Annotated in this window: 52 protein-coding genes and 1 tRNA gene (2 of these 53 cut by a window edge); 42 read left to right on the top strand and 11 right to left on the bottom strand. The window is 59.7% G+C overall.

The genetic code is table 11. From position 1 onward, the window contains the following. Nucleotides 1-1,245, bottom strand: the 5' portion of a protein-coding gene (locus tag QWI20_RS05150) for an OmpA family protein (protein WP_369304492.1). Its footprint begins 204 nt before the window's first position; the window shows 1,245 of its 1,449 coding nt (coding positions 1-1,245); its start codon is at nt 1,243-1,245; its stop codon lies beyond the left edge, outside the window. A 339-nt stretch (nt 1,246-1,584) separates the two neighbouring features. After that, a tRNA-Leu gene (locus tag QWI20_RS05145) sits at nt 1,585-1,669 on the bottom strand. 108 nt (nt 1,670-1,777) lie between these two features. Here QWI20_RS05145 and queA point away from each other — a divergent pair. From queA to QWI20_RS05105, 8 genes are all read left to right on the top strand, one after another. Continuing rightward, nucleotides 1,778-2,857 (top strand): tRNA preQ1(34) S-adenosylmethionine ribosyltransferase-isomerase QueA, encoded by a 1,080-nt coding sequence (queA, locus tag QWI20_RS05140; protein ID WP_369304491.1) that lies wholly within the window; start codon nt 1,778-1,780, stop codon nt 2,855-2,857. Between the two features lie 14 nt (nt 2,858-2,871). After that, on the top strand, nt 2,872-3,987 hold the full coding sequence (gene tgt, locus QWI20_RS05135) for a tRNA guanosine(34) transglycosylase Tgt (protein WP_369304597.1): 1,116 nt from the start codon (nt 2,872-2,874) through the stop codon (nt 3,985-3,987). Between the two features lie 53 nt (nt 3,988-4,040). Then, nucleotides 4,041-4,379, top strand: coding sequence for a preprotein translocase subunit YajC (yajC, locus tag QWI20_RS05130; RefSeq protein WP_037012510.1), 339 nt, complete (start codon nt 4,041-4,043; stop codon nt 4,377-4,379). Between the two features lie 62 nt (nt 4,380-4,441). Further along, a complete protein-coding gene (secD, locus tag QWI20_RS05125; protein WP_272632419.1) occupies nt 4,442-6,310 on the top strand; it encodes a protein translocase subunit SecD in 1,869 nt (622 codons plus the stop codon). A 9-nt stretch (nt 6,311-6,319) separates the two neighbouring features. Continuing rightward, nucleotides 6,320-7,231: a protein translocase subunit SecF gene (gene secF / locus QWI20_RS05120; protein ID WP_369304490.1), complete on the top strand. Its 912-nt coding sequence runs from the start codon at nt 6,320-6,322 to the stop codon at nt 7,229-7,231. Nucleotides 7,232-7,349: 118 nt separating this feature from the next. Next, nucleotides 7,350-7,895, top strand: a complete 546-nt coding sequence (locus tag QWI20_RS05115) for a glycine zipper 2TM domain-containing protein (RefSeq protein WP_369304489.1) — start codon at nt 7,350-7,352, stop codon at nt 7,893-7,895. 252 nt (nt 7,896-8,147) lie between these two features. Further along, nucleotides 8,148-9,389: an OprD family porin gene (locus QWI20_RS05110; RefSeq protein ID WP_369304488.1), complete on the top strand. Its 1,242-nt coding sequence runs from the start codon at nt 8,148-8,150 to the stop codon at nt 9,387-9,389. 66 nt (nt 9,390-9,455) lie between these two features. After that, nucleotides 9,456-11,054 carry an argininosuccinate lyase gene (locus QWI20_RS05105; protein ID WP_369304487.1) on the top strand — a complete coding sequence of 533 codons (1,599 nt, stop codon included), beginning with the start codon at nt 9,456-9,458 and terminating at the stop codon, nt 11,052-11,054. 77 nt (nt 11,055-11,131) lie between these two features. Here the strand turns inward: QWI20_RS05105 and QWI20_RS05100 are convergent, their stop codons facing one another. Beyond that, complete coding sequence (locus QWI20_RS05100) at nt 11,132-12,376, bottom strand: cation:dicarboxylase symporter family transporter (RefSeq protein ID WP_369304486.1); 1,245 nt, start codon at nt 12,374-12,376, stop codon at nt 11,132-11,134. Nucleotides 12,377-12,505: 129 nt separating this feature from the next. On the opposite strand from QWI20_RS05100, the gene QWI20_RS05095 reads away from it, so the two are divergent. Further along, nucleotides 12,506-13,435 carry a LysR substrate-binding domain-containing protein gene (locus tag QWI20_RS05095; protein ID WP_369304485.1) on the top strand — a complete coding sequence of 310 codons (930 nt, stop codon included), beginning with the start codon at nt 12,506-12,508 and terminating at the stop codon, nt 13,433-13,435. Between the two features lie 40 nt (nt 13,436-13,475). Here QWI20_RS05095 and suhB read toward each other — a convergent pair whose 3' ends face one another. Further along, nucleotides 13,476-14,291: an inositol-phosphate phosphatase gene (gene suhB / locus QWI20_RS05090; protein WP_074886357.1), complete on the bottom strand. Its 816-nt coding sequence runs from the start codon at nt 14,289-14,291 to the stop codon at nt 13,476-13,478. 236 nt (nt 14,292-14,527) lie between these two features. Between suhB and trmJ the strand changes: the two genes are divergently transcribed. From trmJ to QWI20_RS04975, 23 genes are all read left to right on the top strand, one after another. Beyond that, a complete protein-coding gene (gene trmJ / locus QWI20_RS05085; protein ID WP_122623401.1) occupies nt 14,528-15,301 on the top strand; it encodes a tRNA (cytosine(32)/uridine(32)-2'-O)-methyltransferase TrmJ in 774 nt (257 codons plus the stop codon). Beyond that, nucleotides 15,301-16,083 (top strand): serine O-acetyltransferase, encoded by a 783-nt coding sequence (cysE, locus tag QWI20_RS05080; protein WP_172610818.1) that lies wholly within the window; start codon nt 15,301-15,303, stop codon nt 16,081-16,083. The genes trmJ and cysE overlap by 1 nt, the downstream gene beginning before the upstream one ends. A 168-nt stretch (nt 16,084-16,251) precedes the next feature. After that, on the top strand, nt 16,252-16,743 hold the full coding sequence (gene iscR, locus QWI20_RS05075; protein WP_172610826.1) for a Fe-S cluster assembly transcriptional regulator IscR: 492 nt from the start codon (nt 16,252-16,254) through the stop codon (nt 16,741-16,743). Between the two features lie 44 nt (nt 16,744-16,787). Continuing rightward, on the top strand, nt 16,788-18,002 hold the full coding sequence (locus QWI20_RS05070) for an IscS subfamily cysteine desulfurase (protein ID WP_172610828.1): 1,215 nt from the start codon (nt 16,788-16,790) through the stop codon (nt 18,000-18,002). Between the two features lie 89 nt (nt 18,003-18,091). Further along, on the top strand, nt 18,092-18,478 hold the full coding sequence (gene iscU, locus QWI20_RS05065; RefSeq protein WP_062383507.1) for a Fe-S cluster assembly scaffold IscU: 387 nt from the start codon (nt 18,092-18,094) through the stop codon (nt 18,476-18,478). Nucleotides 18,479-18,529: 51 nt separating this feature from the next. Further along, nucleotides 18,530-18,853: an iron-sulfur cluster assembly protein IscA gene (iscA, locus tag QWI20_RS05060; protein WP_065990022.1), complete on the top strand. Its 324-nt coding sequence runs from the start codon at nt 18,530-18,532 to the stop codon at nt 18,851-18,853. An 8-nt stretch (nt 18,854-18,861) separates the two neighbouring features. After that, complete coding sequence (gene hscB / locus QWI20_RS05055) at nt 18,862-19,380, top strand: co-chaperone HscB (RefSeq protein WP_369304483.1); 519 nt, start codon at nt 18,862-18,864, stop codon at nt 19,378-19,380. A 48-nt stretch (nt 19,381-19,428) separates the two neighbouring features. After that, the gene (gene hscA, locus QWI20_RS05050) at nt 19,429-21,291 is read left to right on the top strand and encodes a Fe-S protein assembly chaperone HscA (protein ID WP_369304482.1); all 1,863 of its coding nucleotides are present in this window, start codon (nt 19,429-19,431) and stop codon (nt 21,289-21,291) included. Nucleotides 21,292-21,294: 3 nt separating this feature from the next. After that, the gene (fdx, locus tag QWI20_RS05045) at nt 21,295-21,636 is read left to right on the top strand and encodes an ISC system 2Fe-2S type ferredoxin (protein ID WP_065990018.1); all 342 of its coding nucleotides are present in this window, start codon (nt 21,295-21,297) and stop codon (nt 21,634-21,636) included. Nucleotides 21,637-21,649: 13 nt separating this feature from the next. Then, nucleotides 21,650-21,850 carry a Fe-S cluster assembly protein IscX gene (gene iscX, locus QWI20_RS05040; RefSeq protein ID WP_369304480.1) on the top strand — a complete coding sequence of 67 codons (201 nt, stop codon included), beginning with the start codon at nt 21,650-21,652 and terminating at the stop codon, nt 21,848-21,850. Between the two features lie 90 nt (nt 21,851-21,940). Then, nucleotides 21,941-22,366 carry a nucleoside-diphosphate kinase gene (gene ndk, locus QWI20_RS05035; protein WP_007916882.1) on the top strand — a complete coding sequence of 142 codons (426 nt, stop codon included), beginning with the start codon at nt 21,941-21,943 and terminating at the stop codon, nt 22,364-22,366. 27 nt (nt 22,367-22,393) lie between these two features. Next, nucleotides 22,394-23,542, top strand: coding sequence for a 23S rRNA (adenine(2503)-C(2))-methyltransferase RlmN (gene rlmN / locus QWI20_RS05030; RefSeq protein WP_192170740.1), 1,149 nt, complete (start codon nt 22,394-22,396; stop codon nt 23,540-23,542). A 26-nt stretch (nt 23,543-23,568) separates the two neighbouring features. After that, nucleotides 23,569-24,327, top strand: coding sequence for a type IV pilus biogenesis/stability protein PilW (gene pilW / locus QWI20_RS05025; RefSeq protein ID WP_192170741.1), 759 nt, complete (start codon nt 23,569-23,571; stop codon nt 24,325-24,327). Then, the gene (locus QWI20_RS05020) at nt 24,327-25,361 is read left to right on the top strand and encodes a RodZ domain-containing protein (protein WP_369304479.1); all 1,035 of its coding nucleotides are present in this window, start codon (nt 24,327-24,329) and stop codon (nt 25,359-25,361) included. Before pilW ends, QWI20_RS05020 begins: the two co-directional genes overlap by 1 nt. A 3-nt stretch (nt 25,362-25,364) precedes the next feature. Continuing rightward, nucleotides 25,365-26,474: a flavodoxin-dependent (E)-4-hydroxy-3-methylbut-2-enyl-diphosphate synthase gene (ispG, locus tag QWI20_RS05015; RefSeq protein ID WP_369304478.1), complete on the top strand. Its 1,110-nt coding sequence runs from the start codon at nt 25,365-25,367 to the stop codon at nt 26,472-26,474. A 21-nt stretch (nt 26,475-26,495) separates the two neighbouring features. Then, nucleotides 26,496-27,785 (top strand): histidine--tRNA ligase, encoded by a 1,290-nt coding sequence (hisS, locus tag QWI20_RS05010; RefSeq protein WP_369304477.1) that lies wholly within the window; start codon nt 26,496-26,498, stop codon nt 27,783-27,785. 38 nt (nt 27,786-27,823) lie between these two features. Then, nucleotides 27,824-28,465: a tetratricopeptide repeat protein gene (locus QWI20_RS05005; protein ID WP_369304476.1), complete on the top strand. Its 642-nt coding sequence runs from the start codon at nt 27,824-27,826 to the stop codon at nt 28,463-28,465. Then, the gene (bamB, locus tag QWI20_RS05000) at nt 28,458-29,609 is read left to right on the top strand and encodes an outer membrane protein assembly factor BamB (protein WP_065990004.1); all 1,152 of its coding nucleotides are present in this window, start codon (nt 28,458-28,460) and stop codon (nt 29,607-29,609) included. The genes QWI20_RS05005 and bamB overlap by 8 nt, the downstream gene beginning before the upstream one ends. A 149-nt stretch (nt 29,610-29,758) precedes the next feature. Continuing rightward, nucleotides 29,759-31,231: a ribosome biogenesis GTPase Der gene (gene der / locus QWI20_RS04995; protein ID WP_369304474.1), complete on the top strand. Its 1,473-nt coding sequence runs from the start codon at nt 29,759-29,761 to the stop codon at nt 31,229-31,231. Nucleotides 31,232-31,350: 119 nt separating this feature from the next. Further along, complete coding sequence (locus QWI20_RS04990) at nt 31,351-32,499, top strand: pyridoxal phosphate-dependent aminotransferase (RefSeq protein ID WP_369304473.1); 1,149 nt, start codon at nt 31,351-31,353, stop codon at nt 32,497-32,499. Beyond that, entirely contained in the window at nt 32,487-33,278 is a 792-nt protein-coding gene (locus QWI20_RS04985; RefSeq protein ID WP_369304471.1) for an amidohydrolase, read from the top strand. Before QWI20_RS04990 ends, QWI20_RS04985 begins: the two co-directional genes overlap by 13 nt. 58 nt (nt 33,279-33,336) lie before the next feature. Next, nucleotides 33,337-33,777, top strand: a complete 441-nt coding sequence (locus tag QWI20_RS04980; protein WP_369304470.1) for a hypothetical protein — start codon at nt 33,337-33,339, stop codon at nt 33,775-33,777. A 125-nt stretch (nt 33,778-33,902) separates the two neighbouring features. Continuing rightward, on the top strand, nt 33,903-34,310 hold the full coding sequence (locus QWI20_RS04975; RefSeq protein WP_369304469.1) for a hypothetical protein: 408 nt from the start codon (nt 33,903-33,905) through the stop codon (nt 34,308-34,310). 81 nt (nt 34,311-34,391) lie between these two features. Here the strand turns inward: QWI20_RS04975 and leuA are convergent, their stop codons facing one another. From leuA to xseA, 3 genes are all read right to left on the bottom strand, one after another. Next, nucleotides 34,392-36,074, bottom strand: a complete 1,683-nt coding sequence (gene leuA / locus QWI20_RS04970; RefSeq protein WP_369304467.1) for a 2-isopropylmalate synthase — start codon at nt 36,072-36,074, stop codon at nt 34,392-34,394. Nucleotides 36,075-36,594: 520 nt separating this feature from the next. Next, entirely contained in the window at nt 36,595-37,392 is a 798-nt protein-coding gene (locus tag QWI20_RS04965; RefSeq protein WP_369304596.1) for a peptidoglycan DD-metalloendopeptidase family protein, read from the bottom strand. A gap of 48 nt (nt 37,393-37,440) precedes the next feature. Then, the gene (gene xseA, locus QWI20_RS04960; protein ID WP_369304466.1) at nt 37,441-38,820 is read right to left on the bottom strand and encodes an exodeoxyribonuclease VII large subunit; all 1,380 of its coding nucleotides are present in this window, start codon (nt 38,818-38,820) and stop codon (nt 37,441-37,443) included. A 135-nt stretch (nt 38,821-38,955) separates the two neighbouring features. On the opposite strand from xseA, the gene QWI20_RS04955 reads away from it, so the two are divergent. The 4 genes from QWI20_RS04955 to QWI20_RS04940 all read left to right on the top strand — a co-directional run bounded on the left by QWI20_RS04955 (nt 38,956) and on the right by QWI20_RS04940 (nt 43,278). After that, complete coding sequence (locus QWI20_RS04955; protein ID WP_369304465.1) at nt 38,956-39,504, top strand: sugar ABC transporter ATPase; 549 nt, start codon at nt 38,956-38,958, stop codon at nt 39,502-39,504. A gap of 126 nt (nt 39,505-39,630) precedes the next feature. Then, on the top strand, nt 39,631-41,100 hold the full coding sequence (gene guaB / locus QWI20_RS04950) for an IMP dehydrogenase (RefSeq protein ID WP_369304464.1): 1,470 nt from the start codon (nt 39,631-39,633) through the stop codon (nt 41,098-41,100). Nucleotides 41,101-41,198: 98 nt separating this feature from the next. Continuing rightward, complete coding sequence (guaA, locus tag QWI20_RS04945; RefSeq protein ID WP_369304463.1) at nt 41,199-42,776, top strand: glutamine-hydrolyzing GMP synthase; 1,578 nt, start codon at nt 41,199-41,201, stop codon at nt 42,774-42,776. A 160-nt stretch (nt 42,777-42,936) separates the two neighbouring features. Next, nucleotides 42,937-43,278 (top strand): hypothetical protein, encoded by a 342-nt coding sequence (locus QWI20_RS04940; RefSeq protein WP_369304462.1) that lies wholly within the window; start codon nt 42,937-42,939, stop codon nt 43,276-43,278. A gap of 627 nt (nt 43,279-43,905) precedes the next feature. Here the strand turns inward: QWI20_RS04940 and QWI20_RS04935 are convergent. Both QWI20_RS04935 and QWI20_RS04930 read right to left on the bottom strand, forming a co-directional pair. After that, complete coding sequence (locus tag QWI20_RS04935) at nt 43,906-44,595, bottom strand: DUF4225 domain-containing protein (protein WP_369304461.1); 690 nt, start codon at nt 44,593-44,595, stop codon at nt 43,906-43,908. Between the two features lie 95 nt (nt 44,596-44,690). Next, on the bottom strand, nt 44,691-45,185 hold the full coding sequence (locus QWI20_RS04930; protein WP_369304460.1) for an Hcp family type VI secretion system effector: 495 nt from the start codon (nt 45,183-45,185) through the stop codon (nt 44,691-44,693). 482 nt (nt 45,186-45,667) lie between these two features. Here QWI20_RS04930 and QWI20_RS04925 point away from each other — a divergent pair, with 482 nt between their 5' ends. Together QWI20_RS04925 and QWI20_RS04920 are read left to right on the top strand one after the other, a co-directional pair. After that, nucleotides 45,668-46,489, top strand: coding sequence for an alpha/beta hydrolase family protein (locus tag QWI20_RS04925; protein WP_369304459.1), 822 nt, complete (start codon nt 45,668-45,670; stop codon nt 46,487-46,489). Between the two features lie 36 nt (nt 46,490-46,525). After that, nucleotides 46,526-46,804, top strand: a complete 279-nt coding sequence (locus QWI20_RS04920; protein WP_369304458.1) for a hypothetical protein — start codon at nt 46,526-46,528, stop codon at nt 46,802-46,804. A 117-nt stretch (nt 46,805-46,921) separates the two neighbouring features. Here QWI20_RS04920 and QWI20_RS04915 read toward each other — a convergent pair whose 3' ends face one another. Beyond that, nucleotides 46,922-49,852 (bottom strand): DUF6543 domain-containing protein, encoded by a 2,931-nt coding sequence (locus QWI20_RS04915; RefSeq protein ID WP_369304457.1) that lies wholly within the window; start codon nt 49,850-49,852, stop codon nt 46,922-46,924. 171 nt (nt 49,853-50,023) lie between these two features. Here QWI20_RS04915 and QWI20_RS04910 point away from each other — a divergent pair, with 171 nt between their 5' ends. Further along, on the top strand, nt 50,024-51,397 hold the full coding sequence (locus QWI20_RS04910; protein ID WP_369304456.1) for a multicopper oxidase family protein: 1,374 nt from the start codon (nt 50,024-50,026) through the stop codon (nt 51,395-51,397). Beyond that, nucleotides 51,397-51,879: a tRNA adenosine(34) deaminase TadA gene (gene tadA, locus QWI20_RS04905; RefSeq protein ID WP_369304455.1), complete on the top strand. Its 483-nt coding sequence runs from the start codon at nt 51,397-51,399 to the stop codon at nt 51,877-51,879. Before QWI20_RS04910 ends, tadA begins: the two co-directional genes overlap by 1 nt. 33 nt (nt 51,880-51,912) lie before the next feature. Here the strand turns inward: tadA and mltF are convergent, their stop codons facing one another. Continuing rightward, complete coding sequence (mltF, locus tag QWI20_RS04900) at nt 51,913-53,373, bottom strand: membrane-bound lytic murein transglycosylase MltF (RefSeq protein ID WP_369304454.1); 1,461 nt, start codon at nt 53,371-53,373, stop codon at nt 51,913-51,915. A 213-nt stretch (nt 53,374-53,586) separates the two neighbouring features. On the opposite strand from mltF, the gene purL reads away from it, so the two are divergent. Both purL and QWI20_RS04890 read left to right on the top strand, forming a co-directional pair. Beyond that, a complete protein-coding gene (gene purL / locus QWI20_RS04895) occupies nt 53,587-57,486 on the top strand; it encodes a phosphoribosylformylglycinamidine synthase (RefSeq protein ID WP_369304453.1) in 3,900 nt (1,299 codons plus the stop codon). A 6-nt stretch (nt 57,487-57,492) separates the two neighbouring features. Next, nucleotides 57,493-57,671 carry the 5' portion of an NGG1p interacting factor NIF3 gene (locus tag QWI20_RS04890; RefSeq protein WP_369304452.1) on the top strand. 133 nt of this gene lie beyond the right edge of the window, so the window shows 179 of its 312 coding nt (coding positions 1-179); it begins with the start codon at nt 57,493-57,495; its stop codon lies off the right edge, out of view.

Raw genomic sequence — 57,671 nt, 5'->3', positions numbered from 1 at the left:
TTTGCCTTTCTTGTTCTGGTCGTAGCCTTTAACGAGTTGGATACGCGGCTGCTTGGCAATCTCTGCGTTATTGCGCAGCACGGCGATTGGCGTGATGGTCACCAGATTGCCGTTGACGTTGTTGGCCCAGACTCTGCCGTTGTAACCCGGCAAGTAATCGGTGGTCTCGTGCTCGGCCAGTTCTTGTCCGCTCGCAAGGTTCTTCACCGCGCCGGCAACCCGTGGGCGATCGGCTTCACAGCTCGCGACCGGCACGCTTGCGTTGGCTTTGCTGATCAGCGTGAAGCCCGTGGACTCCATGGGCTTGACCAGTCGGGCTAACTGATTGACGTCATCGCTGGAGGGGCTTCCACCGAAATCGATGAAGTTCGGGGACAGGGCGGCAGCCGGCTGCTCGGCAGATTTTTTCGGCGTCTCAGCTTGAGGTGCAGACGCAGCGACTTTGGCTTTGGGCGTCGATTGATTGCGAGTGCCATGGGCCAGATAGCGCGGATTGCTGCGCTCCTGCTTCACGCGTTGTTCCAGCAGCGCCGTGGACTCCAGCTGTACGATTTCCACCCGGCGATTCTGGGCGCGCCCTTCAGTAGTGGTGTTATCAGCGAGGGGACGGGCAGCGCCTACACCTTGGAAGTACAGGCTCTGAGCGGAAATACCGGCCTCAGCCAGGACTTTGCCCACACTGCGCGCTCGGCGCTCCGACAGTTGCTGATTGAAATCAGCCGAGCCGGTCGCGTCGGTATGCCCCACCACCAGAACCGCCTGCGGCTGGGCGCCGGGTTGACCTTGCGCCGGCTTGAAGGCATTGGCGAGCTTACGCACCTGACGCAGGCCATCGGCCGTGAGCTGGTCGCTGCCCGTGGGGAACATCCCTTGGTCTTCGACCTGAGCGACGATGCCGGCGTCGGCCATCACGGCAGGTTTGCCATTCTGCGCGGGAGCCTGTGCCTGCAGCGTGTCGATCTGCATCTTCAGGTGTTCCTCCTGCGCGATCCGCTGCAGTTCCTGCTGACGGTTCTGCCAGACATGACCCACCGCGCAACCCGCTGCACCGCCGACCACACCGCCCGCCACGGCTTTGCCAGCATTGCCCGTGGCCGCGTAAATCAAACCAGCGCCGAGCAATGCTCCACCTGCGCACCCTATCGCCGTGCCGTAATCACGGCCTGCCTGATCGAACGTGGCGCAACTGCTCAGCGTCACTGCCAGTGCCAGCACCGTCAGCTTGCCGGGATGAAAAGACTTCAATGCGTACGCTCCGTGTGAGATTGCGAAAGACGCACGGACGTATTGACCGGGCGCAATCGCCTGCCTTCGTCCGTGAGGTAAAGCTTTCAATGGATCCGATTTTCAGGCGGGGGATTTCACCACAGCGGGGCGGGGGATTCAATGTCAAATGGCCATTCCAGCTTGGTTTTGATAATTCTTGCTGGGGGATTCGACGAGGCTGGCAATGTGCTGAGGATGCGAGTGATTGATGCTGATGCTTAAAGCGTCCACCAAATCCCGCCCACAAAAAAACCGGCTCAAATCTGGCCGGTTTTTTTTGTGCTTCAAGTCACGTAACCACTTGAAGGTGTTGCTGTTTGGTGCCCCGAGGGAGAATCGAACTCCCACTTCTTTCGAAAACGGATTTTGAATCCGCCGCGTCTACCAATTCCGCCATCAGGGCTCAATGGCGGCGAAGTATAGAGATGAGCCTACCGTTGGTCAATCATGTTTCATGGTCAATTTTCACTTATTCGGCTAAACTTCCCGGCCCTGCTAGACGAACCCCATCATGCGTGTCGCTGACTTTACCTTCGAGCTCCCGGATTCATTGATCGCTCGCCATCCTTTGGCGGAGCGACGCAGCAGCCGTTTGCTGACCCTCGACGGGCCAAGCGGCGCGCTGGCACACCGCCAATTCACTGATTTGCTGGAGCATTTGCGCCCCGGCGATCTGATGGTCTTCAACAATACCCGTGTGATTCCGGCGCGGCTGTTCGGGCAAAAAGCTTCGGGCGGCAAGCTGGAAATCCTGATCGAGCGCGTGCTCGATCAGCACCGTGTGCTGGCCCATGTGCGCTCCAGCAAGTCGCCCAAACCGGGCTCGACGATCCTCATCGATGGCGGTGGAGCGGCCGAGATGGTCGCGCGCCACGATGCGTTGTTCGAACTGCGCTTTGCGGAGCCGGTACTGCCGCTGCTTGAGCGCGTCGGGCACATGCCGTTGCCTCCTTATATAGACCGCCCGGATGACGATGCCGATCGCGAGCGTTATCAGACCGTGTACGCCCAGCGCGCCGGTGCGGTGGCGGCACCGACTGCGGGTCTGCATTTCGATCAGACCATGATGGACGCGATTGCCGAGAAGGGCGTCGAGACCGCATTCGTGACGCTGCACGTCGGCGCGGGTACGTTCCAGCCGGTGCGCGTCGAGCGCATTGAAGACCACCACATGCACAACGAGTGGCTAGAAGTTACTCAGGAAGTGGTCGACGCCGTGGCGGCGTGTCGCGCACGCGGCGGTCGGGTCATCGCTGTGGGCACCACCAGCGTGCGTTCGCTGGAAAGTGCCGCACGCGATGGCGTGCTCAAGCCCTTCAGCGGCGATACCGATATCTTTATCTACCCAGGCCGACCTTTTCATGTGGTCGACGCGCTGGTCACCAACTTCCATTTGCCGGAATCGACGCTGTTGATGCTGGTCTCGGCATTCGCCGGTTATCCCGAAGCCATGGCGGCCTACGCGGCTGCGGTGGAGCACGGTTACCGCTTCTTCAGTTATGGGGATGCCATGTTCATCACCCGCAATCCCGCGCCGACCGCTCCCGGGGAATCCACCCCGACGGACTCGGCCCCAGAGGATCACGCATGAGTCGCACCTGTCGTATGTCTTTCGAGCTGCTGGCCACCGATGGCAAAGCACGTCGCGGTCGTCTGACCTTTCCTCGCGGCGTTGTCGAAACGCCTGCGTTCATGCCGGTCGGCACCTACGGCACGGTCAAGGGCATGCTGCCTCGGGACATCGAGGCCACTGGCGCTCAGATGATCCTCGGCAACACCTTTCACCTGTGGCTGCGTCCGGGCACCGAAGTCATCAAAGGCCACGGCGACCTTCACGATTTCATGCAGTGGAAAGGCCCGATTCTCACCGACTCCGGCGGTTTTCAGGTGTTCAGCCTGGGCGCGATGCGCAAGATCAAAGAGGAAGGCGTGACCTTTGCCTCTCCGGTCGACGGCGCAAAAGTATTCATGGGGCCTGAGGAATCGATGCAGGTTCAGCGCGACCTCGGCTCCGACATCGTGATGATCTTCGACGAATGCACGCCGTATCCTGCGGACGAAGAGGTTGCGCGCACCTCCATGGAGTTGTCGCTGCGCTGGGCCAAGCGCTCCAAGGTGGCCCATGGCGAAAGCACGGCGGCGCTGTTCGGCATTGTTCAGGGCGGCATGCACGAGAACCTGCGCATGCGCTCCCTTGAAGGCCTGAACGAACTCGACTTTGACGGACTGGCGATTGGCGGCCTGTCGGTCGGCGAACCCAAGGACGAGATGATCAAGGTGCTGGACTACCTGCCGGGCCGGATGCCGGCTGACAAACCTCGTTACCTTATGGGTGTAGGCAAGCCCGAGGACCTGGTTGAAGGTGTCCGCCGCGGCGTCGACATGTTCGACTGCGTGATGCCCACGCGCAATGCGCGCAACGGTCATCTGTTCATCGACACCGGTGTGCTGAAAATCCGTAATGCGTTTCATCGTTACGATGAGTCGCCGCTGGATCCGACCTGCGATTGCTACACCTGCAAAAACTTCTCTCGCGCCTATCTGCATCACCTGGACAAGTGCGGCGAAATGCTGGGTAGCATGCTCAATACGATCCACAATTTGCGCCATTACCAGCTGCTTATGGCTGGTTTGCGCGAGGCTATTCAACAAGGTACATTGGCCGCCTTTGTCGACACGTTCTATGCCAAACGCGGGCTTGTGACGCCGTTACTGGACTGAGCGACATCCGGTCTTTCGCTTCCTATTATTAAAATATGCAACTGGAGTGTTAAATGAGCTTTTTCATCTCTTCCGCTTTCGCGGATGCGGCTGCCCCTGCTGCTGCAGGCCCTATGGGCGGCGGCTTCGAGTGGATTTTCCTGGTCGGCTTCCTGGTCATCTTTTATCTGATGATCTGGCGTCCACAGGCCAAACGCGCCAAAGAGCAAAAGAACTTGCTGGGTAACTTGCAGAAGGGTGATGAAGTCGTCACTACCGGCGGTATCGCGGGCAAGATCAATAAAGTGACTGATGACTTCGTTGTTATCGAAGTGTCCGACACCGTAGAGCTGAAGATCCAGAAGGGCGCAATCGCTGCCACCCTGCCCAAGGGCACTCTGAAAGCCATCTGATTCCAGTCTTTTACCAATCGACGGGGCGCGCAAGGCGCCCCGCGTTATAAGCAGGCGGCGTGATGTTGAACAAATACCCTCTGTGGAAATACATCCTGATCCTGGCAGTGCTGGTGATCGGTTTTATTTATTCCGCACCCAATCTCTACCCTGATGACCCGGCTATCCAAGTCACTGGCGCAAGCACTGCGCTGCAGGTCAACCAGGCTGATCTGGATCGCGTAAGCAAGGCGCTTACCGATGCTGGCATCGCGGTCAAGGGCGCGTCTCTGGCCGAGAATGGCAAGGGCGGTTTGTTGCGTCTGACCAAACAGGAAGACCAGCTGCCAGCCAAAGATGTCGCACGCAAGGCGCTGGGCGATGACTACGTTGTTGCGCTCAACCTGGCTCAGACCACGCCGAAATGGCTTCGCAGCATTGGCGCTACGCCGATGAAGCTGGGTCTCGACCTGTCCGGCGGCGTTCACTTCCTGCTCGAAGTCGACATGGACAAGGCGCTCAGTGCGCGTCTGAATGTCTACGAAGGCGAAGTGAAGAGCCTGCTGCGCAAGGAAAAAGTGCGTTATCGCAGCCTGCCGCAGGACAGCGGTGCCATTCAGTTGGGCTTCAGCGATGCTGATACCCGCGAACAAGCCCGTGCGCTAATCCGCAAGGACTACACCGATTTCGATATCACCACGAGCGATCGCGGCGAGATGCCGATCCTGCGCCTGGCCATGACCCCAGCCAAGATCGCTGAAATCCGCGAATACTCGATCAAGCAAAACCTGACCACCGTGCGTAACCGGGTCAACGAGCTGGGCGTCGCCGAGCCGCTGGTTCAGCGTCAGGGCGCCAACCGCATCGTGGTTGAGCTGCCAGGTGTTCAGGACACCGCCGAAGCCAAGCGTATTCTCGGCAAGACGGCCAACCTTGAGTTCCGTCTGGGCGCAGGTCCCGACGACAACAAAGCCACTACCGAGATGTTCGAGTTCCGTGAAGGCGGTCGTCCTGCGGCGCCGGTCGAGCGTGGTCTGATCATCACCGGTGACCAGGTGACTGACGCCAAGGCCGGCTTTGACGAGCACGGCCGTCCTCAGGTGAACATCAAGCTGGACGGCCATGGTGGTGATCTGATGAGCCGCGCCACCCGCGCGAACGTCGGTCGCAGCATGGCGGTGATCTTCATCGAGCAGAAGCCGACCACCACCTACACCAAGCAGATGGTCAACGGCGTCGAAAAAGACGTGCCGGTTCAGACCTTCAAGGAAGAGAAGAAGATCATCAGCCTGGCGACCATTCAGTCGCCGCTGGGTGCTCAATTCCGCATCACCGGCCTGAACGGCGCGGGTGAGTCTTCCGAGCTGGCGCTGTTGCTACGTGCCGGTGGTCTGGCTGCACCGATGTACTTCGCTGAAGAGCGCACCATTGGCCCGAGCCTGGGTGCCGACAACATCACCAAGGGTATTGATGCATCCCTGTGGGGCATGCTGTTCGTCTCGCTGTTCATCCTCGCCATCTACCGTTTCTTCGGTCTGATCGCGACGGTGGCGCTGGCCTTCAACATGGTCATGCTGCTGGCACTGATGTCGCTGCTGGGTGCAACGCTGACCCTGCCAGGCATCGCCGGTATCGTCTTGACGATGGGTATGGCGGTCGATGCGAACGTGCTGATCTTCTCGCGGATTCGTGAAGAGATCGCCAACGGCATGACGGTCCAGCGTGCAATCAATGAAGGCTTCGACCGCGCGTATACCGCGATCCTCGACGCCAACCTGACGACGCTGCTGGTCGGCGGCATTCTCTTCGCGATGGGCACAGGCCCGGTGAAGGGTTTTGCGGTCACCATGTCCCTCGGGATCTTTACCTCGATGTTCACAGCCATCATGGTGACCCGCGCAATGGTCAACCTGATCTTTGGCGGTCGTGACTTCAAGAAGTTGTGGATTTAAGGGGCTGCCATGAAACGTACGATCAACTTCATGGGCGTTCGCAACATTGCGTTCGCCATTACCATGCTCCTTACCGTTCTGGCGTTGTTCAGCTGGTTCTATAAAGGGCTGAACTTCGGTCTGGATTTCACTGGCGGCACGCTGATCGAGCTGACCTACGAGCGTCCGGCCGATCTGCACAAAGTGCGCGAGGAGCTGGTTGCGTCGGGTTACACCGAAGCCGTCGTGCAAAGCTTCGGTGCGACCACCGATCTGCTCGTTCGTATGCCGGGTGAAGATCCGCAGCTGGGCAGCCAGGTTGCCGAAGCGCTGCGCAAGACAGGCGCCGATAACCCGGTGACCGTCAAGCGCGTCGAGTTCGTCGGGCCGCAAGTGGGTGAAGAGCTGCGCGACCAGGGCGGCCTCGGCATGCTGCTGGCGCTGGGCGGCGTTCTCGTCTACCTGGCCTTCCGCTTCCAGTGGAAGTTCGCAGTGGGTGCCATCGTCTCGCTGATCCACGACGTGGTGGTGACGATGGGCATCCTGTCGTTCTTCCAGGTGACCTTCGACCTGACCGTACTGGCTGCAGTGCTGGCGATCATCGGTTACTCCCTCAACGACACCATCGTGGTATTCGACCGGGTTCGCGAGAACTTCCGTCTGCTGCGCAAGGCTTCGCTGATCGAGAACATCAACATCTCCACCACGCAGACGCTGCTGCGGACCATGGCCACCTCGATCTCCACCTTGCTGGCGATCGTCGCGCTGTGGATCTTCGGCGGCGATAGCCTGCACGGGTTCTCGGTGGCACTGTTCATTGGTGTTCTGGCGGGTACTTACTCGTCGATCTACATCGCCAACGTGGTGCTGATCTGGCTGAACCTGCGCAGCGAAGACTTGCTGCCACCGGTCACCGTCGACAAGGTGGATGACCGTCCGTAACCGATACTGGTAACCGGCCATCACCTAAAAAGGCGCGAGTATGAACTCGCGCCTTTTTTTATGCTCCAAGGCTGGGAGTAGTGCGAGCAATCGCGCTGAATATCGTCAGGAGGTTCACGTGAACAAGTCGTTGCTTATTGGTGCAGTATTGGGTGCTGTCGGTGTAACCGCCGGTGGCGCTTTGGCCACCTATAGCCTCGTAAAACAAAGCGGCCCAGAGTACGCAGACGTACTTGCCGTCGAGCCTGTGAAAGAACAAATCAAAACCCCGCGACAAGTCTGCAAGGACGTTGCCGTCACTCACCGCGCGCCGGTGAAGGACGAGCACCAGATCGTGGGGAGTGTCCTCGGTGCCGTAGCGGGTGGCCTGCTCGGTAACCAGGTGGGTGGCGGTACTGGCAAGAAGATCGCCACGGTCGCCGGTGCGGTCGGTGGGGGTTACGCCGGTAACAAGGTTCAGGAAGGCATGCAGAACCGTGATACCTACACGACGACCGAATCGCGCTGCAACACCGTCAACGACATCAGCGACAAGGTGGTTGGCTACAACGTGAAGTACAAGCTTAACGACAAAGTCGGGCAGGTTCGTATGGACCGTGATCCAGGCAGCCAGATTCCCGTCAACAAGGACGGTCAGCTGGAGTTGAGTCAGGCGGGCCAATAAGCCCTGATTCAGCGCTGTAAAAAAAACGCCCCTCATGCAGGGGTGTTTTTTTGCCTGGAGTAAAGGCAACGAAGACGCCGAGCCGCCTGCCCAGCCATCACCATACTTATTAAGTATCGTGTGGGTAGTAACTATATATTTTTAATAAAAATTCTCGGCCGGTAAGCTTGTTTCGGTGGTAGGGGGCCCTGCGGTCGCCACTACACCTGAATAACTCTAATAAAAACGAGCTGGACCCAACGGGATATAACAATGCACAAAAGCCCAATGTCTCTTGGACTCACGTCTGCTGCCCTCGGACTGAGCCTCGCCTTACCCGGTTTCGCCGAAGCTGACTTTTTTGAAGACAGCAAAGCGGATCTCGAATTTCGAAACTTCTATTTCAACAGCGATTACCACCAGGACGGTGCGCCTCAGTCCAAGCGCGATGAGTGGGCGCAAGGTCTGATCCTCAACTACGAGTCCGGATTTACCGATGGCACGGTAGGGTTCGGCGTGGATGCCATTGGCCTCTTCGGTTTGAAACTGGACTCCGGACCTGACCGCCGCAACAGCGGACTCCTGCCCGTCGGTGACGACAAGGCGCCCTACGATTACGGCCGATCGGGGGTGACCGCAAAAGCGCGGATCGCCAAAAGCGTGCTGCGCGTGGGCACCTTGTTGCCCAAGCTGCCGACCGTCCTGCCCAATGACGGACGCCTGCTCCCGCAGACCTTCCGTGGCGCCCAGCTGACCTCAAAAGACGTGTCCGACATGACGCTCAATGTGGGGCGGCTGACCAGTAATACCGAGCGCAACGACAGTGGCCATGAAGACATAGAGGCCGAGGCCAAGGGCATCAGGGGCGGCCGTCCCAGCGACAAGTTCGACTTCGCCAGCGCTAGCTACAACTGGAGCAAAGGCCTGACCACGTCCTATAACTACGGCGGTCTGGAAAACAACTACAAGCAGCACATCGTGACGCTGCTGCACAGCTTCCCGCTCGGTGAATCGCAGTCGCTCAAGAGTGATCTTCGATACGCCCGTTCGCTCAAGGACGGCAATACGAACATCGACAACACAGCCGTTGGCGCGAAGTTCACCTACAGCATCGGTGGTCATGGCTTCGGCGTTGCTTACCAGCGCATGAACGGCGAGACCGGGTTTCCCCACCTGGCCGGAACCGACTCGTTTCTCGTCAACTACGTCATGATTTCCCCGGACTTTGCCAACCCCGAAGAGCGCTCCTGGCAGGCGCGATACGACTATGACTTTGCAGCGGTCGGACTGCCTGGCCTGAGCTTCATGAGTCGCTACCTCAAAGGCGACAACTTCGCCCGCGGCGCCAGAGAAGGCACCGAGTGGGAGCGCAACACTGACATCGCCTATGTATTTCAGAGCGGTGCGTTGAAGAACCTCGAACTGAAGTGGCGCAACGGCAGCTACCGCAGCAATGGCGGCAACGACATCGACCAGAACCGCGTCATCGTCAGCTACACGCTGCCGCTGCTGTAGCCGCTGCGCATCCTCCGCACTCATCACGACAACGCACCCTCGGCACTCGCCGCACTGGAGCCTGAAATGCCCACAAGAAAGACCCTTCTTCATCTCGCCGTCGCTTACGTACTGAGCACCAGCTATGGCGCGTACGCAGCCAATACCGCCGAGGTTCCCTGCAAAACCACCGAGGAGTGCGCTGCCCAGGCCGCGAAAATTGGAGCGACCGTTGAAAAATCGAAAACCCGAGGTGGCAACACCGAAAGTCAGTTTTCGTGGCTGAACAGGATCAACAAGGCCTCGATCGTGATGCTCACCGAAGAAGGCATCGTCAAGCCCGAGATGGGTCAGAAGATCGCCACGGGTGTGCGCTTCGCCATCGATCAGGCGGACCAGCCCAACGGCAAGCGGCCCACCGATGTACTGCAGCTTGAAGCGATCATGACCGACAAGATCGGGCCCGAGGCCTCGCTGATTCACTCCGGCCGCAGTCGCCAGGACATGCTCGCCACCTACCGCCTGGCGAAGCTGCGCTCCGATGTGCTGGCGTACAGCGAAGCGCTGAATGCCACGCGCAAGCGCCTGCTGGATCTGGCGGACAAGAATATCGATACGCTGATCCCGGCCTACACCAACGGCGTTCAGGCCATGCCGATTACCTACGCGCATTACCTGCTGGCGTACGAGGCAGCGTTTGATCGTGACGGACAGCGCATTCGCGAGTTGTACCAGCGCTTGAATCAGAGTCCGATGGGCACGGCAGTACTGGCGAACTCAGCCTATCCGCTCAACCGCGAGCGGCTCGCCGAACTATTGGGCTTCGACGGCGTGCGCGAGAACTCGCTGGATTCGAGTCAGGTGTCGACGTACGACATCCCGATCGAGGCTGTCGGCATCGCGTCTTCGTCGGCCATCCGGGTAGGCGCATTGATTGGCGATATCCACACGCAGTACCACCAGATTCGTCCGTGGTTGCTGCTGGATGAGGAAAAGACCTACACCAGCAGTGCGATGCCGCAGAAGCGCAATCCGGGGTTGCTGATGCGTGCCCGTGAATCGGCGTCGGACGTCGTGGGACTGGCGCAGACGGTCACGCTGCGGGCCCATAACGTCACCACCGGCATGACCGACTACAAGTTCGCTTTCGATTCTCTGGGCGTGTTCGATTCGACCAAGGAAATGTTCGGGGCAATGGACGCAGTGATCGATGCGCTGCAGGTCAATCCCCAGCGAGCGCGAGAAGAGCTGGAGAATGAATGGACGACCTCCATGGAGCTGGCGGACACGCTGGAACGTACCCAGAAGGTTCCGTTTCGCATCGGCCATAGCTTCGCTTCGTTGATCGTCGAACAGGCCCGCAGCGAAGGGCTTACTCCGAAGACCTTCCCCTACGCCGATGCGCAGAAGCTCTACACCCAGGCGGCGGACAAGTATCAGTGGAAGCAAAACACCTTGCCGCTGGATGAGGCGACGTTCCGCGCTTCACTTTCTCCGGAGAATATGGTGAAGACCCGAAAGGGCACTGGCGGTCCGCAACCGGAGGAGGTCAAGCGCATGCTGGCTGAAGCGCACAAAACCCTCGATGGGGACCAGGCATGGTTGCGTGAGCGCCGCGAAAAGCTGACCCAGGCTGCAGGAAACCTGGATCGCGCGTTCGAGAAGTTGCTTTCCTCCAAGGGGTAAATGGCGAAGGGGCGTAGCGAGGAATCGCTGCTGCGCCCCGGCTTGTAGCCGTTTATCTCAGTGCCTGGGCAAGCAGGTCAGTCTCGCCATTCTTCGCAGTGAATCGCCTTAGGGGCTGAATCAACCCGCGATGTGTTTTGCCACCGTGCGATGGCCAGGCAGGCCACGCAATTGCCCAGCACATTGGTCAGCACGCGGCACTTCATCAGTCGCTCCACCCCCAACAGCAAACCGACACTCTCCACGGGCACCATGTGGAACAGATTCAGGGTGGCGATCAAGGTAAAAAATGCCGAGCCCGCCATGCTGGTCGACCCCAGGGACGTCACCATTGAAATCAGCAGCAAGGTCAGCCAGTGCGCCGCCGTCAGGTCGATCCCCGACATCTGCGCCAGAAAGAGCACGGCTGTTATCAGATAGATATTCGAACCGGCGAGGTTGAAGGTGTAACCCGTGGTCAACACCAGGCGGGTCAACTGTCGCTCACACCCCAGGCCTTGCATCTTTTCGATCAGGCCGGGAAGTGCCGTCACCGAAGAACCCGTGAAGGTCACCAGCAGCAAGTCATCCTTCAGATGCAGCACCAGTGACCACAGCGTAATCCCCGAGGCCCGCGCTATTGGCGCCAATATCAGCAGAACGAATGCGCCACAGGCCAGGTACATGACCGCGACAAACTTGAGCAGCGGCAGCGCCGAAGCCGGCCCGAACTTGCCGATGGTAAAGGCGATGGCGCCGAAAGCGGCGAGGGGCGCGAACCGCAGTATCACTTTCAGGCACTTGAAGAGTTGCTCGACGATTCGTTCCAGCAGGAGTCGCAGCGCGTCCGCCCGTCGATGGCCACGGGCATGCGCTATCCATGCCCCGGTCAGCAGGCCCGCGAGCATGATCTGCAAAACCGGATTGTGCAGGAGTGCATCGGCAAGCGTGGCGCCCATCCCCGTGCATGAGAGGACTGTCCAAGAGGCCCGCAGGCTGTCCAGACTGTTTGGCAACCAGGAAGCGTTCGGCGACGCGGGACTGCCGGGTTGCGTCAGGCCGACGATCACGCATGCCAGGGACAGCGACAACAGCGCCATGGCTTGAAAATAGACCAATAGCTTGGCTGCCAGCCCCCGTTGGCCAACGCGCAAGCCCGCGACGCCGGATGCGATCAGCAGAAACATCATGGAGGGCATCAGCCAGCCAATGACGCGAATGAAGCAGTCGCTCACTGGTTTCATCTCCACCGCGAGCGGCGGATTGAGGACGCCAAGGAGCGCGCCAGCGAGGATGGCGATTAGAAGATGCAGAGTGGTGCTGCGCAGAAGCATGAGAGGCATCGGGTTCCGGAGTGGGCATGTTTATTGTTATGAGCGCGCCTTGCCAGTGTGCTGGCGATTGGGCACGCTGGCTGGCCAACGTCGCGTAGATCGACGGCAATCATAAACCCCGTAGCGAGATAGACCACCATGGAGCTTCGTCATCTGCGCTATTTCGTCATGGTGGCTGAGGAACGACATTTCACCCGCGCCGCAGCACGCCTGAATATGCAGCAACCGCCACTGAGCCAGCAGATCCGGGCGCTGGAGGACGAGCTGGGTTTCGAACTGTTCAAGCGCCATCCCAAAGGGGTGGATCTGACCGCGGGCGGGCAGGTTTTCCTGCAAGAGGCGCAGGACATTCTGGCGAGGGTCAAGGAAGGTTCACTCAAGGCTTCGCGCGCCGCCCACGGCATCGAGGGGCAACTGACCATCGGTTTCACCAGCTCGGCCGCTGCCCATCCGCTGATTCCCCGAATCATTCGTGCTTACCGCGAGCGTTTCCCTGGCGTGGCGGTTTCGCTGAAGGAGGGCAGCGCGCAGCAACTGACCGAGTCGGCCATTGACGGCAGCGTTGACGTCGGTATCTTGCGGGCGCCGGTCAGTCGGCATCAGAGCATCGCTTTTTACCGGCTGCTGAATGAAGAGATGCTGCTGACGTTACCGGTAGGGCATCGGTTGTTGACCGGGCATCAGACAGGTCAGGAGCCGCCTGTCATTTCGCTCCTCGATCTGGCCGACGAGCAATTCATCCTGGTCCGTCGTCCGGGTGCCCCCGGGATGTACGCCAACCTGATCAAGGCCTGTTTGAACGCCGGTTTCAATCCGAGGGTCTCCTTTGAGGTCGAGCGCATGCTCACCAATGTCAGCCTTGTCGCCGCAGGCGCGGGAATATCTATCGTGCCGGCGTCGATGCGCGATGTGCACAAGGAAAGCGTGGTGTATTGCCGGATCGCTGACGCAAAGCCTCGACTGCACGCGCCGATTACACTGGTATGCCCGAGCTTTAATCCGCAACCGCCGCTGCGCAATTTCGTCGCCCTGTCGCAAGCGCTGAGCGGGCGGAGAATCACGCAATAAAAAACCGGCACATGGCCGGTTTTTGTACAGCTCGCTCGGATTAACGCTTCAGCGAAGCGGGTACGAACGGAGCGATCGAGGTCAGCACCGCTTTGAAGCATTTGGTGTTGCCGGCAACGATGTGGCCTTTTTCAAGGAAGTCGTGACCGCCGTTGAAATCGCTGACCAGGCCGCCTGCTTCCTGAATGAGCAGGGCGCCTGCGGCCATGTCCCACTCTGACAGGCCCGATTCCCAGAACGCATCGAAACGGCCTGCAGCCACGTAAGCCAGGTCCAGGCTCGCAGCGCCAGCGCGACGGATACCGGCAGTCTGGCCCACCAGCGAACGGAACATGTTCATGTAGTTGTCGAGGTTATCGAGCTGGTTTTCGCGGAACGGAAAACCTGTGCCGAGCAGTGCGCCTTCAAGGCTTTTGCGCGGGCTGACACGCAGACGGCGGCCGTTGAGGGCAGCGCCACGACCACGGCTGGCGGTGAATTCTTCCTGACGGACCGGGTCCAGAACAACGGCGTGTTCCAGGCGACCGCGGTATTTGCACGCGATGCTCACGGCGAAGTGAGGAACGCCACGCACGAAGTTGGTGGTGCCATCGAGAGGGTCGATGATCCAGAGATAGTCGGTGCCTTCGCCGCTGCCTTCATGCAGGCCGCTTTCTTCGCCAAGGATGCCGTGGGTGGGATACGCCTTGCGCAGGGCAGTGATGATGCTCTGCTCGGCGGCGCGATCGATTTCGGTTACGTAATCTTTCGCGTCTTTTTCGTCGACCTTGATGGTATCCAGGCGCTCGATGGAGCGGAAAATCAATTCGCTGGCGCTGCGGGCGGCGCGCAGCGCGATATTCAGCATGGGCTGCATGGATGGATCACCTAGGTCGTTAAAGAGAGCCGGCCATTCTATGGGTTCTCTTGGATGATTTCCAGCGCGAGTGCAGACTTTGCCGCGCGTCCGGTCGGCTTGGTGTGCGCAGGTCAGCAGTGCCCTGTCACCTTTTAGTGGCGCATCCAGTGCGTGAGGCGCAAGGTTCGTGGCGTTGAAGCAAGCGCTTCTGTAACATTCGTCCCCCTCTTTTACCTGCTAGCGAGACTTCACCAGTGCTGCAAAATATTCGTGTCGTCCTGGTCGGTACCAGTCATCCCGGAAATATCGGCGGCGCCGCGCGTGCCATGAAAAACATGGGCCTTTCGCGTCTGGTGCTGGTTGATCCTGCCATGTTTCCCCACCATGAAGCCGATGCACGGGCGTCTGGCGCGGGCGACATTCTGGAAGGCGCGCAGGTCGTGGCGACGCTGGAAGATGCATTGGTAGGTTGCAATCTGGTACTGGGTACCAGCGCCCGGGATCGCCGTATTCCCTGGCCGCTGCTCGACCCTCGCGAAGCGGGCGTCAAGACCGTCGAACATGCCGCGCTGGGCGAAGAGATCGCACTGGTGTTCGGCCGTGAATACGCCGGCCTGACCAATGAAGAGCTGCAGCGCTGCCATTATCACGTACACATTCCTTCGGACCCGGAATTCAGCTCGTTGAATCTGGCTGCCGCCGTGCAGGTGTTGAGTTACGAAACACGCATGGCCTGGCTCGCGGCGGATGGTCAGGCGAGCAAGGTGGAGAAGTTCGAGGTCAACTCGGTGCGCAGTACCGAGCTGGCGACCATGGATGAGATGGAAAAATTCTATGAGCATCTTCAGTCCACGCTGGTCACCATTGGCTTCCTTGATCCCGAGAAGCCGCGTCATCTGATGGCCCGGCTGCGTCGTCTATACGGGCGCTCGGCGGTCAATCGATCCGAGATGAGCATCTTGCGCGGTATCCTCACCGAGACCCAGAAAGCGGCCAACGGCGAACCCTATAAACGGAAGGATCAGTGATGTTCGAGCGTCTGCGGGAAGACATCCAAAGCGTGTTTCATCGTGATCCGGCAGCTCGTAACGCTTTCGAAGTGTTGACCTGCTACCCCGGCATGCACGCGATCTGGCTGCATCGGCTGTCCGGCTGGCTGTGGCGCAACGATCTGAAGTGGCCAGCGCGCATGGTTTCCAACTTCGGTCGCTGGCTGACCGGCATCGAAATCCATCCCGGCGCTAAAGTCGGCCGGCGCTTTTTCATCGATCACGGTATGGGCATCGTCATCGGCGAGACCGCCGAGATCGGCGATGACGTGACCCTTTATCAGGGCGTAACGCTGGGTGGTACCAGCTGGAACAAAGGCAAACGCCATCCCACTCTGGAGTCCGGTGTCGTGGTGGGTGCGGGTGCGAAGGTACTCGGGCCATTCACGGTGGGTGCCGGGGCGAAGGTCGGTTCCAACGCGGTGGTGACCAAGCCCGTGCCGGCGGGTGCGACTGTGGTGGGCATTCCCGGACGAATCATCGTCAAGTCTGACGATGAGGCCGAAGCCAAGCGCAAGGCGATCGCCGAAAAGCTCGGCTTCGATGCTTACGGCGTCAGCGAGGACATGCCCGATCCAGTGGCGCGCGCGATCGGGCAATTGCTCGATCACCTGCAAGCGATGGACGTTCGTGTGGAAGACATGGGCAAGGCATTGAAGAGCCTGGGCGGCGAATATCGCGAGAAGGAATTGCCGGAGTTGCGTCAGGAAGTCTTCGACTGCATGAAAGAGCCTTGCCAGGCTGATGCTCCCCGGAAATGAAGCAGCAGCGCGGCTGCAGACGGCACATGTGCCAATCCCCGCCGCGTTTTGCTATGATGCGGCCGCGATTTTGCGGGTAATCCCGACTGTTCCACTAGGTCTTATAGTTGACTTAAATACTCGGGAATAGCATACTCGCCCTCATTCCGAACCTCCGCGGTACACGCCATGCGACTGACTACAAAAGGCCGATACGCTGTCACTGCCATGCTCGATCTGGCATTGCATGCGCAGCATGGGCCAGTGTCCCTGGCCGATATCTCCGAGCGGCAAGGGATTTCCCTTTCCTACCTCGAGCAACTGTTCGCCAAGCTGCGCCGCGGCAACCTTGTTTCCAGCGTACGCGGTCCCGGCGGCGGTTATCAGTTGTCCCGCGACATGCAGGGCATTCAGGTAGCGCAGGTGATCGACGCAGTCAACGAATCGGTTGATGCGACGCGCTGCCAGGGGCTCGGTGATTGCCATGCTGGCGACACCTGTCTGACCCACCACTTGTGGTGCGACCTCAGTCAGCAGATTCACGAATTTCTAAGCGGTATCAGCCTGGCCGACCTCGTCACTCGCCGTGAAGTGCAAGAAGTCGCCCAACGTCAGGATCTGCGCCGTTGCGGTAGCAAGACGCAGCCACTGGACAAGATTGAAACATCCGCCGTTGAGTGAACGCAGATGAACGCGCGGCGCGCCTGCCCGATAGGAGATATTCAATGAGATTGCCGATTTACCTCGATTATTCCGCAACCACCCCGGTCGATCCGCGTGTTGCGCAGAAAATGAGCGACTGCTTGCTCGTGGATGGCAACTTCGGTAACCCGGCGTCGCGCTCCCACGTCTTTGGCTGGAAGGCTGAAGAGGCGGTAGAGAACGCGCGTCGTCAGGTCGCCGATCTGGTCAACGCCGACCCGCGCGAAATCGTCTGGACTTCCGGTGCCACCGAGTCCAACAACCTCGCGATCAAGGGTGCTGCGCATTTCTATGCCTCCAAAGGCAAGCACCTGATCACCAGCAAAATCGAACACAAAGCCGTGCTCGACACCATGCGTCAGCTTGAGCGTGAGGGCTTTGAAGTCACCTACCTCGAGCCGACCGAAGATGGCCTGATCACTCCAGCCATGATCGAAGCTGTCCTGCGCGACGACACCGTTCTGGTCTCGATCATGCACGTCAACAACGAGATCGGTACGGTCAACGACATCGCAGCGATTGGCGAGATGACCCGTTCCCGCGGTGTTCTCTTTCACGTCGACGCAGCGCAGGCCACCGGCAAGGTTGAAATTGACCTGGCCAACCTCAAAGTTGATCTGATGTCGTTCTCGGCCCACAAGACCTACGGCCCTAAAGGCATTGGCGCACTGTGGGTCAGCCGTAAGCCACGTGTCCGCATCGAAGCCGAAATGCACGGTGGCGGTCACGAACGTGGCATGCGTTCCGGCACGCTGGCGACCCACCAGATCGTCGGCATGGGCGAAGCGTTCCGCGTTGCCAAGGAAGACATGGCCGCCGAGAACGTTCGCATCAAAGCCTTGAGCGATCGCTTCTATCAGCAGGTTGCGCATCTGGAAGAGTTGTACGTCAACGGCAGCATGACTGCCCGCGTGCCGCACAATCTCAACCTGAGCTTCAACTATGTGGAAGGCGAGTCGCTGATCATGGCGCTCAAGGATCTGGCGGTATCGTCCGGCTCCGCATGCACCTCGGCTTCGCTCGAACCTTCGTACGTGCTGCGCGCCCTGGGTCGTAACGATGAGCTGGCACACAGCTCGATCCGTTTCACTTTCGGTCGCTTCACCACTGAAGAAGAGATCGACTACGCCGCGCAGAAAGTCTGTGAGGCTGTCACCAAGCTGCGCGCCTTGTCGCCGCTGTGGGACATGTTCAAAGACGGCGTCGACATCTCCAAGATCGAGTGGGCGGCGCACTAATTCAAAGTCGCCATTTCATGCGGCACTTTGAAAACCGGGTTTTCCAAGTGTCGTGAGAGCGACGTGTTGTATCTGATGAGGATTGCACCATGGCTTACAGCGAAAAGGTCATCGACCACTACGAAAATCCCCGCAACGTCGGCAAGATGAACGCGGAAGACCCTGATGTCGGCACCGGCATGGTCGGCGCGCCGGCATGCGGCGACGTCATGCGTCTGCAGATCAAGGTCAACGAGCAAGGCATCATCGAAGACGCCAAGTTCAAGACCTACGGCTGCGGCTCTGCCATCGCGTCGAGCTCCCTGGCCACCGAATGGATGAAGGGCAAGACTCTGGATGAAGCAGAGACCATCAAGAACACTCAGCTGGCTGAAGAACTGGCGCTGCCGCCAGTGAAAATCCACTGCTCCGTTCTCGCCGAAGACGCCATCAAGGCGGCCGTTCGCGACTACAAGCAGAAGAAAGGCCTGCTCTAAGCAGAGTCTGTTCCGCTGCGTTAAGTAACTTGCGTGAGGTAAGGAGTTCCGATGGCTATCAGCATGACCGAAGCGGCCGCCAACCATGTACGCCGCTCCCTCGATGGGCGTGGCAAGGGTGACGGCATTCGTCTGGGCGTTCGCACGACCGGTTGTTCAGGCCTTGCCTACGTGCTCGAGTTTGTCGATGAGCCGGAAAGCGAAGACACGGTGTTCGAGTACCACGGCGTCAAGGTGATCATCGATCCCAAGAGCCTGGTCTATCTCGACGGCACCGAGCTCGATTTCGTCAAGGAAGGGTTGAACGAAGGCTTCAAGTTCAACAATCCCAACTCGCGCGGTGAATGTGGCTGCGGCGAAAGCTTCAACGTCTGAGGCTTATTGTGGGTACTCCTTGTCACTTTGCTTTATTCGACCTGCAGCCGGGCTTCAATCTGGATCTCGAGCTGCTGGCGACGCGCTACCGTGAGCTTGCCCGGAGCGTGCACCCCGACCGTTTTGCCGACGCCCCCGAGGCTGAGCAACGGGTTGCGCTGGAGCGCTCTGCCAGTCTGAACGACGCCTACCAAACGCTGAAGAATGCGCCCAAAAGGGCGCGCTACCTGCTGGCGCTGAAGGGCGAAGTTCCGCTGGAAGTCACCGTGCAGGATCCCGAGTTTCTGATGCAGCAGATGCAGTGGCGCGAAGAGCTCGAAGATCTCCAGGACGAAGCGGATCTGGCAGGCGTCGCGGTATTCAAGCGCCGGCTCAAGGTTGCCCAGGAAGAACTGAACGAAAGCTTCGCGGCCTGTTGGGACGATGCTGCACAGCGTGACCAGGCTGAAAAGCTGATGCGTCGCATGCAGTTCCTCGACAAGCTCTCCTACGAAGTGCGCCAGCTCGAAGAGCGCCTCGACGATTAACCCCGCGCCGTCCTTCTGGGGCGGCACGCCAGTGATATCAGAAAAGCAATGGCTCTACTGCAGATCGCCGAACCCGGCCAAGCTCCAAAACCTCATCAGCGTCGCCTGGCTGTCGGGATTGACCTCGGCACCACCAATTCGCTGGTGGCTGCCTTGCGCAGCGGCATCAGTGAGCCGCTCCCCGACGCAAGCGGCCAGGTCATCCTGCCGTCTGCCGTTCGCTATCACGCCGAGCGCGTAGAAGTGGGCCAGTCGGCCAAGGACGCTGCGGCGACCGATCCGCTGAACACCATCATTTCCGTCAAGCGCCTCATGGGTCGCGGGATCTCCGATGTGAAGCATTTGGGTGGGCAGCTGCCCTACCGCTTCACCGGTGGCGAGTCCCACATGCCGTTCATTGAGACGGTGCAGGGCCCGAAGAGCCCGGTTGAAGTGTCGGCCGACATCCTCAAGGTGCTGCGTCAGCGCGCTGAAGAAACCTTGGGTGGCGAGCTGGTTGGCGCGGTTATCACTGTTCCTGCTTATTTCGATGACGCCCAGCGTCAGGCCACCAAAGACGCCGCCAAGCTGGCGGGTCTGACCGTCCTGCGCCTGCTTAACGAGCCCACTGCGGCTGCCGTGGCGTATGGCCTGGATCAGAACGCTGAAGGCGTGGTCGCCATTTACGACCTGGGCGGCGGCACATTTGACATCTCGATCCTGCGCCTGACTGGGGGCGTGTTTGAAGTCATGGCCACCGGCGGCGACAGCGCGCTGGGCGGTGATGATTTCGACCACGCCATCGCGACATGGATCATTGCTGAAGCCGGTCTGTCCGATGATCTCGATCCGGCTGCCCAGCGCCGTCTGATGCAGACGGCGTGCGCGGCGAAAGAATCCCTGACCGACGCCGATTCGGTCGAAGTCGTCCATGGCGACTGGCAGGGTGTACTCACCCGCGCCGCATTCGATGCCCTTATCGAGCCGATGATCGCCCGCAGCCTCAAAGCGTGCCGTCGTGCCGTTCGTGATTGCGGCATCGAGCTGGATGAAGTCGAAGCCGTGGTCATGGTGGGCGGTTCCACCCGTGTACCGCGTGTTCGCGAGGCGGTGGCAGAGCTGTTCGGTCGTCAGCCGTTGACCGAGATCGACCCGGATCAGGTAGTCGCCATCGGTGCTGCGATCCAGGCCGATACGCTGGCAGGCAACAAGCGCGATGGCGGCGAGTTGTTGCTGCTCGACGTGATCCCGTTGTCCCTGGGGCTGGAGACCATGGGCGGCCTGATGGAGAAGGTCATTCCGCGCAACACCACGATCCCGGTGGCCCGCGCCCAGGAATTCACCACTTACAAAGACGGCCAGTCGGCCATGATGATCCACGTACTGCAAGGCGAGCGTGAACTGATCAGCGACTGCCGTTCTCTGGCACGCTTCGACCTGCGTGGCATTCCCGCGATGGTCGCCGGCGCCGCCAAAATTCGCGTGACCTTCCAGGTCGACGCCGATGGCCTGCTCAGCGTGTCCGCCCGCGAGCTGGCTTCGGGCGTTGAGTCGAGCATTCAGGTCAAGCCTTCGTATGGCCTGACTGATGGTGAAATCACCCGCATGCTCAAGGATTCGTTCCAGTACGCCAGTGATGACATGGTGGCTCGCGCGCTGCGTGAACAGCAGGTCGACGCCCAGCGTTTGCTCGAAGCCGTCGAAGGCGCGTTGCAGGCCGATGGCGAGCGCTTGCTCGATGCCGAAGAGCGCATGGTCATCGACCTGCAGATGGAAGAACTTCGTGAATTGATGAAGGGCGATGACGGCCCGGCCATCGAGCTGCAGACCAAGCGTCTGTCGCAGGTGACTGATGCGTTCGCCGCCCGCCGCCTTGACTCGACGGTGAAAGCCGCACTGTCAGGGCGCAACCTGAATGAGATTGAGGAATAACTGATGCCGCAGGTCACATTTCTGCCACACGCCGAGCATTGCCCGGACGGGATGGTTGTCGAGGCTGAAGTCGGCAAGTCGATTCTGGAACTCGCCCACGATCACCACATCGAGATCGAAAGCGCATGCGGCGGCGTCTGCGCCTGCACTACCTGTCACTGCATCATTCGTGCGGGCTTCAACTCCCTCGAAGAAGCGGACGAGCTGGAAGAGGACTATCTTGATCGTGCATGGGGTCTGGAAGCGCAGTCCCGCCTGGCGTGCCAAGCCAAGGTCGGTACGGAAGACCTGACTGTCGAGATCCCGAAATATTCGCTTAACCACGCTGCCGAAGCGCCGCACTGATCGAGAAGCTGTCATGAGTTACGGTTGGAATGACGTACAACGCATCGCTGAAGAACTCGCCGAGGTTCATCCTGGCGTTAACCCGTATTCGGTAGGGTTTACCAAGCTGCAACTGATGATCAAGCAACTGCCGGATTTTGACGACACCTCTGGCCGCGTCGGCGAGAAAGTCCTCGAGGCAGTCCAGGCGCGCTGGGCCGACGAAATCGACTGATCAAATTTGCACGTTAGGCAATAACATCAAACCCGCGTATAATTCGCGGGTTTAATTTTTCGCAATAATCACTGCTTCTGGAGTTACACCATGGCTGTTCAACGTACTTTCTCGATCATCAAGCCTGATGCTGTTGCCAAAAACGTCATCGGCGAGATCACCACCCGTTTCGAAAAAGCCGGTCTGCGCGTTGTCGCTTCGAAACTGAAGCAACTGTCCAAAGCCGAAGCAGAAGGTTTCTACGCTGAGCACAGCGCTCGTGGTTTCTTCGGTGATCTGGTTGCATTCATGATCTCCGGCCCGGTGGTCGTGCAGGTTCTGGAAGGCGAAAACGCTATCGCTCTGAACCGCGAACTGATGGGCGCTACCAACCCTAAAGAAGCAGCTGCCGGCACTATCCGTGCTGACTTCGCTGATTCCATCGACGCCAACGCTGTTCACGGCTCCGACTCCGAAGCCGCTGCTGCTCGTGAAATCTCGTACTTCTTCGCTGCTACCGAGGTAACCACTCGCTAAGCTATTGCTGCGAGTGAGGGTGAATCCATGACTGAATCAACTGGCAAAATCAACCTGTTGGGTCTGACCCGGCTGGAAATGGAAAAATTCTTCGAGTCTATCGGGGAGAAACGCTTCCGCGCCGGTCAGGTCATGAAGTGGATTCACCACTTTGGCGTCGATAACTTCGACGCCATGACGAACGTCGGCAAGGCTCTGCGCGAAAAGCTGCAGAGCCGTGCCGAAATTCGGGGTCCTGAAGTCGTCAGCGAGGACATCTCCACCGACGGCACCCGTAAATGGGTCGTCCGTGTCGAGTCCGGCAGCTGCGTCGAGACCGTTTACATTCCGCAAGGCAAGCGCGGCACCCTGTGTGTCTCGTCCCAGGCGGGTTGTGCGCTGGATTGCAGTTTCTGCTCCACGGGAAAACAAGGCTTCAACAGCAACCTCACCGCCGCCGAAGTCATCGGTCAGGTGTGGATTGCCAACAAATCTTTCGGCAGTGTCCCGGCTACCGTCGACCGTGCCATCACCAACGTGGTGATGATGGGGATGGGCGAGCCATTGCTGAACTTCGACAATGTCGTTGCCGCCATGCATCTGATGATGGATGACCTGGGGTATGGCATTTCCAAGCGCCGGGTGACGCTGTCCACCTCCGGCGTGGTGCCGATGATCGATGAGCTGTCCAAGCACATCGACGTCTCGCTGGCTCTTTCGCTGCACGCGCCCAATGACGCGCTGCGCAACCAGCTGGTGCCGATCAATAAAAAGTATCCCCTGAAAATGCTCCTCGAGTCCTGCCGCAACTACATGTCTGCATTGGGCGAAAAGCGTGTGCTGACCATCGAGTACACGCTGCTCAAGGACATCAACGACAAGCCTGAGCACGCCATCGAGATGATCGAGCTGCTCAAGGACACGCCCTGCAAGGTCAACCTGATCCCGTTCAATCCGTTTCCGCATTCGGGCTATGAACGCCCCAGCAACAACGCGATCCGTCGTTTCCAGGATCTGCTGCATCAAGCCGGCTTCAACGTCACTGTGCGGACCACGCGCGGTGAAGACATCGATGCTGCCTGCGGCCAGTTGGTCGGGCAGGTCATGGACCGCACCCGTCGCAGCGAGCGCTATATCGCCGTGCGGGAGCTCAGTGCCGATGCCGACGTGGTGCAGGTCGCTTCCGCTCGCAATTGAATGCGAATTTGACTGAGAGGATCTCTATGTCCCTGCGCGTCGCGCTGCTGCTCTGTTTTGCCACGCTGCTGGTCGGTTGTGTGTCCACCGGCAACGTCGATCCGCTGAGTACCAGCAAGGGACGTGACGAGGCTCGTCAAGCTTATGTGCAGTTGGGGTTGGGCTATCTTCAGCAAGGCCAGATGGAACGAGCTAAGGCGCCTCTTAAAAAGGCGCTCGAGCTAAACGGCTCCGATGCGGACGCCAATGCCGCGCTGGCGTTGGTGTTTCAGGCCGAGATGGAACCGGAACTGGCGAACCAGTATTACGAAAAAGCGTTGTCGGCACGTTCCAAAGACGCGCGAATCCTCAACAATTACGGCAGCTTTCTCTACCAGCAAAAGCGTTACAAGGAAGCTTACGAGCGCTTCGAGCAGGCCGCTGAGGATAACCTCTACGCCGAGCGCGCCCGGGTGTTCGAAAACCTCGGCATGACGGCTGTGATGCTCGGCAATCGCGACGCCGCCCGTGAGCATTTCGACAAAGCGCTGCGCCTGGATCGTCAGCAGCCACGCGCGTTGCTGGAAATGGCTGAGTTGTCGTACGAAGACAGGCATTATGTGCCGGCGCGCGATTACTACGAGCGTTTCAGCCAGTTAAGCGAGCAGAATGCGCGAAGCCTCTTGCTCGGCACGCGGCTGGCGAAGGTGTTTGATGATCGCAACAAGGCAGCCAGTTACGGCTTGCTTCTAAAAAGACTCTATCCCGGTACGCCGGAATATCAGCAATACCTGTCGGAGCAATGATGAAAGCGGCGCATCCCGAAGTTGTAGCAGCCACTCGCACGAACCCAGGCGAAACATTGCGACAGGCCCGCGAGAGCAAGAGCTGGTCGCTGCCAGATGTGGCGTTGAGGCTTAACCTCACCGTGGCTTCCCTGACTCATCTGGAAGCGGGCGATTTCGACAAACTCCCCGGTCATACGTTTGCCCGCGGCTATGTCCGTGCCTACGCCAAGCTGCTGGACCTTGATCAAGCTGCATTGGTCAGTGCATTCGATCAGTACACCGGCACCGACGGCAAGGGCAGCAGCGTTCATGCGCTGGGCCGAATCGAAGAACCGGTGCGTCTCTCCCACAATATCCTGCGCATCGTCAGCCTCTTGCTGCTCATCGCATTGATCGGCGGCGGCTTCGTATGGTGGCAGGATCAAGCCACATTGCGCGGGAAGGAACCGACCAATCTGGGCATGGAGCACGTCGAAGTCGAAAGCGCCGACGGCACCACCCAGATCCATCCGCTCGACGAGCCGGAAGATCAAGCTGTGGCTCAAGGTCAGACCGCGCTGCCGTTGAATAACGCCGAGCCTGCGTCCGCGCCTGTAGCGCCTGCTTCATCCAGCAGCGCGTCCAGCGGCACGGGCACCGTTGCAGGCGCTGTTGTTCCCCACAGCACATCAACCACCGCTCCGGTAACGCCTGCGCATACCGCGTCGACGCCAACCGCGCCGGTCACGACCGTAGCGCCAACACCTGCGACAACCGCGCCCGTCAACAGCGCCCCGAGCGCAACCGCTGACGCCGCGCCTGTACCGGCAGGAGCTGGCCGCGTGCAGGTTCAGTTTGTGAATGATTGCTGGACCCAGGTCACCGACGGCAACGGCAAGGTGCTGATGAGCGGTCTGAAGAAAAAAGGCGACAGCCTCGACGTCAATGGCAAGCCACCGCTGACCCTGCGCCTGGGCTTCGCTCGTGGCGCACAAGTGAGCTACAACGGTCAGCCGGTTGATGTGGCACCTTTCACCAGTGGCGAAACTGCTCGCCTGAAGCTAGGGCAATAAGTCATGCACGGCGAATCTCCGATCAAACGTCGCGAATCTCGTAAAATCTGGGTCGGCTCGGTGCCGGTCGGTGGCGATGCCCCGATCGCAGTGCAGAGCATGACCAACAGCGACACCAATGACGTCGCGGCCACGGTGGCGCAGATCAACCGTCTGGAAGCCGCTGGCGTGGACATCGTCCGCGTCTCGGTGCCGGACATGGACGCTGCCGAGGCTTTTGGCCGTATCAAGCAGTTGGTCAAGGTCCCGCTGGTCGCTGACATCCACTTCGATTATCGAATCGCCCTGCGCGTTGCCGAGCTGGGCGTCGATTGCCTGCGGATCAATCCGGGCAACATCGGTCGCGAAGACCGCGTCCGCGCGGTGGTCGAGGCGGCCCGTGACCGCGGCATACCGATCCGCATCGGCGTCAACGCCGGGTCGCTGGAAAAAGACCTGCAGAAGAAGTACGGCGAGCCAACGCCGGCGGCTTTGGTTGAGTCCGCGCTGCGGCACGTCGAGCATCTGGACCGTCTGGATTTCCAGGACTTCAAGGTCAGCGTCAAGGCCTCCGATGTGTTCATGGCGGTCGAGGCTTATCGCCTCCTTGCCAAACAAATCATCCAGCCGTTGCACCTGGGTATCACTGAAGCGGGCGGTTTGCGCTCAGGCACAGTGAAATCGGCCGTCGGCCTAGGTATGCTGCTGGCCGAAGGGATCGGCGATACCATTCGGATTTCGCTGGCTGCCGATCCGGTTGAAGAAGTGAAGGTCGGTTACGACATCCTCAAGTCGCTGCGTCTGCGTTCCCGTGGCATCAACTTCATCGCCTGCCCGAGCTGCTCGCGGCAGAACTTCGATGTGGTCAAGACCATGAACGAGCTGGAAGGGCGCCTTGAAGATTTGCTGGTCCCGCTGGACGTTGCGGTGATCGGTTGCGTGGTAAACGGTCCCGGCGAGGCGAAAGAAGCCCACGTCGGTCTGACCGGAGGCACGCCGAACCTGATCTACATCGATGGCAAGCCGGCGCAAAAGCTGACAAATGACAATCTGGTGGATCAGCTTGAACGCTTGATCCGTCAGAGAGCGGCCGAAAAGGTCGAGGCCGACGCAGCGCTGATCGCGCGCGGCTAACCCAGTTTCCAAGGAATATTTGTGAGTAAGTCTCTGCAAGCCATTCGTGGCATGAACGACATCCTGCCGGATCAAACGCCGCTGTGGCGCTACTTCGAAGGCACCGTATCGCGTTTGCTGGATAACTACGGTTATCGCCAGATCCGCATGCCGATCGTCGAGTTCACCGACCTGTTCAAACGCTCCATCGGCGAAGTCACCGACATCGTCGAAAAAGAGATGTACACCTTCGCCGACCGCAATGGCGATTCGCTGACCCTGCGCCCTGAAGGAACAGCGGCCTGCGTGCGTGCGGTCCTCGAACACGGCATCACCGGCGGCGGTCAGGTGCAGAAACTCTGGTACATCGGCCCGATGTTCCGCCACGAGCGTCCGCAGAAAGGCCGTTATCGTCAGTTTCACCAGATCGGCGTCGAGGTGTTCAACCTCGATGGTCCGGACATCGACGCCGAGCTGATCGTGCTGACCTGGCGCCTGTGGGGCCTGCTGGGCATCCGCAATGCTGTCAAACTGGAGCTCAACAGCCTGGGCACCAGTGAAGCCCGCGGCCGCTATCGTGAAGCGCTGGTCGAGTATCTCTCTGCGCGTCACGAGCAACTGGACGAAGACAGCCAGCGTCGCCTGAAGACCAACCCGCTGCGTGTGCTCGACACCAAAAACCCTGAAACCCAGGCTGTGCTGGTTGATGCACCCAAGCTGGCCGATTACCTGGACGACGAATCCCGGGTTCACTTCGAAGGCCTGAAGTCGCGTCTCGACGCGGCGGGCATTCCGTACGTGATCAACCCGAAGCTGGTTCGCGGCCTGGATTACTACAGCAAAACCGTATTCGAGTGGGTCACTGACCAGCTCGGCGCTCAGGGCACTGTCTGCGCGGGCGGCCGTTACGACGGTCTGGTCGAGCAGATGGGCGGCAAGCCGACCTCGGGCGTGGGCTTTGCCATGGGCATCGAACGTCTGGTGCTGCTGCTGGAAACCCTTGAGCAGATCCCTGAAGAAATCGCCCGTACGGTCGACGTTTACGTCTGCGCATTCGGCGAAGCCGCCGAGCTGGCAGCGCTGACGCTCTCCGAGCGCTTGCGCGATCTGGCGCCGAACCTGCGTCTGCAAGTCAATGCCGGGGCTGGCAGCTTCAAGAGCCAGTTCAAGAAGGCCGACAAGAGCGGTGCGTTGTACGCGCTGATCCTTGGCGACGAAGAGCTGGCGCGCAAGGAAGTGGGCGTCAAGCCGCTGCGTGGTCAGGGCGAGCAACAAAATATTGCCTGGGATGCTCTGTCCGAGCACCTGGCCACCTGCATCTCGCAGGGTTGAAGCAGATAAAAGCCGATTTAGCGAATAGGAGTATTGGGGTGTCGAGTACCGATGATGATGAGCTGGTTGCCGTAAAGGACTGGTGGCAGCGTAACGGCAAGCCTCTGGTGACCGGCGGCCTGCTGGCGGTGATCGTGGTGTTGGGCTGGCAAGGCTGGCAGCGCTATCAGAACAACCAGGCGCAAGGTGCTTCGGCGCTGTATCAGCAGTTGCTGGAAACCGCACTCACACCAAGCGGCCAGGCTGATGCAGGCCGTGTGGCCGAGATCGCCGGCAAGCTGAAGAGCGATTTTGGCGGCACCGCGTATGCGCAGTACGGCAGCCTGTTCGTGGCCAAAGTGGCTGTGGACACCGGCAAGCTGGATGACGCTGCGAACGAGCTCAAATCCGTGACCGACAAGCCGGCCAACGCGACGCTGGGTGAAATCGCCCGTCAGCGTCTGGCTCGCGTGCTCGCTGCACAGAACAAGGCCGAAGACGCGCTGAAGCTGCTCGACGGTCAGGCCGACCAGTCTTTCGCGGCCAGCCGAGAAGAGCTGCGCGGTGACCTGCTGGTTCAGCTGGGTCGTACCGATGATGCCTACGCTGCATACAAGAAGGCCAAGGCGGCGCTTTCCGAAGAAGCGGCTGTTGGCGGTCTGCAAATGAAGCTCGACGATCTGGCGAAAGGGGATGCGTGACGTGATTCGTTGGAAACATGCAGCATTGCTGGCTCTGGCCATTCTGGCCGCGGGTTGCAGCAGCAACAGCAAAAAAGAGCTGCCTCCGGCAGAACTCGTCGACTTCAAACAGGAAGTGACCCTGCAGAAGTTGTGGAGCCGTTCCGTCGGTGACGGTCAGGGCGACATCTACAACATGCTGGTTCCGGCCATCGACGGCGAGAACATCTACGCTGCCGATGCGAACGGTCTGGTCATGGCGATCAATCGCAGCAACGGCGACGTTGTCTGGAAAAAAGAGCTTGAGCAACCGGTTTCCGGCGCCGTCGGCGTAGGTTTCGGTCTGGTCATGCTGGGCACGTTGCGCGGCGAAGTCATCGTTCTCGATGAGGCCACCGGCGAGCAGAAGTGGAAAGCCAAGGCGACCAGCGAAGTGCTGTCCGCTCCGGCCACCAACGGCAGTGTCGTGGTTGCCCAGACTCAGGATGACCGGGTTATCGGTTATGACGCCATCACTGGCGATCAGCGCTGGATCTACGAAAGCAGCCCGGCTGTTCTGACGCTGCGTGGCACCGGTGCGCCGATCGCGACCTCGTCGCTGGCCATCGCAGGCTTGTCCACGGGCAAGGTTGTGGCGCTGGATATCAACAACGGCGTCCCGGCCTGGGAGCAGCGCGTTGCCGTTCCGACAGGTCGCTCCGAGCTGGATCGCGTAGTCGATATCGACGGTGGCCTGCTGCTTTCGGGCAACACGCTGTATGTCGCGACCTATCAGGGCCGTGTAGCCGGTCTGGAGCTGCAGAGCGGCCGCGTGCTGTGGCAGCGTGACGCCTCGAGCTATTCGGGTGTGGCGCAAGGCTTCGGCAGCGTTTACGTCTCGCTGGCCAACGGCACCGTAGAGGGGATCGATGAGCGCTCTTCCACCGGTCTGTGGAGCAACGACTCGCTGGCCCGTCGCCAACTCGGCGCGCCGGAAGTGTTCTCCAGCTACGTCGCGGTGGGTGACATGGAAGGTTATCTGCACCTGCTGAGTCAGGTCGATGGCCATTTCGTCGCCCGTGAAAAGATTGACAGCGACGGCTTGCGTGCTCGCCCGCTGGTCTCCGGCAGCACCATTTACGTCTTCGGCAACAGCGGCAAGCTAGAAGCCCTGACGATCAAGTAGTGGCTGCCTATGCTTGAGGAGGTCGTTTTTCGGCTTCCCCAGGCGGCCCCGGTTTAATGGGGCCTGCGACGCTTCGGTGTCGCTCCGAACTCCGGCCGCTGCCTTGCAGCGGCTTTTGTATTTTCTGAAATAACGAAGTGGAGAGCCGCATGGTTCCCGTAATCGCCCTGGTGGGTCGACCGAACGTCGGCAAGTCCACCTTGTTCAACCGCCTGACCAGGACTCGCGACGCCATCGTCGGCGACTTGTCCGGTCTGACCCGTGATCGCCAATACGGTGAGGCCAAGTGGCAAGGGCGCTCCTACATCCTGATCGACACCGGCGGTATCTCCGGTGATGAACACGGCATGGACGAAAAGATGGCCGAGCAGTCGCTGCTGGCCATCGAAGAAGCCGATGTCGTGTTGTTCCTCGTTGACGCCAAAGCAGGCTTCACTGCCGCCGACCAGATGATTGGCGAGCACCTGCGCAAGCGCAACAAAACCTCTTACGTCGTTGCCAACAAGGTCGACAACATCGACCCTGACATGGCCCGCGCGGAGTTTGCACCGCTGGGCATGGGTGACGCGATTCCGGTTGCCGGCGCTCACGGACGCGGCATCACGCAGATGCTCGAAATCGCCCTGCGCGATTTCCCGAAAGACGCAGACGAAGTCGAAGAAGGCGAGGAAGAGGAAGTCGTCGCCGAAGGTCAGGAAGCCAAGCGCATTCCTGGACCGAGCGAGAAGGACGGCATCAAGATCGCCATCATCGGTCGTCCGAACGTCGGCAAGTCGACGCTGGTCAATCGCATGCTCGGTGAAGACCGCGTTATCGTCTACGACGAGCCCGGCACCACCCGCGACAGCATCTACATCCCGTTCGAACGCAACGAGGAAAAGTACACGCTGATCGACACCGCTGGTGTGCGCAAGCGCGGCAAGATCCACGAAGAAGTCGAAAAGTTCTCCGTGGTCAAAACCCTGCAGGCGATCAAAGACGCCAACGTGGTGATCTTCGTGATGGACGCCCGCGAAGGCGTTGTCGACCACGACCTCAACCTGCTGGGCTTTGCCCTTGAGTCCGGTCGTGCACTGGTCATCGCGCTGAACAAGTGGGATGGCATGGTGCCGAGCGAGCGCGACTACGTGAAGGTCGAGCTGGAGCGTCGGTTGTTCTTCGTCGACTTCGCCGACATCCACTTCATCTCGGCGCTGCATGGCACCGGTGTGGGTAACCTGTATCAGTCGGTGCAGAACTCGTTCAAATCCGCTGTGACCCGTTGGCCGACCAGCCGCCTGACCCAGATTCTGGAAGACGCGGTCAGCGAGCACTCACCGCCAATGGTGGGCAGCCGCCGCATCAAGCTGCGTTATGCCCACCTGGGTGGCGCGAACCCGCCGTTGATCGTGATCCACGGCAACCAGGTCGAGAAAGTGCCGAAGTCGTACGTCCGGTACCTTGAGAACACCTATCGCCGTGTGCTCAAGCTGGTCGGTACGCCGATCCGCATCGAGTTCAAGGGCGGCGAGAACCCGTACGAAGGCAACAAGAACACGCTGACCGACCGCCAGGTCAACAAGAAGCGTCGGATGATGTCGCACCACAAGAAGGCCGACAAGAAGCGCCGCGACAAGCGCTGATCGTGTAACGGTCTTTCTCGGAAAAGGCGCCAGCGGCGCCTTTTTTTGTGCGCGACATCTGGGCTATCCTGCGAGTCCCCGAGCCCTTCAGGTGTCGGGAGTGGAGCAGGAAAACCCCCATGATCACCAGCAAACTGCCGAACGTTGGCACCACCATTTTTACTGTGATGTCTCAGCTTGCCGCCGAAACCGGGGCGATCAATCTGTCTCAGGGTTTTCCCGATTTCGATGGGCCTGACGCACTGCGTGAAGCCCTTTGCCGCCGCGTCATGGACGGCAACAATCAATACGCGCCAATGGCCGGCCTGCCGGCATTGCGCGAGCAAGTCGCGGCCAAGATTGCCCGGTGCTACGGCCGTCAGGTCGGCGTCGACAGCGAAATCACCATCACCCCCGGCGCCACCCACGCCATCTTCTGCGCCATTCAGACCGTTGTGAGCGCCGGCGATGAAGTGATCGTCTTCGATCCGTGCTACGACAGTTATGCGCCGTCGGTGGAACTGGCCGGCGGGCGCACCGTGCATGTGCAGCTCAAAGACGGCGACTTCGCCATCGACTGGGAAAAGCTCGGCGCGGCGTTGAGCCCTCGCACCCGGATGATCGTCATCAACACGCCGCACAACCCCAGCGGCGCGCTGATCACTCGTGACGAACTGGATCGCCTGGCGGCATTGATCCGTGACCGGGACATTTACCTGCTCAGCGACGAGGTCTACGAGCATCTGGTGTTCGATGGCCTCCAGCACGCCAGCGTCCTGGCCCACGACGAACTCTATCAGCGCGCGTTTGTGGTCAGTTCGTTCGGCAAGACTTACCACGTCACTGGCTGGAAAACCGGCTACCTTGTTGCGCCGCCTGCACTGACCGCCGAAGCACGAAAGATCCACCAGTTCGTCGCGTTCTGCGGCGTCACGCCGTTGCAATGGGCCTTGGCCGATTTCATGGCGGCGCACCCTGAACACGTCGACGAACTGCCGGCGTTCTATCAGGCCAAACGCGACTATTTCTGCGATCGCCTGGAAGCCTCGCGCTTCACCTTCACGCGCGCCAGCGGCACGTACTTTCAGCTCGTTGATTATTCGCAGATCCGCCCGGACCTCAACGACGTCGACATGTCGCTGTGGATGACCCGCGAGCACGGCGTGGCGAGCATTCCCATTTCGGTTTTCTATCAGAATCCGGCTGAAGGCCAGCGCCTGATCCGGCTGTGCTTTCCCAAGCGCGAGGAGACGCTGCGTCTGGCAGCGGAAAAACTATGCGCGATCTGACCACGCTGCCCAATCTGAACATCGCGCTGGTTCAGACCACGCTGGTCTGGCACGACGCCCCGGCGAACCATGCGCATTTTGAAGAACTGCTGGCCCAGGCCAGGGGCGCAGATCTGGTGATCCTGCCGGAGATGTTCACCACCGGGTTTTCCATGGAATCCGAACTGCTCGCCGAGCCCGAAGACGGCCCGACCGCTCAGTGGATACTGGCCCAGGCCAGGCAACTGAATGCGGTGGTGACCGGCAGCGTGATCATTCGCGCCGCTGACGGCAGCCATCGCAACCGCCTGCTGTGGGCGCGACCGGACGGCGAGCTGCTGCATTACGATAAGCGCCATCTGTTCAGAATGGCCGGCGAGCACGAGCACTACAGCCCGGGGGAGCGTCAGGTGCAGTTCGAACTCAACGGCTGGCGAATTCGTCCGCTGATCTGCTACGACCTGCGTTTTCCGGTGTGGAGCCGTGATGCGCACAACACCGATCTGTTGCTCTATACCGCCAACTGGCCGGGCGCGCGCCGTCTGCATTGGAACCGTCTGCTGCCGGCGCGGGCGATCGAGAACCTGTGTTATGTCGCGGCGGTGAATCGCGTGGGAATCGACGGCAAGGGCTTCGCTTACACGGGCGACAGTCAGGTGCTGGATTTTCAGGGCGAGAGCCTGCTCAACATCGGCGAGGCGGATGGCGTGTTCCAGGTCAGCCTGTCAGCGCAGAGTCTGGCGGCGTACCGCGAGAAATTCCCGGCCTGTCTCGACGCTGATACATTCGAGATACAGTAACGTCATAGAGTTAACGGACGGGTGGTCGATAGCGGTTGTACCCAGACAGGAGATCGGTATGACCACTATCAGCACATCCTCATTGAGTTCGTATTCCACCAGTTTCACCGTCGCGGTCAAAAAAGACGCCACAGCAACGGCGGCTGACAGCGACGCCTCCACCACCACTGATGCCACGTCGGCGTCTGCATCGACCACTGCCACTGCGGCAGGTGGCGCTGGCGGTGCTGGCGGTGCAGGTGGAGCCTCTGATTCTTCCAGCACCAGCGAGCAGGCCATCGCGAAGCTGGAAGAGCAGATCAAGGAAACCCAGAAGCGCTTGCAGGAGCAGCAACAGCAGCTCGCTGCCGCCCAGGCCAGCTCTGGCACCGACGAGGAGAAGTCGGCGCGGGTGATGGCCATTCAGGGACAGATCTCGTCGACGACCGCCAGTCTATCGACGGAACAGGCGGCCCTCTTGCAACTGCAGAAGTCCGGCAGCATCAACACCACCGCCTGATTCACTGACTCAGAAACAAACCGCTCCATGACCCCGGTCGTGGGGCGTTCTTGTGTCTGCAATAAATTGGACTTCAGATGTTTGTACGCTGGCCGATACAAAGTGCACCTCATAAGGAGTTCATCATGACCACCATCAACACCAGTTCGTTGGGTGCTTACTCCAGCGTGTTCACGGCCGCCGTCAAAACCGACGACTCCACCAAGAGCGATGCCAAGACCGCCAGCGTCGAGTTGCGTGGCAATGTGTATGGCGACACCAAGGCGGCCGGCGCCAGTGAGTCAGGCGACGCGCCGAGCATGAAGGAGGAGATGATCAAGCAGTTGCAGGAGCAGATTCAGCAAACCCAGAAAATGCTCCAGCAGCAGCAAGCCCAGTTAGCCGCAGCCCAGAGCAGTAAGGTGCCGGATGAGCTGAAAGCCACGCAGGTCATGGCGATTCAGCAGCAGATTTCCGGGACCATGGCTCAGTTGGGCGCACTGCAGGCGTCGCTGTTGAACTTGATGAAAGTCAAAGTCGACACCACGGCCTGATTATCCAGCGCTAAAACAAAAGGCCCTGAAGTTCGCACTTCAGGGCCTTTTTTATCGGGCGCAGCTTTCTATCCCGAAGCGTTAAGCCGCTTTCGTCGCATCAGCCTGGAGCAGGCCACGATTGAGGGCGCTGAACAGTGCCTTGAAGCTGGCCGTGGTGATGTTCTCGTCGATGCCGACGCCGTGTACCGCGCGATCACCATCCACACGCAGCTCGATGTAGGCAGCGGCTTTGGCCGTGGTGCCCGCGCCGATGGCGTGTTCGTTGTAGTCCATGATCTCGGCCGACACCGGGAGGCCAGCGACGAGCGCTTCGAGTGCGCCATTGCCGGTGCCTTTCCAGCGCAGATTGCTCTCGCTGTCGCCCATACCGGTCACGACCACTTCTACGGCGCTGTTGCCGTTTTCTTCCTGCAAGCGGTGGCTGACGAGCGCGTACGGCTTGTTGGCCTGCAGGTATTCACGCTTGAACAGCGAGTAGATCTGCTGCGCAGTCATCTCCAGGCCGAGACGATCGGTCTCGCCCTGAACCACCTGGCTGAACTCGATCTGCATGCGACGCGGCAGGGAAATGCCGTATTCCTGTTCCAGCAGGTAAGTAATCCCGCCTTTGCCGGACTGGCTGTTGACGCGGATGACCGCCTCGTAGCTGCGGCCAATGTCGGCCGGGTCGATTGGCAAGTAAGGCACTTCCCACAGCGTGCCTTCCTTCTGTTGAGTGAAGCCTTTTCGGATCGCGTCCTGGTGAGAGCCGGAGAACGCGGTGTGCACCAGGTCGCCAACGTACGGGTGACGCGGGTGCACCGGAATCTGGTTGCACTCCTCAACCACCTTGCGCACACCGTCGATGTCCGAGAAGTCCAGTTGCGGATTCAGGCCCTGGGTGTACATGTTCAGCGCGACGGTCACGAGGTCGACGTTGCCGGTGCGCTCGCCGTTGCCGAACAGGCAGCCTTCAACCCGATCCGCGCCCGCCATCAGGCCCAGTTCGGTCGCCGCGACGCCGGTGCCACGGTCGTTGTGGGTGTGCAAGCTAATGATCACGCTGTCACGACGGGAAATGTTGCGGCAGAACCATTCGATCTGGTCGGCGTAAATGTTCGGGGTCGCGACTTCGACGGTTGCCGGCAGGTTGAGGATCGCCTTGTTCTGCGGCGTCGCGTTCCACACTTCGATGACGGCGTCGCAGACTTCCTTGGCGAACTCTAGCTCGGTGGCGCTGAACGTCTCAGGCGAGTACTCGAACTGCCATTGGGTTTCTGGCTGCAGGGCGGCGTATTTGACGAACAGCTGAGCGGCATTCACGGCGATGGCTTTCACGCCCGCTTTGTCCTGGTTGAAGACGATGCGGCGGAAGGACGGGCAGGTGGCGTTGTACAGATGGACGATGGCTTTTTTCGCACCACGCAGGGACTCGAACGTCCGCGCGATCAGGTCTTCGCGGGCCTGAGTCAGCACCTGAATGGTGGTGTCGTCCGGGATGTGGCCGTCTTCGATGAGCGTGCGCACGAAGTCGAAATCGGTTTGCGAGGCGGAAGGGAAGGAGGCTTCGATTTCCTTCACGCCTACTTGAACGAGGGTCTTCCAGAAACGCAGCTTTTTGACCGCATCCATGGGCTCGATCAGCGACTGGTTACCGTCACGCAAGTCGGAACTGCACCAGATCGGTGCCGCAGTGATGGTCTTGGAGGGCCAGGTGCGGTCAGGCAGGTCGATGACAGGAAAGGCGCGGTACTTCGTCGAGGGATCTTTGAGCATGGTCATGTGAATAATCCTTGTTGTACTCAGGGCCGAAAGAAGGCGGCCAGCCGGTTGATGCGAGAGTAGCACTGCGGGCGAGCGTCGAGGCACCGCGTTCAGGTTTGCAGTCGTGCACTGACGAGGCAGAGGCAGCGATGTTGACGCATCAGAATGAGGGTGTGAGAGGTTTTCATGTCGCCAAACGTAACCAATGGGGTGAAAGCTGGCAAGCGGTTGGGAAAAATTGAGAGAAGTGACCGGTAAATACTCGATATCCAGTTTTTATTGCTGGATTCTAAGGCTCTGCGCGATTTAATTGCCCTGTCAGTCGGGTGTGCGCAACATTGCGGTCGCTGATTTTGAACACGGCCAAGCGGCAAACTTGTTACCTGTGGGAGTGAGCTTGCTCACGAAGACGGTGTTCCAACCCCTGGAGGTCTGGCGGATCTACCGACCTCTTCGTGAGCAAGCTCACTCCCACATAAACGTGTTCGCCGCATGATCGTGCGGCCCCCCCCACAGCGCCATTACCCCCGATCAAGCGCTACGGCTGAAACGCGTTAATGAAAATCGCCGGATCTACCCGCGCGTCATTCAGGCTGACGTTCCAGTGCATGTGCGGCCCCGTTGCGCGACCGGTCGAACCGACACGCCCGACCACACCACCGCGCGGCACGGCATCGCCGACCTTCACGTCGATCTTCGACATATGGCAGAACATGCTGATGAAGCCCTGCCCGTGATCGACGAACACCGTGTTGCCGTTAAAGAAGTAGTTGCCGATCAGAATCACTTTACCCGCAGCCGGCGACTTGATGGGAGTGCCCGCAGGCACGGCGAAATCGAGGCCCGCGTGAGGGTTGCGCTCCTCGCCGTTGAAAAAGCGTCGCACGCCGAATTTGCTGGAGAGCGGCCCGTCCACTGGCTTGTCCAGCAACAGGTTGCTCGGCGTCACGGGACTGAATGTGCGGTAAGCGCGGACCTGCACGTCGAGTTCCTGCTCGATGCGCTTGAGGTCGTCCGGGTTCGGATTGACCTGACGCTGGTTCTTCAAGGTGATGCGCTGTTCAGGGTACTTCTTGTTGCCCACCACGAAAGGCAGGTTGCGGCCGCCGCTGCTGACCTGCTGCGCAGTGCCTGGCGTGACGCTCAGCGGAATGCCGACGATGGCCAGCCAGCGCGCGTCCTGATCCTTGACCACCAGCACGGGTTTGCCCTGCCAAGTTGCTTTCGGCGCTTGTGCTGCAGGGCCGAGATCGATAACCGCTACGCCGCCCGGCACCGGTTTGTTGAGCAGGCGGGAAATGTAGCTGTCAGCGTAGGCGGGCAGGGCAGCACACATGACCAATGCAGCAGTTGCCAACGAACGGGTTAGAAAAGAAGGCATTGATCAATCCAGAAGTGAAAGGGTGACAGGCGTCAGATGGTTGTCTTCGACGCGCACTTGCAGCTCGCCGTCCGCCAGCTTTGCCGTCAGGCGCTGCCCCTGATGCGTCTGCTCGGCAGCGCGAATGGCCCTGCCGCGTTCATCCAGCAAAATACTGTAACCACGGCCAAGGGTCGCCAGCGGGCTGACCACGTTGAGCGTCTGCACCTGACTTTGCAGCTGCAAGCGACGGCTCTTGAGGTTCTCCTTGATCGCACGGGGCAGCCGCTCGGCCAGTACTGCCAGGCGCTGACGCAGAAACATCAGCGTGCGGCCCGGATGTTGCGCGGCCAGACGACTTTCCAGATGGCTCATGCGCACCTGGCGCTTGTGCATCTGCTGCTCGAAGGCCCGGCGCATGCGCATGTCCAGGTCGTCGAGGCGCTGGGCTCGCTGGCGTAACCGTTCACCGGGGTGACGCAAGCGGCGGGAAATCCCGTCCAGACGCAATTGCTCGCGCATCAACCGGTCCTGCATGCGGCTGATCAGTCGGCGCTCCAGGCTGTCGACCCGACGGTGCAGATCGCTTGAATCCGGCGCCAGCAGTTCAGCGGCGGCGGAGGGCGTCGGCGCGCGCACGTCGGCGACGAAGTCACTGATCGATACGTCGGTTTCGTGGCCGACGGCGCTGACGATCGGCGTCACACAAGCGTCGATGGCGCGGGCAACGGCTTCTTCGTTGAAGCACCAGAGGTCCTCCAGCGAGCCGCCGCCCCGGGCGAGGATCAATGCATCGAAGCCGCGGCCGTCAGCGAGCTTGAGCGCGCGGACAATCTGGCCGATGGCTTCGCGGCCCTGCACGGCGGTTGGGATCAGGGTGAGTTCAACCTGGGGCGCGCGACGACGAAACACGCTGATGATGTCGCGAATCACCGCACCGGTCGGGGAACTGATGATGCCGATGCGCTTGGGGTGCAGCGGCAGGGCGACCTTGCGCTCGACGCTGAACATCCCCTCGGCGCTGAGCTTTTCCTTCAGCGCGTCGAAGGCCAGACGCAGCGCGCCATCGCCAGCAGGCTCAACGGTGTCGAGAATCAGCTGATAGTCGCCGCGACCTTCAAACAGCGAGACCTTGCCGCGTACCTTGACCGCCAGGCCGTCCTTCAACGCCTGACGTACCCGCGCCGCGTTGCTGCGAAACAACGCGCAACGCACCTGGGCGCCGGAGTCCTTCAGCGTGAAGTAAACGTGCCCTGAGGCGGGACGCGAGAGGTTGGAAATCTCGCCCTCGACCCAGATGCTGGAGAACACATCCTCCAGCAGCACGCGTGCGCGGCCGTTGAGCTGGCTGACAGTGAGGACGTCCCGGTCAAGGCCGAGTCTTGCGAAGGGGTCTTTGATCATGGCGGCATCATAAAGGCATTGGGGCACGGGTCACCAGATGAGATCGCCGACGGCGTGCGACCCGACGGGCGTACTTGACGTCACCGGCAGCGCGATTAAGCTGCCGCCCCCGATTACTCGTCAGACAGGCCCGTCATGGACACCCAAAGCATCATCGTCCCGCAAATCTCCAGCTTTCCTGCGCACGAAGCGAAGGCGCGGGCGATCTTGCGCTGGCTGGTGAAGCTGAATGTTGTCGAGGAATCCCTGACCACCTGCGGGCGCAGCTTCAATCGCATGGCTTACGCGATCGCGCCCGGCGCGCGACGCTTCGTTGAAAACCCTGACGCTTTGCCGTTCGGTCAGCCGGTCAACGGTCTGGAAATCGTCCTCAAGCGCTGCATCTATACGCCGCAGCAGGGTTTCAAGGAGGAGGCCGGTTGCCCTGAATGCCGGCGCGAGATCGGCGAAGCCCTGTTCGACAGCCTGGAAGACTGGATGCCGGGGCACACCGACAACTTCATGTGCCCCGAATGCCGCCATGAAGACGACATCAATGGCTTCCTGTTTCTGGAGCCGTGCGGGTTCTCGAATCTGGGATTCATCTTCAACAACTGGCTGGATGCCGGCTTTAAAAGCAGCTTTATCGAGGCGTTTGCCGAGCGCATCGACCGTCCGGTGTCCCATGTCAACGTCAGGATGTAGATCTTCGCCGCAGTCATTGGGCGCATTAATCCTATTCATTAGTAAATAGCCTGATCTTTACATTGAGATAGTGGAGGTGTCTGGGTACAATGGCGCGCTTCCATTTTCCCGCTCGGGAGCCCAGCGATGCTGCGTATAAGCCAAGAAGCCCTTACATTCGACGACATTCTCCTTGTGCCCGGTTATTCCGAGGTGCTTCCCAACGAAGTCAGTCTGAAAACACGATTGACCCGTGGCATCGAACTCAACATCCCCCTCGTTTCCGCCGCTATGGACACCGTCACTGAAGCCCGTCTGGCAATCGCCATGGCTCAGGAAGGCGGCATCGGCATCATCCACAAGAACATGACCGTCGAGCAGCAAGCTGCCGAAGTGCGCAAGGTCAAGAAGTTCGAAGCGGGTGTGGTCAAGGATCCGATCACCATCGAGGCTGACGCCACCGTTCGCGACCTGTTCGAACTGACCCGTCAACACAACATCTCCGGCGTTCCGGTCCTGCATGACGGCGAGCTCGTCGGCATCGTGACCTCCCGCGACGTTCGCTTTGAAACCCGTCTTGATGTGCCTGTTCGCGAAGTGATGACGCCGAAAGAGCGTCTGGTCACCGTCCGCGAAGGCGCCGACAAGTACGAAGTGCGCGATCTGCTGCACAAGCACCGTCTGGAAAAAGTCCTGATCGTCGACGACAAGTTCGCGCTCAAGGGCATGATGACCGTCAAGGACATCGAGAAATCCAAAGCCTGGCCTCTGGCGAGCAAGGACGACCAGGGTCGTCTGCGTGTCGGCGCTGCGGTCGGCACCGGTAAAGACACCGGCGAACGCGTCAGCGCACTGGTTGCTGCGGGCGTGGACGTCATCGTTGTCGATACCGCACATGGCCACTCAAAAGGCGTGATCGACCGCGTTCGCTGGGTCAAACAGAACTTCCCTGACGTGCAAGTCATCGGCGGCAACATTGCCACCGGCGCCGCTGCACGGGCACTGGTCGAAGCCGGCGCTGACGGCGTCAAGGTCGGCATCGGTCCTGGCTCCATTTGCACCACCCGTATCGTGGCTGGCGTGGGCGTCCCGCAAATCAGCGCCATTGCCAACGTGGCTTCGGCGCTGGAAGGCACAGACGTTCCCCTGATCGCCGACGGCGGCATCCGTTTCTCGGGTGACCTGTCCAAGGCCATCGTTGCCGGTGCGTACTGCGTGATGATGGGTTCGATGTTTGCCGGGACCGAAGAAGCACCGGGCGAGATCGAGCTGTTCCAGGGCCGTTCGTACAAGGCTTATCGCGGCATGGGTTCGCTGGGCGCCATGTCCCAGGCCCAGGGCTCGTCGGACCGTTACTTCCAGGACTCGTCCGATGGTGCGGAAAAACTCGTACCGGAAGGTATCGAAGGCCGCGTTGCGTACAAGGGTTCGCTGACTGCCATCGTTCACCAGTTGATGGGCGGCCTGCGTTCCTCGATGGGTTACACCGGCAGCGCCGACATCCACGAAATGCGCACCAAGCCCGAGTTCGTGCGCATCACCGGTGCCGGCATGGCTGAGTCCCACGTTCACGACGTGCAGATCACCAAGGAAGCGCCGAACTACCGCGTAGGTTGATCGGAACGCGCCTGATGACTCAGGTGCGTTTCACGAATTGTGTACCGGGGCTGTTCATGACAGCCCCGTCTTGTTTCTGATTTTCGACGAGAATGACTATGGCCCTCGACATTCACGCCCACCGCATCCTGATCCTGGACTTCGGTTCCCAGTACACCCAGCTGATCGCCCGTCGCGTTCGCGAAATCGGCGTGTACTGCGAACTGCACCCGTTCGACATGTCGGACGAAGCGATCCGCGAATTCGCCCCGAAAGGCATCATCCTCGCCGGCGGCCCCGAGTCCGTCCACGTTGCCGACAGCCCGCGCGCGCCCCAGGCCGTGTTCGAGCTGAACGTGCCGATCTTCGGGATCTGCTACGGCATGCAGACCATGGCCGAGCAACTCGGTGGCCGCGTCGCCGGCTCCGAAATGCGTGAGTTCGGTTACGCCCGCGTCGATATCGTTGGCAAGAGCCGCGTGCTGGATGGCATCGAAGACCACGTCGACGCCGACGGCGTTTTCGGTCTCGACGTGTGGATGAGCCACGGCGACAAAGTCACCGAGATCCCGGAAGGCTTCCACGTACTGGCCAGCACCCCGAGCTGCCCGATCGCCGGCATGGCCGACGACACCCGCGGCTACTACGGCGTGCAGTTCCACCCGGAAGTGACCCACACCAAGCAGGGCGGTCGCATCCTGTCGCGCTTCATTCTCGACATTTGTGGCTGCGAAGCGTTATGGACCCCGTCGAAGATCGCTGAAGACGCCATCGCCCAGGTTCGCGCCCAGGTCGGCACCGACAACGTGCTGCTGGGCCTGTCCGGCGGTGTTGACTCCTCGGTGGTCGCAGCGCTGCTGCACAAAGCCATCGGCGACCAACTGACCTGCGTGTTCGTCGACAACGGCCTGCTGCGCCTGCACGAAGGCGAGCAAGTCATGGCCATGTTCGCCGAGAACATGGGCGTCAAGGTGATCCGCGCCAACGCTGAGGACCAGTTCCTCAACAACCTGGCCGGCGAAAGCGATCCAGAGAAGAAGCGCAAGATCATCGGGCGCACCTTCATCGACGTGTTCGACGCCGAGTCGACCAAGCTTGACAACATCAAGTACCTGGCCCAGGGCACCATCTACCCTGACGTGATTGAGTCCGCTGGCGCCAAAAGCGGCAAGGCCCACGTCATCAAGTCGCACCACAACGTGGGCGGCCTGCCGGAAGAGATGAACCTGAAACTGGTCGAGCCACTGCGCGAACTGTTCAAGGACGAAGTCCGTCGTCTGGGCCTCGAACTCGGCCTTCCGTACGACATGGTCTACCGCCACCCATTCCCGGGGCCGGGCCTGGGCGTGCGCATCCTCGGTGAAGTAAAGAAGGAATACGCCGACCTGCTGCGTCGCGCCGACCACATCTTCATCGAAGAACTGCGCAAAGCCGACTGGTACCACAAAGTCAGCCAGGCCTTCGTTGTCTTCCAGCCGGTGAAATCGGTTGGCGTGGTTGGCGACGGCCGTCGTTACGCCTGGGTCGTCGCCCTGCGTGCCGTCGAAACCATCGACTTCATGACCGCACGTTGGGCACACCTGCCTTACGAGCTGCTGGAAACGGTCAGTGGCCGGATCATCAATGAGATCGAAGGCATTTCACGCGTTACTTATGACGTGTCGAGCAAGCCGCCTGCGACGATTGAGTGGGAATGATGGGGTGGCCGGCATGGTCCGGCGCGATCTAGCGAGAAACACCCTGAAGCCCGCTTAATTGCGGGCTTTTGGCTTTTTGGGTCTGGCAAATGTTGGCAGCTTCTGCAATCAATACAGGAGGGCAAATCTGGGATAAAACCACGGAAATGGCGAACCGCAAATGAACTCATCCGTAACTGATGCTCCTGTTCCGGAGTCGCGCTGGATTACAATAGGGGCGAAGAATAATGCCGTTGAGCCGGGCCATTGGTTTTATGTGTTCCACATCATCCCCGGCGAACCGGATAAACCATTCTGTTTTGAGAAGTCGATAGGAGGTGGACATGCGGAACGTGGTGGTGCAATCCGATTGAGCTTGTTAGACCTCGAAGATTGGCCAGGCGACTGGCGCAAACACTTGCTCAAGGCGGGCTGCTCTTGGGTGGCAGATGTTATTGATAATCGCCTTAGTGACGACGTGCAGGATTTGATGACTGCGATCCTTAACCATTGCAACAGCTGATGGAAAAATGGCGTCGGTTAGTCAACGGTCCTCGTTTTGTGAAAGTGTAATCTCCCCCCCTACGGGACAGGCTCACCACCTTGTCGTCCCCAAAAAGCCGAGTGAAACCGCCACTGCTTCACTCGGTTTCAGGTTTATCGCGCGACGCGCTAACGTTATCATCGCGTGGCGCTTGGGCAGCCTGACGAATAAGGTCTGGTCGAGCTTCTCACGGGCAACAATCTATGGGTATTGCATTTGCTGCAGGACTTGACGTTGAGCTGTCAGCCTTCGCACATCTGCGGCTTGGTTAGGTCTGTAGGCGAATCAAGAAGGGGAACGAGTCTTCAATTCGTTGTCTGGACTCTGACACCATGTTCAGGGCGAGTATGGCTAGTGATAATTCTTAATCTCAGCGAAGCTTGGTTGCGCCTCAAAGCCTGGTTATTTTTCTATGGAATAATTTAATGCACAATAATGAAATCATGATAAAACATATTGCCGCAATAAACCTGGCCACGAAAATGCTTAAATCAAAGAAATAATTAACGAGAAGCAATATCCATACTGAATGAAAGGCAGCGCACGCAATCGCAAAAAAATAAACTCTTGCGTTTGAAATGATGCGTCCAGCTTTTTGTTGGTTCACTATTTTTGCATTCCGTCTACTGTGATGGCGTCGGCGGCCCTGTCTAGCACTAATACAGGTACTGACGTATTTCTATATGCACGAACATAGTCAGTTCTAATATATCTAAATAGGCGCCAGGCATCTGGTTTTAAGATCAGCTTAGTTACACCATATACAGACATCGCGAGGTCGGCTGATCCGTAGGCCATATTTCCTTCTCGTGCTCCGTAACCAACTGCTTTCGCTGCTGCTTGGTATCCCTTTCTGACTGGGCCTTCTGTATCACTACGCCCCTCCCAAAGGTTGCGTCCGTTTTCATAAACGTTATTTGCACCATGAGCCATAATTGGTACACCTGCAACGAGGCATAGCGTACCTAGGGAGCCATAGCAAATGCCCGCACCCGCTGCGAATTGCATTGCTCCGGCGACTGCTCCAATGCCTTTTTTGGCAACCTCCAATGATTGAGAAAATAAGCTATTTTGTTCATCTTTTAGTTCTTTTAGTCCCTGTTCGGGACTTTTTTTGCCTTCGGAAACGTCATTGATAATGCTTTTAGCGTAATAGGCGATTTCTCGGTTGAATTGCAAGCGCAGTGTGCCGTTTTGGATATGCCTAAGACCCAATGTACAGGCTTGCTCGCCTAGTTTTTCAGCGGCAGTACTAACCATCAGATAGTTTGTTCTGTTTTCGTCTGTTGATTTCATTATTCATTCCCTGCAGGTGCTGTATATGCGGTTAGCCATTTCTCTGTCCCTGAGATCAGTTTTCCGTTTTATCAAATGGCACCCAATCCATTTACTTAAGCAAATGGCTTGTTAGCAGTCCTGTCCCATCCCCCAGAAATGATACCGGCACTTCCGCCATTAGCACGATTTTGTTGTGAGTATTCAAATTTAATGCGGCCGTAATTAAGGTTTACTACCTCTATAGGGAAACCTGATTGGTCGTCACCTTGACCGCTTACTAATGAAATCAGAACCTCTTCAAGTACGATGTCCAGATACTTAAATTTTTCAGTTCCTGCACGGTGGATTCTAATGGTCACATTTTTGATATGCGAACCTCTACAGCAAAGCTCAAATAGCTTCGGGGTCGCTCTGTCCACATATTTGCTGATCTGGAAATCGCCGAGGGAAACACCTCCCGCAGTGGCTCCACCACTGGAGCTGGCAGTCTGACTGATGGGCTGCATGGCGTTGTAGTGATAGGAAAGTAATTCGATCCAACCTTTGTGCCCATCGTCAAGAGACTCACCCTCAACCCCTTCAACCTTCATAAATGCATCAAATGACATGCTTAGCTCCCTGCTTTTCACATAATTGAGGTCAGAACACTAACTGAGTTTCAGCACGAATTACCAGCCCGACATGGGGTTGGGCTGGTTGGGCGCAGGTTGATAGGTGATAGGAGCGTCGCCAGTTGACAGGTGTATCTGATAGTAGGCATGCAATCATCAGTAATAATTTGAGTTAAATGGTTTCTGATTGAAATTGAATCACAACTTATTGATTTTAATAGTTTTTATTGTCTGGTTGGGTGGGAATGATTGAGTGTCCGGCACCCGATAGCAAGAAACACCCTGAAACTCGCATACAAGCGGGCTTTTTGCTTTTAGAAAGCCGGTCAAAATTTGGCAGGGGGATGTATCGCCAAGCACCGTGGCGATGTGGCATGTTATCCGCCACGGCTGAGGGATCACCTGATCACGCGAATCAGCAATTCGCAAAAACGACAGGGTTTGTCTTCGTCAGGCACGCGTAAAGCGGGTGTTCTACGATGCAATCAGTTCGACGTTTGATGATTTTGATGTCTGTGCTGTTTCTCTGTGCTGGTCAGGCGTCCGCCGACACGGCGGTGCGCGTAGATCAGTTGATGTTGCCGATCAAAATCGGCTCCCATTTCGAAAAGATCGATGCCTTGATCGTCCGTCCTGCGCACGCTGGCAAGTTTCCCATAGCATTGATAGTCAACGGTTCTGCGGGAGACTCTCCCTCGGCAGTTCACGCCGATTGGCTTTCCCACATCGCACACGATTTCGCACACCGAGGCTGGCTTGCCGCTTCAGTCGGGTGGCCGGGCTATGGGCGCTCGACTGGGCGTTTTATCGAAGGCGGGGGAGATTGCGCCCACCCTACAGTCGCCAGGTTTCTTGATGCCCATGGCAAGGAGCTTGGCGCGGTACTGACCGCTCTTCGCAAGCGTCCGGACGTGGACCCGTCCATGGCGTTGGGGGTCGGTATTTCGATAGGTAGCGGTGCAATGATGGACCTAGCGGCTCAACCGGGGCGGCCATTGACCGCGGTGATCAGTCTATCTGGCGGCGTTTATCACTACACCCAGGTAGGGTCCCCCGATAAGTGCCCGTTATTTCAAGCAGACCTTGTACGAAATTTCACCAAATTCGGAAAAGACAATCCGACGCCGACGCTCTGGATGTATGCGGCAAACGATCTCTATTTTGGCCCGGACCTTGTCGCGCAGATGTTCGCGGGTTATCGCTCCCAGGGCGGCAACGCTGATTACGTGGCGCTGCCGGCCTTCAGTGACAACGGGCACACCCTTTACAAGCGAACGGCCAACATCCTGCTGAAACCTTAGATCAAAGCGTTTCTGAAACACAACCATCTTCCGGCCATGGACGACAGCGCGTTGATGCCGCTCCTTTCAAAGCTCGGGCCGAAAGACTGTGCGAACGCCGAGGCCTACGTTGAAAGTGTTACCGAGAAAGCCATGGCCGTCTCCAAGGTAGGCACCGGCCTTTTCTGGCGGTTCGGGACGCGTTCGCTCAAGAAGGCGGAACAGCTGGCGCTCGGCACGTGCCGCGAAACGACGGGTCAGACCTGTCACCTTATTGCGGAAAATACGACGTTGTTAAAAGGCTGGCAGGACAACCTGCCGCTGACGCGGCAATGAGATGCTCTGTACAACCCCGCTTGGGTGTCGCGTCGTGAGCATTGTCGAGACCGAGCTCCTCCCAAAAAGCTGAGTGAAGCCGCCAAGGCCTCACTCGGTTTTTTCACACATGAAGCCTCAACGCACCCACGTCATCCCCATCAGCTCCAGCGCTGACGTCAAATCCCCCAACGTCTCAAACCGACGTCCGCTCACCCGCTGCCACTTTGGCCGATCGATAAAGACGCGCTTGCTCTCCCGTTTGATCTCGGTACGAACCGCAATGCCTTCATTGCTGCGGTGAACAAGGGTCAACTGACCGTCACTGTCATCGAGGGTGAACATGCCCGGTCGAAGCAGTTTGTTCTCCAGGCCGAGGTCCGTCCGGGGCGCGGCGATGAGAACCTGCAGCCGCAGATCGCTTTGCACCCGTCCCGCATGGCGGCCCAGCGTGTCGGTGGTTTCGACGCCGGGGTCTGGGGTTATTCCCGCTGACTCAGTCACACGAATGTCCTCAATTCGCAGCCCTACAGCACCTTCCAGTTCTGCGACACCGGCAACGCCCTGGTAGGTATTAGCGTGGGAGTTACCCACAAGTGCTACCCAGTTGCCGCCGCTTCTGGCCCCCTGATCCGTATTGATGACCCCTTTGGCGTAATAATTCATCACCTTCTGTCGCAGTGTTTGCCCCGCGCCTTCCATGCCGTCGACGCGGTAGCTCGCCATGCAGTCGATTGCCCGGATGCGCACGCGGTTTTCTTGCGCGGATTTGAGCACGGCCATGAAGGTGTACTTTCCGGTTGGGTCAGTTCGATGGCCTTTGTCCAGCGTCTTTATGTACTCCTCGAGCTGAGACGACAAAGTGCCGGTTCTCGAAAAAGCATCCAGATCAGCCTGATGGAAGTCGGTGAGCATGTGCTCCATGTAGAGGGTTTTCACCTTGAGCTTGGCGAGTAACGGCATCTGTTCAATGAGAAATTGCTTGCTGCCGATCCCGGCATGACTCTCGCCGATGACCAGGCCCGATGAGCGTTTGAATAGGCTCTTGAGAGCACTTTTGAGCGGCGCGTTGGCAGGCAGCTCGGGAATCTCTGGACGCTTTGGCAGTTCCAGCGTGTTGAAGAATGCGTTGGCGTCATCGCGCAGATTGCGACGGATTCGCTTGAACTCGTCGTAGGGATCGGGCTTGCCAAAGTCGGGGCTGTGATAACGATCATCGACAAAGCGACCGCCGTACTGCGCGCCATCCATGACCTCCGGTTTCAGCGCGTCGGGGATTTCGTATGGGCTGGGAAGGGTGGTCGTCTGCGGAGAAACGCCGACACCACGACCGGGCCCGATCTTGCCGAGCACCTTCCCGCCGCCTGACAGGCCCAAGGGTGTGACGGGCTCCCACGCCCCGGCAGCGTTCAGGCGCACAGGCATGTTTCGGTAAAACGAGAAAGGATTTTCCGGATCAATGATGGCCCAGGATTTGAGCTCGTTGATGTAGCGAACGGCGTAGGCGAAGCCATCGATCTCGATAAACGTCTCGCCCTGATCAGTCAGGTAGATGCCTTTCATGCGGCCTTCTTCGCGTATGGGTTCGAAGGCATCCAGCAGCATGTTGGTCTCGAAGGAGGCCAGCCCATCGTTGCGTTCAAAGGGATAAACGGATGCTGGTTCGAAGCCCGGCGTTTCAACGAATTGATCAATAGGCTCATCGACTTCGGGTGCTGGTTCCCCCTCGGGTTCAGGCCGCAGCAACTCGCCTTCCGATATCGCCTCCCCGCCGACAAGAAAGGTGCTGTTGAACAGGACGTCGATGCTGGCCGTCACAGCGCCGATGACCCCCGCCTTGCGTTGCGCCGTGCTCGCGCCGTTTACAGCCTGATCGATATTTAGGCCCATGTCGGCGATGCCCGCGCCGACGGCTGCCAGCGCAATCGGCCAGTCAATCGCTGCCAGCGCACCGGAAAGCTGGGAGAACGACCGCAGATAACCAATCCACATCTGTTCGCGCAGGTCGCCGTTGGAGTGCAGCGCCAGGTCTGCGTCGGCAAACATCCGCGTGCGGATTGAGTCGCGCAGATGAGTGAACGGGTCGCCCGGAACGGGCTGACTGTGTTGATTGATCACGCCGGGATGCGCCGCGCCCCACGTGGTGTAGAGCACATCCAGGCCGTGAAACAACCCGATGTTTTCATCCGCCTCACCGTGGGCCGACAACGGGAAATGCCCCATGAAACGAGCTCGCCGTTCCGGGCGGTTGTTTTGCGACAGCAGCCACCCGTGCAATTCTTCCGGCGTCGCAAAAGCATGAAACGCCTGCACTTCGCCGGGGGTGTAGAGAATCTGTCGGCCGCCCGAGGTCACGATGCGCAGGATATCGCTGGCCTCGTAGCCGATCACGTCGAAAGTCCAGACGCCCGATTCGGCGCTGGCCGGAGCGCTGGCTTGAAGGGTTTGCAGGCTCGGTTGCTCGGAGGGTTCGACGGCCGCGCGCAAGACGCTTCTGAAATCCTCTTCGCTGAGCCATCCCGCTTGACGGTCTTCGAGGGCGCTGGCGATGAAGTTGGCCTTGGCCAGGGTGCGGAAATCGTCGGCGAAGTCGCGCCAGAATGCCTTCAACATCTCTTGATAGCGGGACTTGAAGTCCACGGCCCAGAAGTCGCTCATGACCTGCGCGGGCAGCATCCTGATCTCATTGCGCTCATCGAATGCGTCTGCATCGGGACCTGCAGTGTAGAAGCCGCTGAGCATCTGCAGGGTGTCGGCATTGTCCTGATCGTGGGGGTTGAAACGGTGCATGACCAGCTGCGGGAGGGTCATCGATTGATAGGGCGCATCGCGGTGCTGCCAGCCATTGAATGAGCGCGGACTGCTGACCGCCGTGTGGAAACGGTGCCAGTAAACCGTGTCTGGCTCGGTGTCGTGACCGGTCTGACGCAGGAGGATTTCCCGGGCGATGCTGCGCGCCATTTCGCGCATGTCAGGGCAAGCCTCGACCAGACGCTTACTCATTTTGATGAGAGCGGTTCGATCTTGGTCCAGGGTTGCGGAGGACAGGTGATTAACTTCGGTGGTCATATTCGTCTTCCATGATGAACGGGAAGACAAGCTTGGCGGGATTGCCGATTCATTTGGCACTAAATATGTATTGCGTACGCGGTCTCCTTAAATTTCTGTAAGTGCAGGTGTATCGTGTCCGCCCCTCGCATCGTTCAAGGATGCGACCCGTCGTTTGAGGTTTTTTCGTACATGTCTTTTACCCGTCGACAGATACTCGGAGGTCTGGCCGGTCTTGCCGTGGTCGGGCTTGGCGCGGGCGGCGCTTCAAGGTACTGGCTGGGCAAGCGCGGGCCGGGCGAAGGGCACGATTACGAGCTGATCGCGGCGCCGCTGGACGTCGAGCTGGTTGCGGGGCACCAGACGCCCGCCTGGGCATTCGGCGGTTCTGCGCCGGGCACTGAACTGCGGGTCAGGCAGGGCGAGTGGCTGAGGGTACGTTTCATCAATCATCTGCCTGTTGAAACCACCATTCATTGGCACGGCATTCGGCTGCCGCTGGAGATGGACGGCGTGCCATACGTCTCGCAATTGCCGGTCAAGCCGGGCGAGTATTTCGACTATAAATTCCGCGTGCCGGACGCCGGCAGCTATTGGTATCACCCTCACGTCAGCAGCAGCGAAGAACTGGGTCGCGGGCTGGTCGGGCCGCTGATCGTCGAGGAGCGCGAGCCCACCGGGTTTGCCCACGAACGCGTGGTCAGCCTGAAGAGCTGGCACGTTGACGAGGAGGGCGCTTTCACCGATTTCAGCGTCATTCGCGAGGCCGCACGCGAGGGCACGGCGGGGCGCCTATCGACGATCAATGGCGTGCCACAAGGCGTCGTCGAGCTGCCTGCCGGGCAAATCACCCGAGTGCGCATTCTCAATCTCGACAACACAGTGACCTATCGCCTGAACCTGCCGGGTGCCGAGGCGATGATCTACGCCCTGGACGGCAACCCTGTCAAACCGCGCCCGCTGGGCAAGGATTACTGGCTGGGGCCGGGCATGCGCATCTGTCTGGCGATCAAGGCGCCTGCCGTCGGTGAAGAATTATCCCTGCGCAACGGCCCCGTGCGGCTGGGCACCTTTCGCTCGGTCGCCAACAACGATGCGCCGGGCGAATGGCCGCCTGAGCTGCCGGCGAATCCGGTCGCCGAGCCTGATCTGGCCAACGCCGAGAAGCTCAATTTCAATTTCGAGTGGGTCGGTTCAGTGTCGGTGAATGTCGAGAACGGCAAGCCGCCGAGCTTGTGGCAGATCAATGGCCAGGCCTGGGACATTACCGACAAGACCTGCGCCGACCGGCCGATCGCCAGGCTTGAACGAGGCAAGAGTTACATCTTCGAGCTTAAGAACATGACGCAGTATCAGCATCCCATTCACTTGCACGGCATGAGCTTCAAAGTCATCGCCTCCAATCGCAAGGACGTGATTCCGTACTTCACCGACACCTACCTGCTGGGGCGCAATGAGCGCGCGCGCGTCGCTTTGGTGGCGGATAATCCCGGCGTGTGGATGTTTCACTGCCATGTGATCGATCACATGGAAACCGGTCTCATGGCCGCTATCGAGGTCTCCTGATGCGTCAGCCGCCTATCATCGATCGCAGCCGCGATCAGCACTTCATGCGTGAAGCCCTGGCGCTGGCAGCAGAGGGTGCGTTGCTGGGCGAGGTGCCGGTCGGCGCGGTAGTGGTGCAGGACGGTGAAATCGTGGGCCGCGGTTTCAACTGCCCCATCAGCGGCAGCGACCCCAGCGCCCACGCCGAGATGGTGGCCATTCGCGCAGCGGCGCAGTCACTCAGCAATTACCGCCTGCCCGGCAGCACGCTGTACGTGACCCTGGAACCCTGCAGCATGTGCGCGGGTTTGATCGTCCACTCGCGCATCACCCGCGTGGTGTATGGCGCCACCGAGCCAAAAGCAGGGGTGGTGCAGAGTCAGGGGCAGTTCTTCATGCAGCCGTTTCTCAACCACCGCGTGCTGTTTGAAGGCGGGGTGCTGGGGGAGGAGTGCGGGACGATGCTGAGTGAGTTTTTCAGGATGAGGCGGGCGAAGGTGTAGGTCAGCGCGACGGCGAGCGGATTCTGGCGCTGTCTAAAGCGGCGCTTTCTCTTCCGACGGCTTGGTCTTGTCGACTCCGGGTACATGCAGCGAGCCCTCCGCGACCTGGCCGCCCTCCATCTGTGGCTGCGTCACCCAGGTCAGGATGTCGTAATAACGGCGGATGTTGGCGACGAAACTGACCGGTTCGCCGCCCCGGGCATAACCGTAGCGGGTCTTGCTGTACCACTTCTTCTGCGACAGACGCGGCAGCATCTTCTTAACGTCCAGCCACTTGTTCGGGTTCAGGCCTTCGCTTTCCGCCAGCTTGCGCGCGTCATCCAGATGGCCTGTGCCAATGTTGTAGGACGCCAGTGCCAGCCAGGTGCGATCGGGCTCCTGAATCGAGTCGTCGAGCTGTTCCTTGACGTAGGCAAAATACTTGGCGCCGCCCTGAATACTCTGTTTGGCGTCGAGCCGATTGGACACGCCCATCGCCTGCGCCGTGCTCTGGGTCAGCATCATCAAGCCGCGCACGCCGGTCTTCGACGTCACGCCCGGCTGCCACAAGGATTCCTGATAACCGATCGCCGCCAGCAAGCGCCAGTCGACCTGTTCAGCCTTGGCGGCGGCCTGGAAGTGCTTTTCGTACTTGGGCAGGCGTTCCTGCAAATGCTGGGCGAAAGTGTAGGCGCCAACGTAACCGAGCACGTCGACATGCCCGTAATAGCGGTCTTTGAGCCGCTGCAGCATGCCGTTCTTCTGCATTTTGTCGAGGTAGGCGTTGATCTCGTTGAGCAGGCTGTTGTCATCGCCCAATGCCACTGCCCAACGCTGATCGCGGCCATCGCCGAGGTCGAAGCCGACACGCACGTTGGGGAAATACACCTGATTCATGGCCAGTTCGTTGGAGTCCACCAGGGTCAGGTCGATCTGGCCCTCGTCCACCATGCGCAGCAGGTCGACGACTTCGACCTGATCGGATTCTTCGTAGTTGATGCCGGGGTACTTGACCTTCAACGCTGCCAGTTGCTCGGCGTGGCTGCTGCCTTTAAGCACGAGGATGCGTTTGCCGACCAGATCGCCCGGATCGGTGGGGCGCGACTGGCCGTTGCGGTAAACGACCTGCGGGGTGACTTCAAGATACGAGTGGGAAAAACGGACCTGCTTCGCGCGGTTTTCGCTGCTCACCAGACCCGCTGCTGCCAGCACCGGCCCGCCGGGCTTGCCCATCTGATCGAACAAGTCGTCGAGGTTGTCGGCGGCTTCGATTTTCAGTTCAACGCCCAGATCGTCGGCGAAACGCTTCACCAGTTCGTACTCGAAACCGGTTTCACCGTTGCGGTCCTGAAAATAGGTCGCCGGGCTGTTGCGGGTGACGACGCGCAGAACGCCATCCTCCTTGACTCGTTCCAGCGTGTTGGGTTTCTCCACACACGCGCCGAGCAGCAGGAAGATTCCGGTTGCGATGAGCCACTTGGCACAGCGTGGGCGGAAATCTGATAGGGAAAACATCGGTGCAGTATACGCAAAGGAGCCATACCGCCATATCTCGACAGCGCGGGTTGCGTCTGATAGAGCAGAGGATTTTTTACCTTCCGCCGCAGGCAAGCGCCCGGAGCCGACATTCGGGTGCATGCCATGCCGTGGTTTCGGGTGCCGACGCAGACTGATTAGGCTAGAATGCACGGCCTCAAAGCACACCCCCTTCCCGAGGCTGTCCCGACGATGTTGATCCTGCGTGGTGCTCCCGCCCTTTCCGCTTTCCGCCACAAGAAATTACTTGCGCAGCTGAACGATAAAGTTCCGGCTGTCAGTGGCCTGTACGCTGAATTCGCCCACTTCGCTGAGGTCAATGGCGTCCTGACCGAAGACGAGCAGCAAGTGCTTGCCCACCTGCTGAAATACGGTCCGAGCGTACCGGTGCAGGAGCCTGCGGGCCGCCTGTTCCTGGTCCTCCCGCGTTTCGGCACTATTTCGCCATGGTCGAGCAAGGCCACCGACATCGCGCGCAACTGCAGCCTGACCAAGATCCAGCGTCTTGAGCGCGGCATTGCCTTTTATGTAGAAGGCCAGTTCAGCGACGCCGACGCACAGCTGATCGCCGACGCGCTGCACGACCGCATGACCCAGATCGTACTGGGCGCGCTGGAAGAGGCCGCGAGCCTGTTCAGCCACTCCGAGCCCAAGCCGCTGATCGCCATCGACGTACTGGGTGGCGGCCGTGCGGCCCTGGAAAAAGCCAACGTCGAACTGGGCCTGGCCCTCGCCGAAGACGAAATCGATTATCTGGTGAACGCGTTCACCGGCCTCAAGCGCAACCCCCACGACATCGAACTGATGATGTTCGCGCAGGCCAACTCCGAGCACTGCCGTCACAAGATCTTCAACGCCAGTTGGGACATTGACGGCCAGAGCCAGGAAAAAAGCCTGTTCGGCATGATCAAGAACACCTATCAGATGCACAACGAAGGCGTGCTGTCCGCTTACAAGGACAACGCCTCGGTGATCGTCGGCAGCGTGGCCGGCCGCTTCTTCCCGAACCCTGAAAGCCGCGAGTACGGTGCGGTTCAGGAGCCGGTGCACATTCTGATGAAGGTCGAAACCCACAACCATCCGACGGCGATTGCCCCGTTTCCGGGCGCGGCCACCGGTTCCGGCGGCGAAATTCGCGACGAGGGCGCGACCGGTCGTGGTGCCAAGCCGAAAGCCGGCCTCACCGGTTTCACGGTGTCCAACCTGAACATTCCGGGTTTCGAGCAGCCGTGGGAAAAGCCGTTCGGCAAACCCGAGCGCATCGTGACGCCGCTGGACATCATGATCGAAGGCCCGCTGGGTGGCGCGGCGTTCAATAACGAGTTCGGTCGCCCGGCTTTGACCGGTTATTTCCGTACCTTCGAGCAGTCGATCAGCACGCCCCACGGCGATGAAGTCCGCGGCTACCACAAGCCGATCATGCTCGCAGGCGGCATGGGCAACATCCGCGAAGGGCATGTGCAGAAAGCCGAAATCACCGTCGGCGCCAAGCTGATCGTGCTCGGCGGCCCGGCGATGCTGATCGGTCTGGGTGGCGGCGCGGCTTCCTCCATGGCTACCGGCACCAGCTCGGCTGACCTGGACTTCGCCTCGGTACAGCGTGAAAACCCGGAGATGGAACGCCGTTGCCAGGAGGTCATCGACCGCTGCTGGCAGCTGGGCGATGCCAACCCGATCGCGTTCATCCATGACGTTGGCGCGGGCGGTCTGTCCAACGCCTTCCCGGAACTGGTCAACGACGGCGGTCGCGGTGGCCGCTTCGAGCTGCGCAACGTGCCAAACGACGAGCCAGGCATGGCGCCGCTGGAAATCTGGAGCAACGAGTCCCAGGAACGTTACGTTCTGGCTGTCAGCGCCCCTGATTTCGAACGCTTCAAAGCCATCTGCGAACGTGAGCGTTGCCCGTTCGCGGTGGTCGGTGAGGCGACTGAAGAGCCGCAACTGACCGTCACCGACAGCCACTTCGGCAACAACCCTGTCGACATGCCGCTGGAAGTGCTGCTGGGCAAGGCCCCGCGCATGCACCGTTCGGCCGAGCGTGAAACCGAGCTGGGCGACGACTTCGACCCGAGCGCCCTCGACATCGAAGAAAGCGTGCAGCGCGTGCTGCATCACCCGGCCGTGGCAAGCAAGAGCTTCCTTATTACCATTGGCGACCGCAGCATCACCGGCATGGTCAATCGCGACCAGATGGTCGGCCCGTGGCAAGTGCCCGTGGCGGACGTCGCCGTTACGGCCACCAGTTTTGACGTGTACACCGGCGAAGCCATGGCGATGGGCGAGCGCACGCCGCTGGCCTTGCTGGACGCTCCGGCGTCCGGCCGCATGGCGATCGGCGAGACCCTGACCAACATCGCGGCGTCGAGCATCGGCAAGATTTCCGACATCAAGCTGTCCGCCAACTGGATGTCCGCTGCCGGTCACCCGGGCGAAGACGCGCGTCTGTACGACACCGTGAAAGCGGTCGGCATGGAGCTGTGCCCCGAGCTGGGCATTACCATTCCAGTGGGCAAGGACTCGATGTCCATGAAGACCCGCTGGAGCGACGAAGGCACCGAAAAAACCGTGACCTCGCCGCTGTCGCTGATCGTCACCGGTTTCGCACCGGTCACCGACATCCGCAAGACCCTGACCCCGCAACTGCGCATGGACAAGGGCCTGACCGATCTGATCCTGATCGACCTCGGCCGTGGCCAGAACCGCATGGGCGCGTCGATTCTCGCCCAGACCCACGGCAAGCTCGGCAGCGTCGCGCCGGACGTCGATGACGCCGAAGACCTCAAAGCCTTCTTCGCCGTCATTCAGGGCCTCAACGCCGACGGCCACTTGTTGGCCTATCATGACCGTTCCGACGGTGGCTTGATGGCGACCGTGCTGGAAATGGCGTTCGCCGGCCACTGTGGCCTGAACCTCGAACTCGACACGCTGACCGGCAAGCGCGAAAAAGTCGCGGCAATTCTGTTCAACGAAGAGTTGGGTGCAGTGATCCAGGTTCGCCAGGACGCCACGCCGCTCGTGCTCGCGCAGTTCAGCGCTGCCGGCCTGGGCGAAGATTGCGTCGCCGTGATCGGTAAGCCGATCAACAACAGCGACGTGATCATCAGCCTGAGCGGCGACTCCGTGTTCAAAGGCGATCGCCGTCTGCTGCAGCGCCAGTGGAGCGAAACCAGCTATCAGATCCAGCGCCTGCGTGATAACGCCGATTGCGCCGATCAGGAATTTGATGCACTGCTGGAAGAAGACAACCCGGGGCTGAACGTGAAGCTGGGCTATGACGTCAACGACGACATCGCTGCGCCTTACATCAAGAAGGGCGTTCGCCCACAAGTGGCGGTGCTGCGTGAGCAGGGCGTCAACGGTCAGGTTGAAATGGCGGCTGCCTTCGACCGCGCCGGTTTCGCCTCGGTCGACGTTCACATGAGCGACATTCTCGCCGGTCGCGTCGACCTCAACGACTTCAAAGGTCTCGTGGCGTGCGGTGGTTTCTCCTACGGCGACGTACTGGGCGCCGGCGAAGGCTGGGCCAAGTCCGCGCTGTTCAACAGCCGCGCACGGGATGCGTTCCAGGGCTTCTTCGCCCGCAGCGACAGCTTCGCACTGGGTGTCTGCAACGGTTGCCAGATGATGTCCAACCTCAGCGAACTGATCCCGGGCAGCGAGTTCTGGCCGCACTTCGTCCGCAACCGCTCGGAGCAATTCGAAGCGCGCGTGGCGATGGTCGAAATCCAGAAGTCGGCGTCGATCTTCCTGCAAGGCATGGCCGGCTCGCACATGCCGATCGCCATCGCACACGGTGAGGGTCACGCCGAGTTCAAGACCCCTGAAGCGCTGATTGAAACCGATCTGTCCGGCACCGTTGCTGTGCGTTTCGTCGACAATCACGGCAAGGTCACTGAAACCTATCCCGCCAACCCGAACGGCTCGCCCCGTGGTATCGCGGGTCTGACCACGCTCGACGGTCGCGTGACCATCATGATGCCGCACCCTGAGCGTGTGTTCCGCGCCGTGACCAACTCATGGCGTCCGGATGAGTGGGCTGAAGATGGGGCGTGGATGCGCATGTTCCGTAACGCGCGCGTCTGGGTTAACTGATCGCTGATGTACAAGCTGGCGTTCTTTGTGCCACCGAGCCATGTGGAGCAGGTCAAAAACGCGTTGTTCGTCGCCGGTGCGGGGCGAATCGGCGCGTATGACTGCTGCTCATGGCAGATGCTCGGACAAGGCCAGTTTCGCCCGCTGGACGGCAGTCAGCCGTTCATCGGGCACGCCGGCGAGGT

The organism is Pseudomonas sp. W2-17 (assembly GCF_041060445.1).
GTDB lineage: Bacteria > Pseudomonadota > Gammaproteobacteria > Pseudomonadales > Pseudomonadaceae > Aquipseudomonas.
The sequence above is the reverse complement of the archived record's forward strand: the minus strand, read 5'-3'. Positions and strand labels throughout refer to the sequence as shown.

Excerpts from the sequence above, each read along its gene's own strand:
- queA (WP_369304491.1), top strand. The coding sequence starts at position 1,778 with ATGCGTGTCGCTGACTTTACCTTCGAGCTCCCGGATTCATTGATCGCT.
- tgt (WP_369304597.1), top strand. The coding sequence starts at position 2,872 with ATGTCTTTCGAGCTGCTGGCCACCGATGGCAAAGCACGTCGCGGTCGT.
- yajC (WP_037012510.1), top strand. The coding sequence starts at position 4,041 with ATGAGCTTTTTCATCTCTTCCGCTTTCGCGGATGCGGCTGCCCCTGCT.
- secD (WP_272632419.1), top strand. The coding sequence starts at position 4,442 with ATGTTGAACAAATACCCTCTGTGGAAATACATCCTGATCCTGGCAGTG.
- secF (WP_369304490.1), top strand. The coding sequence starts at position 6,320 with ATGAAACGTACGATCAACTTCATGGGCGTTCGCAACATTGCGTTCGCC.
- QWI20_RS05110 (WP_369304488.1), top strand. The coding sequence starts at position 8,148 with ATGCACAAAAGCCCAATGTCTCTTGGACTCACGTCTGCTGCCCTCGGA.
- QWI20_RS05105 (WP_369304487.1), top strand. The coding sequence starts at position 9,456 with ATGCCCACAAGAAAGACCCTTCTTCATCTCGCCGTCGCTTACGTACTG.
- QWI20_RS05100 (WP_369304486.1), bottom strand. The coding sequence starts at position 12,376 with ATGCCTCTCATGCTTCTGCGCAGCACCACTCTGCATCTTCTAATCGCC.
- QWI20_RS05095 (WP_369304485.1), top strand. The coding sequence starts at position 12,506 with ATGGAGCTTCGTCATCTGCGCTATTTCGTCATGGTGGCTGAGGAACGA.
- suhB (WP_074886357.1), bottom strand. The coding sequence starts at position 14,291 with ATGCAGCCCATGCTGAATATCGCGCTGCGCGCCGCCCGCAGCGCCAGC.
- cysE (WP_172610818.1), top strand. The coding sequence starts at position 15,301 with ATGTTCGAGCGTCTGCGGGAAGACATCCAAAGCGTGTTTCATCGTGAT.
- iscR (WP_172610826.1), top strand. The coding sequence starts at position 16,252 with ATGCGACTGACTACAAAAGGCCGATACGCTGTCACTGCCATGCTCGAT.
- QWI20_RS05070 (WP_172610828.1), top strand. The coding sequence starts at position 16,788 with ATGAGATTGCCGATTTACCTCGATTATTCCGCAACCACCCCGGTCGAT.
- iscU (WP_062383507.1), top strand. The coding sequence starts at position 18,092 with ATGGCTTACAGCGAAAAGGTCATCGACCACTACGAAAATCCCCGCAAC.
- iscA (WP_065990022.1), top strand. The coding sequence starts at position 18,530 with ATGGCTATCAGCATGACCGAAGCGGCCGCCAACCATGTACGCCGCTCC.
- hscA (WP_369304482.1), top strand. The coding sequence starts at position 19,429 with ATGGCTCTACTGCAGATCGCCGAACCCGGCCAAGCTCCAAAACCTCAT.
- fdx (WP_065990018.1), top strand. The coding sequence starts at position 21,295 with ATGCCGCAGGTCACATTTCTGCCACACGCCGAGCATTGCCCGGACGGG.
- iscX (WP_369304480.1), top strand. The coding sequence starts at position 21,650 with ATGAGTTACGGTTGGAATGACGTACAACGCATCGCTGAAGAACTCGCC.
- ndk (WP_007916882.1), top strand. The coding sequence starts at position 21,941 with ATGGCTGTTCAACGTACTTTCTCGATCATCAAGCCTGATGCTGTTGCC.
- rlmN (WP_192170740.1), top strand. The coding sequence starts at position 22,394 with ATGACTGAATCAACTGGCAAAATCAACCTGTTGGGTCTGACCCGGCTG.
- pilW (WP_192170741.1), top strand. The coding sequence starts at position 23,569 with ATGTCCCTGCGCGTCGCGCTGCTGCTCTGTTTTGCCACGCTGCTGGTC.
- QWI20_RS05020 (WP_369304479.1), top strand. The coding sequence starts at position 24,327 with ATGAAAGCGGCGCATCCCGAAGTTGTAGCAGCCACTCGCACGAACCCA.
- ispG (WP_369304478.1), top strand. The coding sequence starts at position 25,365 with ATGCACGGCGAATCTCCGATCAAACGTCGCGAATCTCGTAAAATCTGG.
- bamB (WP_065990004.1), top strand. The coding sequence starts at position 28,458 with ATGCGTGACGTGATTCGTTGGAAACATGCAGCATTGCTGGCTCTGGCC.
- der (WP_369304474.1), top strand. The coding sequence starts at position 29,759 with ATGGTTCCCGTAATCGCCCTGGTGGGTCGACCGAACGTCGGCAAGTCC.
- QWI20_RS04990 (WP_369304473.1), top strand. The coding sequence starts at position 31,351 with ATGATCACCAGCAAACTGCCGAACGTTGGCACCACCATTTTTACTGTG.
- QWI20_RS04985 (WP_369304471.1), top strand. The coding sequence starts at position 32,487 with ATGCGCGATCTGACCACGCTGCCCAATCTGAACATCGCGCTGGTTCAG.
- QWI20_RS04980 (WP_369304470.1), top strand. The coding sequence starts at position 33,337 with ATGACCACTATCAGCACATCCTCATTGAGTTCGTATTCCACCAGTTTC.
- QWI20_RS04975 (WP_369304469.1), top strand. The coding sequence starts at position 33,903 with ATGACCACCATCAACACCAGTTCGTTGGGTGCTTACTCCAGCGTGTTC.
- leuA (WP_369304467.1), bottom strand. The coding sequence starts at position 36,074 with ATGACCATGCTCAAAGATCCCTCGACGAAGTACCGCGCCTTTCCTGTC.
- QWI20_RS04965 (WP_369304596.1), bottom strand. The coding sequence starts at position 37,392 with ATGTGTGCTGCCCTGCCCGCCTACGCTGACAGCTACATTTCCCGCCTG.
- xseA (WP_369304466.1), bottom strand. The coding sequence starts at position 38,820 with ATGATCAAAGACCCCTTCGCAAGACTCGGCCTTGACCGGGACGTCCTC.
- QWI20_RS04955 (WP_369304465.1), top strand. The coding sequence starts at position 38,956 with ATGGACACCCAAAGCATCATCGTCCCGCAAATCTCCAGCTTTCCTGCG.
- guaB (WP_369304464.1), top strand. The coding sequence starts at position 39,631 with ATGCTGCGTATAAGCCAAGAAGCCCTTACATTCGACGACATTCTCCTT.
- guaA (WP_369304463.1), top strand. The coding sequence starts at position 41,199 with ATGGCCCTCGACATTCACGCCCACCGCATCCTGATCCTGGACTTCGGT.
- QWI20_RS04940 (WP_369304462.1), top strand. The coding sequence starts at position 42,937 with ATGAACTCATCCGTAACTGATGCTCCTGTTCCGGAGTCGCGCTGGATT.
- QWI20_RS04935 (WP_369304461.1), bottom strand. The coding sequence starts at position 44,595 with ATGAAATCAACAGACGAAAACAGAACAAACTATCTGATGGTTAGTACT.
- QWI20_RS04930 (WP_369304460.1), bottom strand. The coding sequence starts at position 45,185 with ATGTCATTTGATGCATTTATGAAGGTTGAAGGGGTTGAGGGTGAGTCT.
- QWI20_RS04925 (WP_369304459.1), top strand. The coding sequence starts at position 45,668 with ATGCAATCAGTTCGACGTTTGATGATTTTGATGTCTGTGCTGTTTCTC.
- QWI20_RS04920 (WP_369304458.1), top strand. The coding sequence starts at position 46,526 with ATGGACGACAGCGCGTTGATGCCGCTCCTTTCAAAGCTCGGGCCGAAA.
- QWI20_RS04915 (WP_369304457.1), bottom strand. The coding sequence starts at position 49,852 with ATGACCACCGAAGTTAATCACCTGTCCTCCGCAACCCTGGACCAAGAT.
- QWI20_RS04910 (WP_369304456.1), top strand. The coding sequence starts at position 50,024 with ATGTCTTTTACCCGTCGACAGATACTCGGAGGTCTGGCCGGTCTTGCC.
- tadA (WP_369304455.1), top strand. The coding sequence starts at position 51,397 with ATGCGTCAGCCGCCTATCATCGATCGCAGCCGCGATCAGCACTTCATG.
- mltF (WP_369304454.1), bottom strand. The coding sequence starts at position 53,373 with ATGTTTTCCCTATCAGATTTCCGCCCACGCTGTGCCAAGTGGCTCATC.
- purL (WP_369304453.1), top strand. The coding sequence starts at position 53,587 with ATGTTGATCCTGCGTGGTGCTCCCGCCCTTTCCGCTTTCCGCCACAAG.